Below are 55,659 nucleotides of genomic sequence, written 5' to 3'. Positions count from 1 at the left end.
ACAGAGGAACAGACCGCAAACACAACAAGGGTTGGAAGAGATAACAATGGGCAATTCCACAGACAACACTGACGTTGTCATCCTGGCCGGGGTCCGCACACCGCAGGGCCGGCTGAACGGGCAACTGGCGAGCTTCACCGCCGTCGAACTTGGAGCTCATGCGATCAACGCCGCGGTTGCAGCGAGCGGCGTCGACGCCGGCCAGGTGGACGCCGTGATCATGGGCCAGGTGCTGCAGGCCGGCGCCGGCCAGAACCCGGCCCGCCAGAGCGCCATCGCGGCCGGCATCGGCTGGAACGTTCCCACCGTCACCATCAACAAAGTGTGCCTGTCCGGGCTGACCGCCGTGATTGACGCTGCACGGCTGATCCGCAGCGGAGATGCCACCGTGGTGGTGGCCGGCGGCCAGGAATCGATGACCCGCGCTCCGCACCTGCTGCCGGGTTCGCGGCAAGGCTGGACCTACGGGGCCATCCAGGCCTTGGACGTGGCTGCCCATGACGGCCTCACCGACGCTTTCGACGGCCAGTCCATGGGCCTGTCCACCGAGACCAGGAACCTCGCACTGGGGATCGACCGCACCTCGCAGGACAACGTGGCAGCCCAGTCGCACCAGCGTGCTGCGCTGGCGGCAAAGAATGGGGTCTTCGACGACGAGATCGCACCGATCAGCGTCAAGCAACGCAAGGGCGATCCCATCATCGTCTCGGCTGACGAAGGTGTACGGCCCAACACTTCAGTCGAGTCCCTCGCCGGGCTGCGGGCAGCGTTCGTCACCGACGGAACCATCACTGCGGGCAACTCCTCTCCCCTGTCCGACGGCGCCTCCGCACTGGTGCTGGCATCGCGCCGGTTCGCGGAGGAGAACGGCCTGGAATACCTGGCAGTCCTCGGAAAGCCCGGACAGGTGGCTGGCCCGGACAATTCGCTGCATTCCCAGCCGTCAAACGCGATCCAGGACGCCCTGGCCCGGGCCGGGTGGAGCACCGCGGACCTGGACTTCATCGAGATCAACGAAGCCTTCGGGTCCGTGGCCGTGCAGTCCCTCAAGGATCTGGACTACCCGCTGGAGCAGTGCAACATCCACGGCGGCGCCATCGCACTGGGCCACCCGATCGGCGCATCGGGGGCCAGGCTGGCCCTGCACGCGGCCCACGAGCTCAAACGGCGCGGCACCGGCAAGGCCGCGGTCTCCCTCTGCGGAGGCGGCGGGCAGGGCGAAGCCCTCCTGCTGTACCGGGACTGATGGTGGGGCAGGCCGGTAACGGGAGCGCCGCCGTCGGACGTCAGCGGTTCCTTGCCGACGCCGCGGCGCGCGGTCTGGAGGTCCAGATTGTTGAGCGGCTGGCCGCCAAGAGCCTGGCGGAGGCGGCCGCAATCCTGGGCATCACGCCCGCGGAGATCGTGAAGTCCCTGGTGGTCAAGCACAAGGACGGGACTTTCCTGTTCGCCCTCATCCCGGGCGACCGGCAGATCTCGTGGCCGAAGCTCCGGAACCTCGTGGGTGTCAATAAGCTGTCCCTGCCGCCGGCGGACGTGGCGTTTGAGGCAACCGGCTACGAGCGTGGCACCATTACTCCGCTCGGCAGCACTACCCCCTGGCCGGTCTACGCGGACTCCACCATGGCCGGCCGCCGGATTTCCATGGGCGCCGGCGAGCACGGCTACAGCGCCTTTGTTCTGGCGGACGCCCTGACCTCAGCCTTAGGTGCCGTGGTCGCGGACATCAGCGACCCCGCCTAACAACGCGGTGTCCTTTAAGGTCGCGTTAAGCAGGAAAACCCCGTCCACCGAAGTGGACGGGGTTTTCCGTGGAGCGGCTTGAGTTACTTGACGGTAACGCGGGCGCCGGCAGCTTCGAGCTGATCCTTTGCCTTCTCGGCAGCTTCCTTGGTGACGCCTTCGAGGACAGCCTTCGGAGCGCTGTCAACAACGTCCTTTGCTTCCTTGAGGCCCAGGGAAGTGATGGCGCGAACTTCCTTGATCACTGCGATCTTCTTGTCGCCGGCAGCTTCGAGGATGACATCGAATTCAGTCTGCTCTTCAGCTTCTTCTGCAGCGCCGCCACCGGCGGGGCCTGCAACAGCAACCGCAGCAGCGGTAACTTCGAAGGTCTCTTCGAAGAGCTTGACGAACTCGGAGAGCTCGATGATGGTCAGTTCCTTGAAAGCTTCAATGAGCTCTTCGTTGGTGAGCTTCGCCATGGTGTGGCGTCCTTCCTGTAGTGGTGTTCAACGGCATCAGCCGCATTTTCACACCGGAGTCTGGTGGGTAAAGAGAAACTACTTCTCTTCGGCAGCGGGAGCTTCGGCGGGGGCCTCAGCTTCTGCGGCGGGAGCCTCTTCGGCCGGAGCCTCGTCGGCGGGAGCTTCTTCAGCGGCAGGAGCCTCGGCAGCTGCCGGTGCACCGTTCTCTTCTTCAAGCTTGAGTCGCAGAGCGTCAATGATGCGCACGGCCGCGGCAGCAGGAGCCTTGAGGATGCCTGCAACCTTGGCGAGCTGCAGCTCGCGGGACTCGAGTGCTGCCAGTGCAGCGACTTCGCTCGCGTTCAGTGCCTTGCCCTCGAAGTAACCGGTCTTGATAACCAGCTGCTTGTTGGCCTTGGCAAAATCCGTCAGGCTCTTGGCAGCGGCAACTGCGTCACCCTTGATGAACGCGATTGCAGTGGGGCCGGAGAGCTGGTCGTTGAATGCTTCAACGCCGGCTTCCTTGGCTGCAATGGCGGTCAGGGTGTTCTTGACGACCGAGAACTTGGTGTCCTGGCCGAGAGAAACACGCAGCTGCTTGAGCTGTGCAACGGTGAGCCCGCGGTATTCGGTCAGGACAGCGGCGTTCGATTCCTTGAAATCGTTAGTGATCTCAGCTACTGCTGAAACCTTTGTAGGCGTTGCCATAACCCTCCTTCCGGGGATAGTGCCGGTATTCGACGGTCCCCGCTCAAGTGAGCTAAAACTAAAAAACGCCCCGCGCAGATGCACGGGGCTTGGCTCAACATGGCTGATGCCGTGGAGCGTTGCTTCGTTCACCTGCGCCGGCCGCCCTATGTTCAGGGTCCTTCGTCCAGAAATACATTTGACCTCCAGCGCACAACTGCAGAGTTGAGCTGTGTACAGGAGAATGGATTTCCAACAACCGACGGTCTTTGGTAGTTCAAGCTTACGGGACGTGCTGCTCCACCACCAAATCGGCCTCAGCTCGTGCTGGTGCCCAGGTATGGAAGCTCTTTCTGCCAAATCCCCGTCACGCCGGCCGTGGTGAAGCCCAGTTGGTGGTTAACCGTCAGCAGGTACCTGTTCTCCGGGGCGTTCCAGGTGTAGATGACGCGGGCGTCGGGAAACTGCTCGGTGAGCCGCTCCATGTTTGCCAGCTTGATCAGCAGGCCCAGTTTGTTGCCGCGGTGGGCCTGCAGGACCAGGGTGTCGTCCTGGAAGACCACGTCGGGGCGGTGGGCCAGGACGCTGATGGTGGTCAGGCCCACCAGGGCACCGCCGGCGAGATGTTCAACGGCGGTGACCACCGTCCGCCGTCCCTGGGCGATGGTGACCTCTTCCGCTTCCCGGAGGATGGCGCCGTCGAACACCATGTCCTGCTCCACGGGAGTTTCAAGGGAAGGGTCGACGTCGGCGCCCGCCTGGTTTTCGAGCACGGCGACGGCCTCCAGCCACTCATCCGGGCAGCGATCGGTCCAGTGGTGGAGCCGGTAGCGCCCGTTGTTGGCTTCATCAGCCTCCGCCTGGAGATCGGCCACGAGCTTGGTGTCCAGCGGCAACGCGCAAGAGCTGAACTGTTCGATGTGCTGGAGGGTGTAGCCGGTCTTTTGGGCGAACTCGACTTCGCGGCTGTCCAGCGGCACAAAACCCTGCCCGGAGCCGGGTACCAACAGCGCTTCCTCGAACTCGTGCAGCGATGCGCCGGGATGGTTGGTATCCACCAGGATCAATGTGCGGCCTTCACCGCGGGCCAGGTGTTCGGCCTCGTGGAGCAGCTTCCGGCCCACGCCCTGCCGCTGGAACTCCGGCAGGATGTCCAGCGTGAATTCCGCAAGGTCCAGGTTCTCGGTCAGCGGCAGGGCAATGTCCACTGTGCCGACGATCTGGCCGTCCACCTTGGCCACCAGGATCACCTGGCGCTCGTACGGATCCGCCAGTTCCAGGAGCTTTTCCAGCGGTGTGTACGCGAGGTCATCGCTCCCCCACGTCTGCATCCGGACCTTGCGGCCCACCTCCACTGCGGCCAGGAAATCCGCTGCCTCGGGTGCATCCAGCGAGTCCGGGATCCAAAGCTGTTCGATCCGCACATCTTTTGCCATAAGGGGCATCATCCCAGCCGTTTCTGCCATTCGCCCTCATAACCAGCAGGTTGGAAGCCAAGCAAAGTATTGATCGCCAGCATATGCCGGTTTTCCACTGCGTTCCATGTCAGGACGGAGCGTGCCGCGGGCCAGCGCTGTTGGGCGGCCCTTAGGTTCGCGGCTTTGATGAGCAACCCCAGCCTCTTCCCACGGTGTTGGGAGGTCACCAGGCTGTCCTGCTGGGTGATGGACCGCGGGACCGCCGGCCGCCAGTTCAGCACCGTATAGGCCACGAGTTCGCCGCTGGTCCGGTGAAGTGCCGCGGCAACCTGGGTTTCCAGTCCGCTGCGGATGTTCACCTGCTCCTCGTGGCGCACCCTGGCCGCATCCCAGATCTCCGCTTCCCAGTCCAGCCCTGCGATGGGAACATCCGAGCTCATCCGGGCTTTGAGTGCCGCGTATTGATCCACGAATCGGTCAGGGCAGGTGTCACCCCAGGCCACCACGGCATAGCCGCCTGCATGCGGGGACGCCTCCGTCTCCAGCGAATCAAGCTGGTTCTGGCGCATCGGCAGGGCGAGCCTGCTTGCCCTTTCCACCTGCTCGAGCTGGTAGCCGGCACTGGCCGCGAAGGCCACCACGGCGTCATCAGCGGGTAACCCGCCGGCCCCTGACTTGGCCGGCAGCAGCCGGGCCGCCTGATCCACCGCCGCCGCCGGCAGCTCACAGTAGGCATCAAGCGACGTTCGGCCGCGGTCTATCGCCACGGCCTCGGCGTAGGCCAGAAGCCTGCGGCCCAACCCCTGGCGCCGATAAGCCGCCGTTACATCCACCGAAATGCCTGCTGTGTAGGTGTTCTCGCTGAGCGGCAACGTAACGGAGCAGGCGCCCACAGTTTCATGGCCCAGCTGTGCTATAAAAAGCTGCCGCTCCTCGTAGTCGCTTCCCTTCCAGTATTCGAAGCTCTCACTGAGGGTGGGGCAACGGTCCAGATCGCCCCACTTTTCCAGTTCGTGGGCTTCGCGGATCGCCTGGTACGCGTGGAGGCCGCTTGGGGCGCCGGGGTGGGCGGCGCCCGTGGCAGCGTCGGTGACCCGGGCACCGGGGTGCGTCCCGGCGTCGGGCGTTGAAGGAATTACGACGGCGGTGATCACCAGTTGCTGACCGGTCATTCCCCTAGCCTAGTGAGTTCGCCCGCTTAAACCGAAGGACCGCCCGGCGCGATGCCGGACGGTCCTTCGTTTTGTGCCGGACGGACCCGGCAGGGGAACTGGTGGAGGATTAGACCTCGGTCAGAACCTTGGTGACGTTGGGGTCCACGGAGATGCCGGGGCCGAACGTGGTGGCAACAGTGGCCTTCTGGATGTAGCGGCCCTTGGAAGCGGACGGCTTCAGGCGAAGGACCTCTTCCAGTGCTGCTGCGTAGTTCTCGGCCAGCTTCAGGGCATCGAAGGAAACCTTGCCGATGATGAAGTGCAGGTTCGAGTGCTTGTCGACGCGGAAGTCGATCTTGCCGCCCTTGATGTCGTTGACAGCCTTGGCGACGTCGGCGGTAACCGTGCCGGTCTTCGGGTTCGGCATCAGGTTACGCGGACCCAGGACCTTACCGAGGCGGCCAACCTTGCCCATGAGGTCAGGGGTGGCAACGGCGGCGTCGAAGTCGGTCCAGCCGGCTGCGATCTTTTCGATCAGGTCATCGGAACCAACGAAGTCGGCGCCGGCAGCGATTGCTGCCTCAGCCTTGTCGCCCGTTGCGAAGACGAGAACGCGGGAGACCTTACCGGTGCCGTGCGGCAACAGGACGGTGCCGCGGACCATCTGGTCAGCCTTACGCGGGTCAACGCCGAGGCGGAATGCGACCTCAACGGTGGCGTCGAACTTGGACGGGTTGGTGTCCTTGGCGAGGGTTACTGCCTCGAACGGCGCGTAGAACTTCTCGGCGTCGATCTTGGCGGCTGCTGCCTCATATGCTTTGCTGCGCTTTGCCATGCTGCTATTTCTCCTTGTGCAGTTGTGGTCTGCGGACCGCGCTGGGCCCTGCCACAAGTTGGCCATCCGGCTGATATATCCGGGTGCCAACATTTCAATGTTTCAGTGGTGCCGGTTTCCCGGCGGTGGAAGGCTGTTTAGCCTTCGACTGTGATACCCATGGAGCGGGCGGTACCGGCGATGATCTTCGCTGCGCCTTCGAGGCTGGTGGCGTTGAGGTCTTCCATCTTGGTGGTGGCGATCTCGTTGACCTGGGCCTGGGTCAGCTTGGCAACCTTGACGGTGTGCGGGGTGGGTGAACCCTTGGCAACGCCGGCAGCCTTCTTGATGAGCTCCGCAGCGGGCGGAGTCTTGGTGATGAACGTGAATGAACGGTCCTCGTAAACCGTGATTTCCACGGGGATGACGTTTCCGCGCTGGGCTTCAGTGGCAGCGTTGTACGCCTTGCAGAATTCCATGATGTTGACACCGTGCTGGCCAAGCGCAGGACCGATCGGCGGGGCCGGGTTAGCGGCGCCTGCCTGGATCTGCAGCTTGATGAGGCCGGTGACCTTCTTCTTGGGAGCCAATGTAAGGTCCTTCTCTCAATATCTTCCTGGGACACAGGAGCGTGCCTCAGGTTGTTGGCCGCCATGGCGAGGCGGCCGGCCGTTCCGGGGCTGCTAAGCGGGCAGTCCGGAACGAATTCTGTGCTGGTTACTAGATCTTGCTGACCTGGTTGAACGCCAGGGTAACCGGGGTTTCGCGCTCGAAGATGGAGACCAGGACCACGAGGGTCTGGGATTCCACCTTGATCTCGGAGATCGTGGCCGGGAGGGTCTCGAACGGGCCTTCCTTGACGATGACCGATTCGCCGACCTCGAAGTCGACGTCAACCGGGGCGGCGGCGTGCTTGACCGGCTTGCCCTTTTCGGCCTGCTCTTCTTCGAAGACCGGGGCCAGCATGGAGAAGACTTCGTCAAGGCGCAGCGGCACGGGGTTGTGGGCGTTGCCCACGAAGCCGGTTACGCCGGGGGTGTGGCGGACGGCGCCCCAGGAGGCATCCGTCAGGTCCATGCGGACCAGGACGTAGCCGGGGATGCGGACGCGGTTGATGACCTTGCGCTGAGCGTTCTTGATCTCAACGACCTCTTCCATGGGCACCTGGATCTCGAAGATGTAATCTTCCATGTCCAGGGTCTGGATGCGGGTCTCAAGGTTGGCCTTTACGCGGTTTTCGTAACCGGCGTAGGAGTGGATGACGTACCAGTCACCCTCCTGGCGGCGCAGCTTGGCCTTGAATTCGTCGGCGGGGTCCACCTCAGCCTTTGCGGCCGCGGCGGCCAAAGCATCAGCGTCGTCGTCGGCTTCTGCGACGTCCTCGGAGAGTTCGCCGTCAGCGGCGTCGCCCTCTGAGTCGTCGTCCTCTGAAGCGGCGTCGCCCTCTGAGTCAACGTCCTCTGAAGCGGCATCCGCCGCAGCGTCAGAGTCGTCGTCGGAATCGGCGTCGGCAGATTCGGGCGCAGCGGACTCAACCTCAGACTCTTCACTGGCTTCAGCCGTGTTGTCCGTGGACTCTAACTCAGTCTCGGTTTCCTCGAGCTCCTGCTCAGACACTTGGTCTCCTGCTTCCTCATTGCCTAACATGCCTATTTAAATGGCTCAATTCCGCACACCAAGTGGCTTCCCTTTCCGGTTACCCGGATCGGGGCCACACGGCCTGCGGACGATTCGCCCTTAGCTGTCCCCGGGAGCAATCCCGCCGAAGACCCAGCGGACAGCGGATCCAAATCCGATGTCCAGCAGGCTGACGATGACCATCATGATGGCCACGAACACCAGCACTACGAGCGTGTAGTTGATCAGTTCCTTGCGGGTTGGTGCTACAACCTTCTTCAGTTCGCCGATGACCTGGCGGATGAAGAGTGCAATGCGAGCGAAGAAGTTTGCCTTGGCGGCCTTCTTAGCTGGGCGGCCCTTGGAGCTGCTGGCAGCTGTTTCGGTCACCTGGTCCTCACTCATCTTTGCAATGTTGGATTACCCGGTCCTGATCAGAACCATGGTTGCTGCGCGTGCCCCGGCTTCACGCCGGGGCAGCTTGCGCAGGGCAGACAGGACTCGAACCTGCAACCTGCGGTTTTGGAGACCGCTGCGCTACCAATTGCGCCACTACCCTATGGATCAAAAACCGGAATCATGCGTCAACCGCCAGCTTTCACTGGGGCGCACGTCATCATCCGTGTTTTCAACACCGGAGAACCAGTCTACGCAACATCTACGTGTACGTCGAACCAGCCCCGTTCCGGGCCCTTCGTGTTGCACTTTGTGGCGTCCTGACCTGCAGTCACATCCACGCCGGCAATCCGAACGATCCGCTGAACAGCATAGAGTAGATCACGTCGAATTCCACCATTCAGCCTCCGGGCTGCAAGCGAAGAACGGACCTGCCATGTCTGCCGCCCGCGTTTCCCAGCGCATATCCGCCATTGCCGAATCCGCAACCCTGGCCGTCGATGCCAAGGCCAAGGCGCTGAAGGCAGCCGGGCGTCCGGTTATTGGATTCGGTGCCGGCGAGCCGGACTTCCCCACTCCGGAATACATCGTCAAGGCCGCCATCGAGGCCGCGGGCCAGCCCAAGTACCACCGCTACTCCCCCGCCGGTGGCCTGCCCGAGCTCAAGAAAGCCATCGCGGAGAAGACCCTGCGGGATTCCGGTTATGCCGTGGACGCATCCCAGGTCCTGGTGACCAACGGTGGCAAGCAGGCCGTCTACAACACGTTCGCCACCCTGCTGGATCCGGGCGACGAGGTCATCATGCCCACCCCGTTCTGGACCACTTACCCGGAGGCCATCCGGCTCGCCGGCGGTGTTCCCGTAGAGGTGTTCGCCGGCCCGGAGCAGGAGTACCTGGTCACGGTGGACCAGTTGGAAGCCGCTGTCACCGACCGGACGAAAGTCCTGCTGTTCGTGTCGCCGTCCAACCCCACAGGCGCTGTGTACTCGCCTGAGCAGGTTGCTGAGATCGGTAAATGGGCCGCGGCGAAGGGCCTCTGGGTGGTCACGGACGAGATCTACGAGCACCTGACCTACGATGGCGTGCCCTTCACCTCCATCGCCACCGCCGCCCCGGAACTGGGTGACAAAGTGGTCATCCTCAACGGCGTTGCCAAGACCTACGCCATGACCGGTTGGCGCGTGGGCTGGATGATCGGCCCTGCCGATGTCATCAAGGCCGCCACCAACCTGCAGTCGCACGCCACCTCGAACGTCTCCAACATCATGCAGATCGCCGCCCTCGCCGCGGTCTCCGGCCCGCTGACCGCCGTCGATGAGATGAAGGTCGCTTTCGACCGCCGCCGCAAGGCGATCGTCGCCGGACTCAACGCCATTGAAGGCGTGGAATGCCCGACGCCGAAGGGCGCCTTCTACGTCTACGCGGACGTCCGCGGGCTGCTCGGGAAGGAATTTCCGACGGCGGCAGGCACCGCCACGCCGTCGACCTCCGCTGAGCTGGCGGCCCTGATCCTCGACGAGGTGGAAGTGGCCGTTGTGCCCGGCGAGGCCTTTGGCCCCTCCGGCTACCTGCGCCTCTCCTACGCCCTGGGCGACGACGACCTCGCCACCGGCGTGGCGCGGCTCCAGGAGTTCCTCGGCAAGGCCCAGTAGGCACGCTCTCTCACTTCCTGCAGGAAAACCGGAAACGCTCTATCACTCTCTTGAAGAGAGTGATAGAGCGTTTCGGTTTAAGCGACGTTAAGTGAAAGAGCGTCGGGAAAAAGGGGGCGATAAGTGAAAGAGCGTCGGGGGGGGTGGTGGGGGGTTGGTGTGGGGGTGGTGAAGTGGTGAGCGGTGGGTTAGAGGAGGCGACGCTCCGCGGCCCACTTTGTCAGTTCGTGCCTGCTGGAGAGTTGGAGTTTGCGGAGCACGGCGGACACGTGGGTTTCCACGGTCTTGATGCTGATGAACAGTTCCTTGGCCACTTCCTTGTAGCTGTAGCCGCGGGCGATCAGGCGCATGACCTCGAGTTCGCGGGCGGAGAGTTTGTCCAGTTCGTCGGCGATATCGGCCGGGGCGGTCCCGAAGGCGTCGAGCACGAACCCTGCCAGGCGCGGCGAAAACACGGCGTCCCCGCCCGCCACCCGGAACACGGCATCGGTGATTTCAGCGCCGGAAATGGTCTTGGTGACGTACCCGCGGGCTCCGGCACGGATGACCGCCACCACATCCTCGGCGGCATCCGAAACACTCAGTGCCAGGAATTTGGTGGTGGCCAGCAGCGACGCCGAGCCCGCTATGACTTCCCGCCCGCCGCCGCCGAGGCCGCCGGGGAGGTGCACATCCAGAAGCACCACCTCCGGACGTTCCTGGGCGATCACGGCGATGGCCTGCTCCACTGTGGCCGCCTCGCCCACCACGTGGATGCTCGCATCGAGATCTGCCTTAAGTCCGGAGCGGAAAATGGCGTGGTCATCCACGATCACCACGCGTACCGACCTGGCAGGCCCGACCGGGCCGTTTCCGCTCCCCGGGTTTCCGCCCCCTTGCATTTCGCTCATGATTTCCCTTCCACGTTGTCAGTCTGTGCCCCCGGCAACCCCGCCGGCATCCTTAGCCTGACTTCGGTGCCTTCCGGTGTGCTGGTGATGGACGCGGCTCCGCCGTGCCGCCGCATCCGGCCGATGATGGACTCCCGGACGCCAAGCCTGTCTTCGGGAACGTCCTGCAAATCGAATCCGGGCCCGCGGTCCTTGATGAAAATTTCGGTGTTCTCGCCGGAGACCTCGAGGTAGACGGATACGGCCCCGCCGCCATGCCGCGATGCGTTCAGCATGGCCTCACGGCTGGCCTGGACCAGGGCTTCGTGGGCTTCGGTCATGGCGGTGTCTCCCACGCTGACCACCTCAACAGCATTGCCAAGGAAGTCTTCCACCTCTGCAGCCACCGCCTTGATGCGGTCTGAGAGTTGCCCGGCGTCCTTGCCCGGGTCCTGGAAAAGCCAACCCCGGAGTTCGCGTTCCTGTGCCCTGGCGAGGCGAACAACGTCATGCTCGTTGCCGGCCCGGCGCTGGATCAGGGCAAGGGTCTGCAGCACGGAATCGTGCAGGTGGGCCGCGATCTCGGCCCGTTCTGTTTCACGGACCCGGCCGGCCCGCTCCGCTTCCAGCTCCCGCCAGAATTTCAACGCCCACGGCAGCATCACCAGCACCACTCCGCCGAGTACCGCCACCGAGGCCAGCAGGGCCAGCCACGTCTGTTCCCATGACCCGGAGCCGGACACCATGACCAGGACGCCGGCAACCACCAGCGCCAGCCCCGCGGCCAGGCGCGCCCAGCCGCCGGCCTGATCGGCCTTGGTTTTGTCCAGCAGCCCGGCCCGGCGCGTCTCATCCAGCTGCATCCAGGCAATGGAGGCGCCGCCAAGGACGGCGGCGGCGGGAATCAGGGTCCCCAGCGGCACGTCGATGCCCAGAAGCTGGGCGATCAGGATGCCGGCAACCAGGAGCAGGCCGGCGCCCAGGAGGATCTCTTTGCCGTAACGCATCCCGCGGACCGTAAACCACGGCTGACGCGCGGCACCGGGGTATCCCGTCCCGGCCCATGGCCCGGCGGCACTGCTGGGTCCGGCAGCAGGGCTGGGACCGACGCCGCCGCCTGACGCCGCGCCGGCGGCGGATGCGGCAGTAACTCCGGCGGCAGCACCGCCGTCGGACTTTCCCCACAGCGGCGGAGCGGGCGGCACCATCCACGGGCCGTCCACGGTGGCCGGAGCCTGGCTCACGGCGGGGGCAATGACCGACGCCGGGCGGCGGGCATTGCGGCGGGCGCTTTCATCGGCGGTGGGCACCATGATCCAGAGCCAGGCGTAAAACGCCACGCCTGCGCCGCCGGCCAACGACGTCAACACCATGGCGATCCGGACAGTCCTGACCGGCCAGCCCAAATGGGCTGCCAGGCCGGCACATACGCCTGCGATGATGCGATCGCTGCTGCGCACCAGGGGCGGGCGGATGAGGACGGGGTTCATGGATCAATCCAAACACGGATCAGGGTTCCCCGGACCCGGATCGGGCCCTAACCGGGGGGATCTCAGGGGCCGTTCAGGGTGTTCCCCAGTAGAGCCGGACGTGCCCGGAGCGGAGGATCGAATTATGAACTCGCAGACCCCCACCCCCGATGACGGCCAGCCTACGGAGCCCCTCCCCAGGCCCCGGCCAACAGAACCCCTTCTCCCTCCCCCACCTGCAACGCCGCAGGACACTCCGGAAGGCAGCCGGCAGGGCGAACGGCCCAACAACCCGCCGCCCGCAGCCTCCGGCCCGTACGCCAACCAGTACGCCGGTCCCTACACCGGCCAGAACCCCGGCCCCTACCCGAACCAGTACGCAGGCGCGAAGCAACCCGGCCAGCCGACCGACTTCTTCCCCTGGATCCGCAGCCACGGAATCGTGCGCGGACGGGACCGGTGGATCGGCGGCGTGTCCAGCGGCATCGCCTACCGGATGGGCGTGGACCCGCTGATTGTCCGCGGTATCTTTATTGTCCTGACCATCTTCGCCGGAATCGGCGTGCTCCTGTACGGCCTGGCCTGGGCGTTCCTCCCGGAGCCGGACGGACGCATCCACGTCCAGGAGGCCAGCGCCGGGCGGTGGTCCAGCGGCATGACAGGCTCCCTGATAGCCACCATTCTGGGGCTCACCGGCCTCGGCGGCGGCTTCTGGGGCTGGAATGACCGCGGCTTCGGCCCCTTCCTGTGGACACTCTTCTGGGTGGGCGCCGTTGGCTTCTTCATTTACTACCTGGTCCAGCGCAACAGCGCCTCCAATGGAGCCCCCATGAACACAAACCTTCCGGAGCCGGGCAGCACAGGCAGCGGCACTGCAGGTTCCGCCGGCTTCCCGCACACGCCGTACGGCCCCTCCTACTCACTGGCTGATACGACGACGGCGGGCAACCCGGCTCACGCCCCGGCCGGCCCTTCCTCCTCCGCGCCGTACACCGGCGGACCTTCGGGGACCGCTCCGTACGGCGGCCCGCCCTACGGCGGACCCTATGGCGGCGCACCCTACGGCGGCGCACCCTACGGCGGAGGGCAGCCGCCGCGCGGCCCGGACCGCGAACCCGCAGACCGGCCCGCCGGTCCCGGCACACCGGCAGTGGCCATCAGCGCAGGCGCGGCCCTGCTGGTGGGCGGCGGCCTCAAAGCCCTCGACGCCGGGAACGTGATCGATCTGGGTGACTCCGCCAACGCGGTGGTGTGGGCCAGCGCCGCCGCCGTGCTCGGGCTGGGCATCCTCCTCTCCGGAATCCGGGGCCGCACCGCCGGCATCCTCAGCTTCTTCGCCGTCGTGGCACTGATCACCGGTGGCATCTACAACGTGGTGGGCAACGGGGACAGGGTCCGCTTCCAGCAGGTGGACTGGACACCGGTGAGCATTGAACAGGCCGCTGAAGGCCTGGACATCACTGCCGGCGATGGAACTGTTGACCTCACCAGGCTGCAGCTCGATCCCCCGCTGAGCTCCGACGTCGTGGTTCCGCTGAACATCACCGCCAGCAACGTCACGGTTCTCATTCCGGAGAACGTCCCCGTGGATGTCAGGGCGGACATGACCCTGGGCAACCTCAATGAGGGCGGCAACCGCCGCAGTGGCGGCACCACCACCCGGGAAAGCAACTACAACACCAACGAACCGGGCAGGCATCTGGTCATCGAAATCGACGGCACTGTCAGCAACGTCACTATCGAGGAAGGCAACGTCAGATGAGCAGCATGAGTCCAAATTCAGATCAGTACAGGCCCGGTTCTACACCCGCGGATTCCTACGCTGCGAAAACCCCGGCCTCCCCGACAACGCCAACCCCAACGCCAACGCCGACGCCGGACCGCAGTGACGAGCCCGGAACCCCGTCGGCCCGGGTGGGAACGGTGGTCTGGGGCCTGATCGTGGTGGCCCTCGCAGCCCTGATCGTGATCGGGCAGCTGGGAATCGTCACCCTCAACGGCACCTACGTGCTGATCGGCCTGATGATCGGTGCCGGTGCGGCGCTGGTGGTGGGCGGCCTCCTCTCGGCACGGAAACGTGACAACGGATCAACAACAGGGAAGTCTTGAACCATGGAAAAATTCTTCAGCATCGTCAGGGGCTTCGGCCTGAAACGCGGGCCCGACCGCTGGCTCGGCGGAGTCTGCGGCGGCATCGCAGCGAAGCTCAACGTGGATGTGGCGTTTGTCCGGATCGCTTTCCTGGTCTTCTGCCTTCTCCCCGGCCCGGCTGTGGTCTTCTACATCGCAGCCTGGCTCGTCCTCCCGGACCAGCAGAACAAAATCCCCCTGGAGGGTTTCCTGGACCGCCGGTCCCTGGACCGTCCCTGACCTGACCTTCAAATGCCTCCGCCCCCACCGGGCGGGGGCATTTGCGGTTGTCCACGGACCGGTCACCGGTTTGTGGTGCACCCCACACCCGCCACTACAATCTAGGTGAGCTCAGCGTGGCGCTCTGCCTGTACACCCACTGAACCAGGATTTGAGCCGAGACATGAAAATTGGAATTCTCACCAGCGGCGGCGACTGCCCCGGACTGAACGCGGTCATCCGCGGTGCCGTCCTCAAAGGCATCGCCATCCACGGCCACGAATTCGTAGGTTTCCTCGATGGCTGGCGCGGCGTTGTGGAGGGGGACATCATCGATATCCCCCGCACCATGGTCCGCGGCATCGCCAAACAGGGCGGCACCATCCTGGGCACCTCCCGCACCAACCCGTTCGAGAACGGCGGCGGCCCCGAGGTCATCAAGGCCCATATGGACCGGCTGGGCATTGACGCCATCATCGCGATCGGCGGCGAAGGGACCCTCGCCGCGGCCAAGCGGCTCACCGACGTGGGCCTCAAGATCGTGGGCGTCCCCAAGACCGTGGACAACGATCTGGATGCCACGGACTACACCTTCGGTTTCGACACCGCCGTCCAGATCGCCACCGAGGCCATCGACAGGCTCCGCACCACCGGCGAATCCCACCACCGCTGCATGATCGCCGAGGTCATGGGCCGGCACGTGGGCTGGATCGCCCTGCACGCCGGCATGGCCGCGGGCGCCCACGCCATCCTGATCCCCGAGCAGAAGGTCAGCATCGAGCAGATCACCGAGTGGGTGCAGGAAGCCCACGACCGCGGCCGCGCGCCCCTGGTGGTGGTGGCGGAGGGTTTTGTGCCCGAGCACATGGAGTCCCCCCACTCCGAGCGCGGGCTGGACACCTTCGGACGCCCCCGGCTGGGCGGCATCGCGGACCAGCTCGCCCCCGAGCTCGAGGCCCGCACCGGCATCGAAACCCGCGCCACCATCCTTGGCCACATCCAACGCGGCGGCGTTCCCTCCGCCTTCGACCGCGTCCTGGCCACCCGGCTGGGCATGGCCGCGATCGATTCCGTGGTGGAAGGCTACTGGGGCACCATGGTGGCGCTCAAGGGCACCGACATTGAACACGTGGGCTTCGAGAAGGCCCTGGGCCAGCTGAAGACCGTGCCGCAGAACCGCTACGACGAAGCGGCTGTCCTGTTCGGCTGAGCCGCCCACTCCCCCTAGGCTGGGCATATGACTCTTGACCCCGGTTCCGCCGCCATCATCCAGCTCGCCTGGGCCCGGCATTTGGGGCTCGACGACGACGCTTTCGGTGCGTCGCTGGCAACCGGTGAGCGCGTGGTCAGGGCGGACGAATCGGTCAGGACCGTTGAATTCGTCCGGCTGTTCGGCAGCTCGGCGCTGGTTGGCCCGCAGTGGGTCATTGATGCAGCCGCCGGGATTCCGGACGAGGAGATGGCGCACCACGTGACCCTCCTGACGCTGACCCGTTCCCATGGCGGCCACGGCCTTGGCGCTGCGGCGTTGTTCTTTGCCGATGACCTGCCGCTGAAGCACCCCTCGGAAGAGCTGACCGTCTCCCACGGCAACCCGGAAGCGATCGAGCTGGAGGGGCTGTGCCCGCCGGACGACGTCAACGAAGTGGGGCTCTCCGAACTCGAGAACCGGTACACGATCGTTCATGAGGTGGACGGCCGGCGGATCCCGGTGGCCTGCGGTGCCTACACCGAATGGGAGGGGCTCCTAGGCCACCTCGGAGTCCTGGTGGACCCGGAGTGGCGCCGGCGCGGGCTGGGCTCCCTGGCCGCGTCCATCGCCGCCCACGAGGCCCTGGCCGCGGGCCTCACCCTCCAGTGGCGCGCCGAAGTCAGCAACACCGGAGCCCTCGCGCTGGGGCGGAAGCTCGGCATGGCGGCGGGCGGAATCCAGACCAGCGTCCACCTGGGCCGGGGTGCCGAGGGGTAGCTAGCCGAGGCGGGTGGCGCTGCCCGCCTCAGCTGCTGCGGCAACGGAAGGTCCACTCCAGGTGTTGGCTGCCTGCGGCTTGGCGAAGAACAGGGCCACGGCCGCACCGATCAGGATCACACAGGCGGGGAGCAGGATGGACTGGCCCATCGCCGTCGAAAATCCCTCGTGGAGGGCTTCGGGCAGCCGTCCGGTCAAGGCTGTGCCGTCCGCGCCAGGCCCGGGGGCCGGCAGCTCGGCCGCGAGCCGCGCCTGGATCAGGACGGCCACCGCAGCGCTGCCCAGCACCGCGCCGATCTGACGGGTGGTGTTGTAGACCCCCGAGCCGGCGCCTGCCTGGCGCGGCGGAAGGTTGCGGGTGGCGGTGGAGCTCAGCGGCGCCCAGATGCCCGCGTTTGCAAACCCCAGGACGGCGCTCGGCAGGAGAAAGAGCAGAATGGGAGTGTCCGGACGCATCAGGGCAGAGTTCCAGAACAACGCCACGGCCATCATCACCAGCCCGCCGGCGGCGATGTACTTCGGGTTCACGCGATCGATGACCTTGCCCACCACCGGTGCCAGCCCGCCTGAAATCAGGGCCATGGGCACCATCATGAGGGCCGATTCCGTGGGCGTCATGCCACGGACCATCTGGTAGTAGAAGATGAGCGGGAGCGCGAATGCCGTGACAGTGAACCCGACGGTGGTGATTCCGATGTTCGCCAGCGAGAAGTTGCGGTCCCGGAACAGATCCAGCGGCAGCAGCGGCTCGCCCTTGTTGAACTGCTGCCAGAGGATGAACGCCGCGAGCACCACGATTCCGGCGATAATGAGGCCCCAGACGCTGATGGGTCCGGCAATGTTGCCCCAGTTGTAAGTTTCGCCCTCCTGGATTCCGAACACGAGGAGGAAGAGGCCGACGGCGCTGAGCAGGACCCCCGGGATGTCGAACTTATGCTGGTGGGTGCTGAGGGAGGGGACGAAGCGCCACGCGAGGATGAAGCCCACGATTCCCACCGGCACGTTGATGAAGAAGATCCATTCCCAGCCCAGGCTGTCCACCAGGACGCCGCCAAGGATGGGTCCCACGAGGGTGGCCAACCCTGCGGTGGCTCCCCACAGACCCATGGCTGCGCCGCGGCGGTCCGGCGGGAAGATGCGGGTGATCACTGCCATGGTCTGCGGGGTCATGATGGCCGCGCCGAAGCCTTGGAGGACCCTGGCAAGGATGAGGGTCTGGATGTCCCCGGCGAGCCCGCACCACAGTGAGGCGAGGGTGAACACCACCAGGCCCGCGAGGTACAGCTTCTTGGGTCCGAACCGGTCACCAAGGCGTCCGGTGATCAGGAGCGGCACGGCATAGGCCAACAGGTAGGCGCTGGTCACCCAGATCACCGCGTTGATGTCCGTGCCCAGGCCTTCCATGATGCTGGGGTTTGCCACCGAGACGATGGTGGTATCGATCAGGATCATAAAGAAGCCGATCACCAGGGACCAGAGGGCAGGCCACGGCCTTGCTACGTTTTCCAAGGATTTCCTTAGCGGGTTGTGGACTGCCGGGCTGTCCCGGTCAAAGTGTCCGACGCCGTTGAACCCGGCCGGGCGCCTCCGGGCTTAGCCGAGGTTCGGCTGTCCGAGGAGGGGCAGCTAGCCGAGGAGCTCGAGGATCTCGGTGCGGGCAAACATCTGGGCCGCGGCACGGGCCGAGGGTGCGCCGGCGTCCGGGTCTGCCCCGGCGTCCAGCAGCACGCGGGCCACATCGGCGTAGCCCTTGAAGGCGGCACCGGCCAGCGGGGTCTGCCCGCGGTCGTTGGCGGTGTTGGCTTCGCCTCCGTGCTGGATGAGCAGCTGCACCGTCTCCGCGTGGCCGTGGTAGGCGGCCAGCATCAGCAGGGAATCGCCGGCAGCGTTGGTCATGGTGGCAGGCGCGCCGGCCTCAAGGTAGCTCCGCAGGAGGCCGGTCTCGCCGTCGCGGGCGGCCTGGAAGAGCCGATGGGCCAGGGCCACGGCCTCGTCGTCGGGAGCGCCGGGGGCACCGGGAGAGTCGGGGACGCCGGGTGCGTCCGGGCCTGGCGCGGCGTTTTCTGTCATTAGTGTGTCCCCCTGAGGAATCCGGTTTGGCGTCCCACCACCTGGCCGGCGTCGGGCGCAACGATCACTTCCTGGACGGCGGTATACGGTTCCTCGCCGTCCATGACTGTCAGTATTTCATCGGGCGCGACGGACCGTTTGATGACTGCCAGCGCCACCGGGCCCATCTCGTAGTGCTGGGCAACGGAAGTGACCGCACCCACCTTGCGCTCGCCCAGCATCACCGGGTTGCCCGGCATGGGCATGGTGTGCTGGGAGCCGTCCAGCTGGAGGAACACCAGGCGCCGCGGCGGGTGCCCGAGGTTGTGGACCCGGGCAATGGTTTCCTGGCCCTTGTAGCAGCCCTTGGTCAGGTGCACGGCGGTCCGCAGCAGGTCCAGTTCGTGCGGGATGGTTTTATCGTCCGTTTCGGCGCCGAGCCGGGGCCGCCAGGCCGCGACGCGCAGCGCTTCCGCAGCCAGTGTCCCGGCCAGCGGACGGTCACCAACGGTCTGCTCAAGCTGGGCTGTTGGGACAAGGTACTCAAACCACGGGCGCTCCAGCCCGGGGTGCCTGTCCTCCGGAACCACGGAGTAGGAGTAGCCGCCGGCTCCGACGTGCGGCCACGGGTCCTGCCACACGGGCAATGCGGACCACTCGGGCACAGCCTTGGTGGAGCCGAGGACGGCCCAGTCCGCGGAGACGTCTGCAATCTCGACGCGGAGCATGAACTTCATTTTGTTGAGCCACTCAGCCAGCGGCGCAGCTTCGGCGGCCTCGACAATCAGCCAGGTGGTCCCGCCGTCGTCAATCACCCGCGCGTCAAACTCGATCCGCCCCTGGACGCTCAGGAGCAGCAACTCGCTGGATTCGCCGGGCTGCAGTCCCGTGACCTGCTGCGAGGACAGGGTGTTCAGCCAGGTCAGCCGGTCCGGGCCCGTTACGGTCACCACGCCGCGGTGGGAAAGGTCGACGACGGCGGTACCGGCTGCCAGGGCGCGCTGCTCCCGCAGCGGCTCACCGTAGTGGGAGGCGACGCCGGCGTCCGCGCCGGCTCCTTCAACGGCGCCAGGGCGCGACAGCAGAGGGCTCAGAGTAGTCATACTGTGGGCAACGTCCTTTAGTCAGTGGGTATTCCGGTCCCGGCAGAACCCGGAGTCCTTGGTGGGGTTAGCGGTACTCCGGGTTTTCGAAATCAAAGCGCGTGCCCGCTTCCCATTCCTCGGGCAGATTGCCGTAAGCCGGGATGCCGCCCGCATCTTTGAGGATGCGGGCCAGATGGAGCAGGTTCCAGGTCATGAACGTGGTGTTCCGGTTGGTGAAGTCGGATTCGGGGCCGCCGGAGCCTTCGTCGAGGTAGCTTGGGCCCGGCCCCACTGCCCCGATCCACCCGGCATCAGCCTGGGGCGGGATGGTAAATCCGATGTGCTGGAGGCTGTACAGGACGTTGCTGGCGCAATGCTTGATGCCGTCCTCATTGCCCGTGATCAGGCAGCCGCCCACCTTTGGGTAGAACGCCCATTGCCCTTTGCTGTTCAGCTGACCCGAGTGGGCGTAGAGCCGCTCGATGAGTTTTTTGGTCTGCGAGGAATTGTCACCGAGCCAGATGGGCCCGGCCACCACCACGATGTCAGCTTCCTGGACCGCCGGGTAGAGATCCGGCCACGCATCGGTGGTCCAGCCGTATTCGGTCATGTCCGGGTACACGCCGCTGGCGATCTCGTGATCAACGGTGCGGATCACTCTGGTGCTGACGCCCTGCTTTTCCATCAGGAGCCTGCTGATATTGATCAGGCCGTCCGTGTTGGACGTCTGTGGGGATCTCTTCAGCGTCCCATTGAAGAACAGCGCCTTGAGGTCGCTGTAATCCGGTGCGTTCGAAGTTCCATCCACAGCAGTGCTCCTTTGGTCAGGAAACCTTTTTCAGGACGGCTGATGCGTGGGCCTCCAGGCCCTTGCCCGGCTGAGCACCCGAGGCCACGTCCCAGCGCCACAGCAGGTTGCCGTCCACCAGGCCGAAGATCCGGGTGGCGGCGCTGTAGTCCTTGGAGTGGCTGCCGCGCATCACCATGTCAGTGGTGAGCTGGATCTGTGGGCCTTTGATCTGGCCGTAGTACAGTTCCGAGATGCCGCCGGGGTGGGCGATGGACACGGAGATGTCGAATCCGCCGTCCTGGTTGCGGAGTTCCTCCACTTCGTCGGCGCTCTTCAGAACCGGGACGATGTCACCGGGAACAAGGCCCGGGCCGCCGTCGCCTTCCAGCTGCTTGCGCTCCAGTGCCCAGAAGCCGGTCTCGACCGTGAGCGGCCGGAGCCGCATGCCGTCGTCGTCCGTCAACCAGCTTTCGGCGCGGTACTGCAGGTACGGCAAACCGTTGTGCGTAAAGGACACGTGCTGCATGAAGTGCTCGGAGTCCTCGTCGCCGCTGCCAAGCCGGCCGCGGCCTTCCCACTCACCAATGAGCCAGGAAAGCGGAACGAGTTCGGGGGTCAGGTCTGTTGGTATTTCAATCGGCACAGCAACTACCTCTGGAAACAGCTAGTTCCGGAAAGAATTTACTTCTGGCCTTTGAACAGGCGGTACACCACAAAGCCGGCGAACCAGGCCATGGCCAGGCTGGCGACGCCGAGCAGGACAAGGAAGAAGATTTCAAATGCAAGTACGGACATGATGCCATCCTAACGCTTAGTAAATGAGTAGTTTGTCTATGAAGTAAGCCAGCGAACCCACCGCCGAGACGGGCGCAAGGCCCATACTAAGCGCCGCCAGAAGATTCAGCGGACCGCCCCGGAGTGTGACGAGCCGGCGGAAACTGACCAGCACGGCCCCCACCACCACGCCGAAGATCGCTGCCGGCAGGACCTCGATGTCCGAAAAAACCAGCCCGGCGAGCGGACCCGCGAGCCCCGCGAGGACGATGCCCAGGGGCGCGATGATGCTGTCCGGCCACCGGATGAGACCGGCGAGGAGCGCCACTGCAGCGCTGATGGCTGCCACCAGCAGCATTTCCCTCACCCCGGTGAACCTGGCGCCGGCGATCCAGCCCGCACCGAGGCAGGAGAGGAGGACGCCGGCGCAGCAGCCCAGCGTGGATTCCAGCCGCTGGGCCTGGCCGGTGCCGCGGATGAGCTGCACCAAGAACACGGCCATCATGCCCAGGGCAATGAAGCCGGGAGTCCAGTCAAGGAAGCCGGGCGCCGGAACGAAACTGGCTGCCACTGCAGAACCTGCGCCCGGCAGGCCGATGACAGCAGCGAGGGTTTTTTTGGCCGGTATCCGCAGGAAGTGCGGCCAACCGATCCCCACGGCCAAGGCAATGACGACGGCGACGGCGGTCAGCGCCTCGCGGGAGAGGTACACGCCGGCGATGATCGCCACCAGGCCCGCGATGCCGATTACGCCGATGACCCACGATCCCAGCCGGGCCGGGGCCTGCACCTGGGCGGTCATAGGGATTCCCTCCGGCTAAGGGGCTTGGACCCTGCACTCACTGTGTTGCCTTCCCCTGCATGCGGTGGACCGGGCGGCTCCGCCTTGTGTGGCGGGGACTGGTGCCCCACGGCTCAATCCTGCCTTATATGACCCTCATATGTCGCAAAACGAATGTTTTTCAGGGCCGGATCCATGGCTGCGGGAGGGCCCTTGGGTATACTCAGAGTTCAGCTACGCTTCCTGCTACGGTTGCCGGCCGGCAGATTCTTATCCGGCCCAGACAGCAGCAGTGAGACAGTACCGGCCGGTGAAAACCCGGTTCAGTCGCCCAAAGATGCGCGGACGCCCCATGGAGGAACAATGTCGCACATCCTGCTCTTGACGAACAGCACCGGCTCATCGGTTGACATTCTGCCTGCCCTTGAATTGCTGAACCACCGCGTGCACATCCTCGCCGCTGAGCCCACCGCGCTGCTCGAAACAGACCCTTGCGATATTGTCCTGCTGGACGCCCGCAAAGACCTGGTGGGGGCACGCTCCCTGACGCAACTCCTCAAAGCCACCGGCCTCAGTGCTCCCCTGGTCCTGATCCTGACCGAGGGCGGCATGGCCGCTGTTTCCTCGGCCTGGGCAGTGGACGACATCGTGCTCGATTCAGCCGGCCCTGCCGAGGTGGAAGCCCGGATCAGGCTTTCGGTGGCGCGTGCCGTTCCGGACAAGGACGACACCCCCAGCGAAATCCGCGCGGCCGGAGTCGTCATTGATGAAGCGAGCTACACCGCCCGCGTCAACGGTGCCCCCCTGAACCTGACGTTTAAGGAATTCGAACTCCTCAAGTACCTGGCGCAGCACCCCGGCCGCGTTTTCACCCGCCAGCAGCTGCTGACCGAAGTGTGGGGCTACGACTACTACGGCGGCACACGCACCGTTGACGTCCACGTCCGGCGGCTGCGCGCCAAGCTCGGCGCCGATCACGAAAACCTGATCAGCACCGTCCGCAATGTGGGCTACCGCCTGACCCTGGTCCGGCAGCAGGAAGACGAGCTGACCGAGGCCTGAAGCCACCCGTCATTGCAGAAAGCAACAGCCCCGGACCATTGGTCCGGGGCTGTTGCTTTGGCGTTTGCCTTTTTGGTGGAGGACATACGGGTCGAACGTATCGAGGCCACCCCACTGGTGGATCCCCCTCGTTTCCGGCCGGTGCTGCCGGGTGAGATAACGACTATACGGGCGGATCCCGCCGGCGGCAAAATCGGCTGCCTCCGGGCCGGGGCGTATAGCCTAGCCTCATGAGTCCTGCGCATACGGAGAAATGGCCCGTCCTCGTTGTCCACGGCGGCGTGGACGAGCAACTGCTGAAGGACTGCCTGGCGCTCCTCGCTGCCGCCGAGGAATCCGACGGCAACCCTTCGCTGTCCGAGCAAACGGTGATCATGCTCCGCGCCGGTGACACGGCGGGACACCCCCTCCTGACTCTTGCCCTTTACGCCCCGGACGAAGATTCTGACCCATCCTCCGGCCAGGACCTGGCAGGGTTCGCTGTTGTGGTTGGGGAACCGGACCGCAGCGGCGTGCTGGAGATCGCCGTCCATCCCAGCTACCGGAACCAGGGCGTAGCGGACCGTCTGGTGGGCGCGCTGAAATCCGAGCGGGGCCTGGCCGGGCTGAAGGCGTGGTCCCACGGCAACCATGAGGCAGCGGCGGACCTCGCCGCCCGCTATGGCTTCGGTCCCGTGCGCGAACTGTGGAAGATGCGGCTGACCACCGCCACAGCAGAACTTCCCGACGCCGGCCTTCCGGACGGCGTGACGCTGCGTGCGTTCGTTCCCGGCCAGGACGAGGACAGCTGGCTTGCAGCCAACCGTGCCGCGTTTGCCCACCACCCGGAGCAGGGCTCCATGACCCGCGGGGACCTGGAAGCCCGGATGGCTGAGGACTGGTTCGATCCGGCCGGCTTCCTTCTGGCCGTGGACGCCGGCGGCAAACTGCTGGGATTCCACTGGACCAAGGTGCACCCCCGCCATGGCGAGCACCCGGCAATCGGCGAGGTCTATGCGGTGGGCGTGACGCCGGCGGCCCAGGGCATGGGCCTGGGTAAAGCCCTCACGGTGGCCGGAATCAGGCACCTGCAGAAGCTCGGCCTGCACGCGGTCATGCTGTACACGGACGCCGACAATGCAGCCGCCGTCTCGCTGTACCGCGGGCTGGGCTTTACCCGCTGGGACATGGACGTGATGTATGGGCCGCTGGCCGACGTTGAGCACCAGCTCAAGGCGGCACCGTGAGTTAGCCCACTCGCCGGACGAACGGGTTCGCCGGGGCGGTATTCAAGGCTTCACACCGGCGAATGATTGTAAGGTTGGTAGAGAACCGCGCAGGCATCAGGCCAGCATCACGCGCCCAGGAATCAAGCGCCAGCCGACAAGGAGAGACCATGAACCCGGAACCCGCCGGAACAGTCACGTCCGAGGGCGCTTCAGTGCCAGTGCGGGCCCGCTTCGGTTCGTCCGAAGTCCCGGCGTCGCGCGCAACGCAGGACCGGATCGACATCCCCGAGTTCGCGCCGAACCTTGTGCCCGAAGGTGACATCCGCCCTGACCGGTTCCTGGACCGGGAGCTGAGCTGGCTCGCCTTCAATTCCCGCGTGCTGGAGCTCGCTGAGGATCCGACGCTCCACCTCCTGGAGCGCGTTGCGTTCCTCTCCATCTTTGCGTCAAACCTTGACGAGTTCTTTATGGTCCGGGTGGCCGGCCTGAAGCGTCGCATCGCCACCGGGCTGGCTGTGCCATCCCCCGCGGGCCTGAGCCCCGTGGAAGTACTCGAAGAGATCGGCGACGAAGCCCACCGGCTCCAGCAGCGCCATGCCCAGGTCTACGCGGAGCAGATCCGCCCGGCCCTGGCCTACGAGCACATCCACCTGATGCACTGGGACGAACTGGACGACGCCGCCAAGCAGCAGCTCAGTGCCATGTTTGCCGAGAAAGTGTTCCCGATCCTGACGCCTCTGGCTGTGGACCCGGCACACCCCTTCCCTTACATCTCTGGTCTCTCACTGAACCTTGCCGTGGTGGTCCGCAACCCGGTGAGCGATAAGGAACTCTTCGCCCGCGTCAAGGTTCCGGACCAGCTGCCCCGCCTGATCTCCATCGACGGCCCGCGTGCCGGTGCCGTGGCGGGCCGTGTGGCGCGGTTCATCGCCCTCGAGGAAGTCATTGCCGTCCACCTGGACAAGCTCTTCGCCGGGATGGAAGTCCTGGAGCACCACATCTTCCGCGTCACCCGCAATGAGGATCTGGAAGTGGAGGAGGACGACGCCGAGAACCTCCTCCAGGCCCTGGAGAAGGAACTGCTGCGCCGCCGGTTCGGGCCTCCTGTCCGCCTTGAAGTAACGAATGACATCAACCCCAACATCCGGGCCCTGCTGATCCGTGAGCTTGGGGTGGAAGAGTCCGAGGTGTACTCGCTCCCGGCTCCGCTGGACCTCCGGGGGCTGTCAGTCATCGCAGGCATTGACCGGGCGGATCTTCACTACCCCAAGCACATGCCGCACACGTCCCGGTACCTCAACGAGTCCGAGACCTCCAAGGCTGCCAACGTCTTCTCGGCCATGCGCCGCCGCGACATCCTGCTGCACCACCCCTACGATTCGTTCTCCACCTCGGTGCAGGCGTTCCTGGAACAGGCCGCCGCGGACCCCAAGGTCCAGGCCATCAAGCAGACCCTGTACCGGACCTCGGGTGACTCCCCCATTGTTGACGCCCTGATCGACGCCGCCGAGGCCGGCAAGCAGGTGCTGGCCCTCGTGGAGATCAAAGCCAGGTTCGATGAGCAGGCCAACATCTCCTGGGCCCGCAAGCTCGAGCAGGCCGGCGTCCACGTGGTGTACGGGATCGTGGGCCTGAAAACGCACTGTAAGCTTTCGCTCGTGGTCCGCCAGGAAGTGGACGGCCTGCGCCGCTACTGCCACATCGGTACCGGCAACTACCACCCCCGCACGGCCCGCTACTACGAGGACCTTGGCCTGCTGACCGCCAACGAGCAGGTGGGCGAGGACCTGTCCAAGCTCTTCAACCAGCTCTCCGGCTACGCCCCCAAGTCCACGTTCAAGCGCCTGCTGGTTGCTCCGCGTTCCGTCCGCTCGGGGCTGATTGACCGGATCGAGACTGAGATCCGCAACGCCCGCGCAGGATTGGCCGCGAGGGTCCAGATCAAGGTCAACTCCATGGTGGATGAGGCAATCATCGATTCCCTCTACCGCGCGTCCCAGGCCGGGGTGAAGGTGGACATCATTGTGCGTGGCATCTGCTCCTTGCGTCCCGGCGTTCCGGGCCTCAGCGAGAACATCACCGTACGCTCGGTGCTGGGCCGTTTCCTGGAACACTCCCGGGTGTTCGCTTTCGCCAACGGCGCGGACCCCGTGGTCTACATCGGCTCGGCCGACATGATGCACCGGAACCTGGACCGCCGGGTTGAAGCCCTGGTCCAGCTGTCCAACACGGACGACATCAACTACGTCCTGGACCTCCTGCGGCGGTACATGGATCCGGAGACCGCCAGCTGGCACCTGGACAACCAGGGCCTCTGGGCCCGCCACCACGTTGCGGATGATGGCACGCCGCTGGATGACATCCAGTCCTGGCTGCTGGCATCGCGCCCCCGCCAGCGCAGCCTGAGCCGGCGGTAGGGCTGCGGCGTTGGCAAGCGACACCCTGGTAGCAGACCAGACAGACCATCCCGGGGAGGCTGTTGCGGTTGTCGCCGCGGGAGCGGTGCCTTGGCGTGTCACCTCGAACGGTCTTGAGGTCCTGCTGATCCACCGCCCGCGGTACGACGACTGGTCCTGGCCCAAAGGCAAAATCGACGACGGCGAGACGCTCCCGGAGTGCGCGGCGCGCGAGGTGATGGAAGAGATCGGCCTTTCCGCGTCCCTCGGCATCCCCCTGCCCCCCATCCATTACCATGTAGCGTCCGGGCTGAAGGTGGTCCACTACTGGGCCGTCCATGCCAACGGCGCCAGGCTCCTTCCCGATGGCAAGGAGGTGGACAGCATCATGTGGTGCTCCCCCGAAAAGGCGGCGGGGCTGCTGTCCAACCGTTCCGACGTCGTCCCGTTGGAGTTTCTGCAGGCCGCACACCAAAAAGGTGAACTCGATACCTGGCCGTTTATTGTGTTGCGCCATGCGAAGGCCAAGCCCCGCTCGTCCTGGTCCAAGGCCGAGGGTGAACGGCCGCTGGCGGTTACCGGGGTCAGGCAGGCCCAGGCGGTGGGCAGGCTGCTTCAGGCATGGTGGCCACCGCGAGTAGTCACCAGCCCTTGGCGGCGATGTGTGTCCACGGTGGCTCCCTATGCGCGGGCGGCCGGAGCGAAGGTCAAGCTGGTGGATGCGCTGACCGAACACCGCCATGCCAGGACGCCCAAGAAAACAGCAGCGGTGATCGCCTCCCTGCTGGAAAAGCAGCAGGCTGTGGCCGTCTGCACGCACCGGCCTGCCCTGCCCACTGTCCTCAACCAGTTAGGCAAGCACATGCCGCCACGGCTGCGGGCCCTCCTGCCTACTTCGGACCCGTACCTGAGTCCCGGCGAGATGCTGGTGTGCCACGTGGCGGCGGGCCGGAAGAACCGGATCGTGGCGGTGGAGCAGTTCAAGCCGTTTGATGACTAGGTGCTTCCAAGCGTTCCGGGCCGCCCCCGGTAGACTTGAGGCGTGAGCATACCGACGCCTTATGAAGACCTCCTCCGCGACGTACTGGCCCATGGCACGCACAAATCAGACCGCACCGGAACCGGCACCACCAGCGTTTTCGGCCGCCAGATCCGGTTCGACCTCGCCAAGAGCTTCCCGCTGATCACCACCAAACGCGTACATTTCAAGTCCGTGGCAGTGGAGCTGCTCTGGTTCCTGCGCGGCGAGTCCAACGTGCAGTGGATGCAGGACCAGGGCGTCACCATCTGGAACGAATGGGCTGACGTGGACGGCGATCTCGGGCCCGTTTATGGCGTCCAATGGCGCAACTGGCCCACGCCTGACGGCGGCCATATCGACCAGATCGCGGAACTGGTGGAGAACCTCAAGGCCAACCCGGATTCGCGCCGGCACATTGTGTCCGCCTGGAACGTCTCTGAGCTGCAGGACATGGCCCTGCCGCCCTGCCATGCGTTCTTCCAGTTCTACGTGGCGGACGGCAAACTCTCCTGCCAGCTGTACCAGCGTTCAGCGGACATGTTCCTCGGCGTGCCGTTCAACATCGCGTCCTATGCGCTGCTCACCTGCATGCTCGCCCAGCAGGCCGGCCTGGAACCGGGCGAGTTCATCTGGACTGGCGGTGACGTCCACATCTACGAGAACCACATGGACCAGGTCCTCAAACAGCTGGACCGTGAACCGTATGACTACCCGCAGCTGAGGATCACCCGTAAGCCGGAATCGATCTTCGACTACACCCTCGAAGATTTCCAAGTGCTGAACTACCGTCACCACCCCACGATTAAGGCTCCGATCGCCGTATGAGCACCGAGAACACCGCAGACCCCCAGGCCTTCACGGCGGAGATCGCCACCACGGTCACCGGCGTGGGCCTCGTGTGGGCCCAGACTTCCGGCGGCGTGATCGGCAAGGACGGCGCCATGCCGTGGAACCTGCCCGAGGACCTGGCACACTTCAGCCGGCTCACCAAGGGCCACCCGGTGATCATGGGCCGGAAGACCTGGCTGTCCTTCCCCGCCAAGTACCGTCCGCTCCCCGACCGGACCAACATCGTCATCACCCGGCAGAAAAACTGGGGCGGCACGCCCGAAGCGGAGGGCGCCGTCGTGGTCCCCTCCCTTGATGATGCACTCCTTGAGTCACAGTTTGTGGACGGCGGCGAAACCGTGTGGATCCTCGGCGGCGGCGAAGTTTTCCGGCAGTCCACCGATCTCGCCAATGTTGCTGTGGTCACCACCATTGATGTGGAGGCCGACGGCGACACGTACGCTCCGGAGCTCGATGAGACGTGGGAGGCGGCCTCCTCGGTCCCGCCGGACGGCTGGCTGACGGCAGCCAACGGAACACGCTACAGGTTTACCAAATGGGTCAGGACACAGGGCTGAGATGCTGAAAAAACCGGAAACACTGTTCGTGCTGGGCTACATGCTGCTGCCCCTGCTTGCACTCCTGTCCGCGATCGTGGGACTGACCATGATCCTTGGCGGCAACAAGATCGCCGGCGCCATCGTGCTGGTGGTGGTGACCCAGGTCTTCGCCTTCGGCGCGTTCTTCGCGTTGCGGGCGCGCAAAGCTGCCGTGTTGGAGGAGTCCGGCCCCCGCTGACCTTCTTGGCGGCACATGGGGAGCACAGCCCATCGCGGGCCCGCTGCTCCGCCACTAGAGTTATGCAGGCAGCCTGAAGAAAAAACAATTGCTGCACAGACATTTGGGGGATGATGCCTTGTGGCAGGAAACATATGGGGCGCCGACGTCGCCGAGCTCCGGACGCTCGCGCAGCAGTTCGGCAAGGCGTCGGACACCCTGCTGCAGCAGTCAACCCTGCTGGGCAACCAGATCAACAACAACCCTTCATGGAAGGGCCAGGATGCTGCCATGTTCCGTTCCGACTGGAACGGCAGCCACCGGGCATTGATCCAGCAGGCGGCCGCTGCGCTCAAACAGCAGTCCAAGAAGCTGCTGGAGGACGCCAACGAGCAGGATAAGGCGAGCAACACCGGTGGTGCAGGCGGCTCCGGTACAGGCGGACGGGGCGCGGGGGTGCCGGGCGCGCTCGAGCCAATCCCGGGGCAGGGAAGCAACAACCCCTGGGGCCCGGACTGGCTGACCGACCCGGATTCCCCGTTCCGCGATGGCTGGGATATTTATGCCCTCACCAAAGCGTTCCCGAATCTCCGGGCCGGTCTCTTCGATCTCACAGCCTTCATCAATAAGGCAGACAACTTCGCCGAGTTCTTCTCCAAGGACTTCCGCGACGTGGCAAAGGCATTTCAAGACTCCAACATGCTGAGCCAGTATTTCAACACGTCCTCTGAACTGTTCGACGGCAGGTGGGATACAGCCCTGAATCTCGCCGATGGCGGGCGGGCAGCAACATTCTTTGAGTTCGGCGGGAAAGCCCTCGGCGTTCTAGGCGTTGGCCTTGACCTGATGGACACCGCCAACAACATCAAGGAAGGTGACGGAGGCGCCGCCCTTTACTCCGGCATCAAGGCAGGCCTGGGCGTGGCAAGCTTCGCCCCGCCACCCATTGGAACGGCGGCCATGGTGGCCTCGGGTGCCCTGGCTATTTACGACAATGTTCCGATAGTCAAAGAGACAGTCAATGCCATCGGCGTATCCATCGCCGACGGCGCCCAGGCGGCTTGGGAAGGTGCCGGGGACGCGGCCGAAAATGTCGGCGACTTCTTCGGATTCTGAGCACACAAAGAAAGATACTGACGATGACTGAAACAACAGCTACAGAAGCCACACCCGACGCCATCGGTTATGGATTTGCCGAGATGACCACCCTGGCGAGCCTGCGGGGCGGTGACGCAGGAGTACTCAGCGCCCAGGCCTTGCGGGTAGACGAGTACCTCAGCGATACAAACATGGTGAGCGCAGGCGCATCCTCCCTCGTTGCCCGCGGCCTGGCAACGGCCGAAAGCGACGGGCTTCTCGCGGTGGCAGGACCCACTGCCGCAGTTGCCACGGTCCTCTCTTCCGCCACCCGCCGCATGGAGATCTCGCTGCTCACCGCGGAAGGAGGCGACAGCGTGATCGCCATGGAAACTGAGGACATCCACCTGCTGTTCCAGCCGCGTGCCTACTTCACCTGGTGGGCCATGGCGCAGAGACCTGATGTCACCGCTGCCGAGGCTAATTTCATGATCGTCAGGCAGCACCTGCACACTAACCCACAGGGCGGGGCTACCATCCGCCGCCGCGAGGAGCCCACAGGGCAGACCCTCTACGTGAAAAACGGCGGTGACGGAACATGGACCATTGGCACCGCCAACGCGCAGAAGAAGGACATTGTTGAAACCACGGGCCTCGACGACGCTGCCCTGCTTGACCAGATCCGCACCATCCGTCAGGACTGACCATGACCTTTGACCGCGACCGTGAACGCCGCAACGACGAAGTATATGCCGACCACAAGGCGGCGCTCGCCCGGGGAGAGAAGCGCGTCCTTCGGCGAACCAACACCGGCGAACTGCACAGCTACCCCGGCGATGAGATCGGATTTTCTCCCGGGCGCGGACAAGTGCAGGTCAGATCATGGTGGGGCATGGGAATCCTCACCGCGGTGATGGGGCTTCTGGTCATCCTTTCCCTGGTCATCCTTATGTTGCCCCTGGGCAACGGCGAGCCGCCCCTGTGGGGCGCCTTGTTCCTCACCGCACTCGGCGGCTTTGGCGCCTGGTACACCTTCGGCATGGCACGGGACGAGTACCGGGCCAAGAAGCTGAGGAAAGAACGGAATGCGCCTGACCCGGGAGCAGGGCATGTCTCCCAGTGACCGGCCGGCGTGACGTAACCGGGCGTGACGTAACCGACTGCGCCCTGCCGGTTCCGAAGTCTAAACTGTACGAATGACTACAGCAGCTACCCCCTCCGTCGGCCTGGTCGGATGGCGCGGCATGGTCGGCTCCGTCCTGATGCAGCGCATGCAGGACGAGGGCGACTTCGCCAACATCAACCCGGTGTTCTTCTCCACTTCCAACGCGGGAGGTGCCGCGCCGACACTTGCTGGAACAGCAGAAGGCAGCGCCGGCACGCTCGAGGACGCGTTCGACGTCGACACCCTGGCGAAGCTGCCCATTATTGTCACCGCCCAGGGCGGGGACTACACCAAACGGGTGCACACTGAGCTGCGCGGCCGCGGCTGGGACGGCCTCTGGATTGACGCCGCCTCCACACTGCGCATGAACGACGATTCGATCATCGTGCTCGACCCGATCAACCGCGATGTCATCGACAAGGGCCTGGTCAACGGCACCAAGGACTTCATCGGCGGCAACTGCACCGTGTCCTGCATGCTGATGGGCCTGGGCGGACTGTTCAAGAACGGCCTGGTCGAGTGGGGCACCTCCATGACCTACCAGGCGGCCTCCGGCGGCGGCGCCCGGCACATGCGCGAACTGCTCAGCCAGTTCGGCACGCTCAACGCCGAGGTCAGCTCCGAACTGGACGATCCGGCGTCGGCCATCCTCGAAATCGACCGCAAGGTCCTGGCCCACCAGCGCACCAGCATCGATGCCACCCAGTTCGGCGTGCCGCTGGCCGGCTCCCTGATCCCCTGGATCGATGCGGACCTGGGCAACGGACAGTCCAAGGAAGAGTGGAAGGCCGGGGTTGAGACCAACAAGATCCTGGGCACCTCGGCCGAGAACCACGTGATCATGGACGGGCTCTGCATCCGGATCGGCGCCATGCGCTCCCACTCACAGGCGTTGACGTTGAAGCTCCGCGAGGACCTCTCGGTGGCCGAGATCGAAAAGCTGCTCGCCGATGACAACGAGTGGGCCAAAGTCATCCCCAACACCAAGGAAGCCTCCATGGCCGGGCTGACCCCCGTGGCCGCCTCCGGCACCCTGGACATCCCCGTAGGCCGCATCCGCAAGATGGAGATGGGCCCGCAGTACATCAGCGCCTTCACCGTGGGTGACCAGCTCCTCTGGGGTGCTGCTGAGCCGCTGCGCCGCATGCTCAACATCGCCACCGGGAACCTCTGACCCCTCCGGCAGCACCACGCAGTGGGGGTCAGGTGGTAAGGAACGCGAGGTAGCGGCCGGCGGCTCTGCTGAAGGCAGCCTGCCCGGCCGGGCCGAGCGGCCTGGTGCCGTCAAAGAGTTCAGGCACGACGCCGGCGCTCCGGCTGGTGCCTGCGCGGCCCCACGTGCCGATCACCTCTCCCCCGGCCACCACTGTCTTCTTGAACACGCCGTTGCCGCCGGGCACGATCCTGCTGCCATGCTCCGGCGCCAGGACAAGGCTCCGGTCCTGGTAGCCGAGCAGGAACTCGTCGAAGCCCGGGAGCAGGTGGACCGAGCGCTGGCCCGGCACGCCGTCGTCGAGCAGAGCTGCAGTCTCCGGTGACAGCCAATAGCTGGAATCGCCGGACTCCAGCTCCACCAGCTGGCCCCTGATCTGTTCAAAGGCGGCCCGTACCTCGGTCAGCGGAAGCTGGGTCCACCAGGCGAAGTCGCGGAGGGTGGCCGGGCCATGGCTCCGCAAATAGCGCAGCATGAACTCGGCGATCGCCTCCTGCCGCTCAAGTGCACGCGATTCCGGGATCCAGTCATCGAAGGCCACGATCAGCTGCTGGTTTCCGGATAGGGGTCCCTGGACCAGCCAGGCGTGCCGGCACAGCGTTCCCAAAATATGGATCCCGCGTTGGCCGGTGGTGGGCTGCCCTGCCGCCTCAAAGACGGCGAAGAGCTCTGTCCTGCTCAAAGCACCGCCACCGGCCAACTGCGCCAGGGCGGCGTCGCGGCACTTTTCGATGTCCGTCCACGCGATGTCCAGCTCCCGGTGCCTGCCGGCGATGCTGCGGGTAAGGCGTTCGGCGGTGAGGTCCAGCATCCACCGCAGATCCTCAGGTGCCACCAGGTGCAGCGTTCCGCGCATCGGCCAGGAGCGGACCACGCTGCCGTTGTCCAGCGCGGCCCTGACCTCGCTCAGGCCAGACCCCGGAACCCGCAGACCCACCGCCCACAGCGCCGCCTGCAGGTCCTGCGCCTGCGAGGCCGTCATCCAGCGGACCGCCTCCGGGACGGAGCCCAGGCCAGGGCCGAGAAGCCCCTGGGAGGCGAGACGGAGCCGGCCCATGAGCCTCGGGGTGATGAGCTTCGGGTTGATGCGCTCCGCCGCCATGCCGCCCACTCCTTCCTCCGCCACTCCCCGCCAGAAACCTGCCGTACGCCTGCCGTGGTCCGCCGATGGCCGCCGCCTGCCGTGGTCCGACGTGGTCCGCCGCCGCGCCGCCGTCGTCGTCGTCGTCGTCGTCGTTAGAGCGTCAGCCCGATCAGCAGTGGTTCCGGGTGCAGCTCAATGCCAAACCGTTCGACGACGCCGGCCCGCACCTCGCGTGCGATCGCAAGGATGTCCTTGGCGCTGGCTGAGCCTCGGTTGGTGATGGCCAGGGAGTGTTTGGTGGAGAGCGAAGCCCGCCCGCCGGACGCGCTGGCATCCTCCAGCCCGTAGCCTTTGCCGAATCCGGCCTGATCGATGAGCCAGGCTGCGGACAGCTTCATCAGCCCGTCTTCACCGGCTGGGTACTTGGGGGCTGCGTCCGGCAGTCCTGCCGCCACGTCCGCGGAAACAATGGGGTTCGTGAAGAACGAGCCGGTGGAATAGGTGTCCCGGTCCGCTGCGTCCCACACCATCCCTTTGGATTTGCGCAGCCGGAGCACTTCGCGGCGGACATCGTTGGCGTAGGCGCGCTGGCCCTGTTCCACGCCCAGCGAGCGGGCCAGTTCGGCGTAGCGGAGGGGAGCGCTCATCCGGCCCAGCGGCAGCTGGAACTCCACGGTGAGCACCACGTAGCGGGGCGAGCCGTTGACGGTGGTCTGCTTGAGGATGGAATCCCGGTACCCGAACTTCAGCTCGGAGTTGGTAAAGGTCTGTACGGCGTTCCGGGTCCGGTCCCAGGTGCGCACGGCCGCGATGGTCTGGGAGACTTCGGAGCCGTAGGCCCCGACGTTCTGGACGGGCGTGGCTCCGGTCAGGCCCGGAATTCCGGCCAGCGCCTCGATGCCGGACCAGGCATGCAGGACCGCGTGTTCCACCAAAGCGTCCCAGTTGTGGCCGGCCTGCACCACCACGGCAACCCCGCCGCAGGAGTCTTCGGCGTCGACGGTGAACCCCTCCGAGGCGATTTTGACCACGGTTCCGGGGAACCCGTCGTCGGAAATCAACAGGTTGGACCCGCCGCCGATGATCAGCACCGGCTCGCCCGCTGCATCGGCGGAGCGGACGGCGTCGATGATCTCAGCCTCGGTGCGGGCCTCGATGAACGTCCCGGCAGGGCCTCCGACGGCGGACGTGGTCAGGTGGGAGAGCAGTGTTTGGGTCACCGTCCCAGCTTAACGCAGTGGCGCCTGCGCTACTTTGCGGGCCACCGGCGAGAGGAGGAAACTGACCACCAGCATCACCATCACGGACAGCAGCGAGTGCAGGATGCCCACGTGTTCAGCCAGCAGACCCAGCAGCGGCGGACCGCACAGGAACGCCCCGTATCCGATGGTTGAGACCACGGAGACGCGGGCCGCTGCTTTGGCGGGCTCATCCGCCGCGGCGGACATCCCCACCGGGAATCCCAGCGACGCACCCAGCCCCCAAATTGCCAGGGCAACGTACGCGAGCCAGGGCACCGGGGCAAACACAAACAGGCCAAGCCCGAACACGGCCAGCGCCGCGCACCAGCGCATCACCGGGACCCGGCCGAACCGGTCCAGCACCAGCGTCCCGGCGAACCGGCCGATGGTCATAAAGGTGACGAACAACCCATAACCGGCGGCTCCGGCGGCGTCCGACTGGCCATGCCCGTCCGCAAGGGCCAGAGCTACCCAGTCGCCGGCAGCACCTTCTGCGAGGGCAAGTCCGAGCACCATCACGCCGAGCAGGAGCGTGCGCCGGTCCCGCCACGCTTCGGCGATCTTGCGTTTGTTGTCCAGCGGGACGGGCGGAACATCCGGGCCTTCCAGGGGCCGGGCGCCCGGGGTGATGATGGCGATGGGGCCCGTGGAGGGGTCCTCGAAGTTGTCCGGAACGTAAGTGCGTTCGCCGGCCACCGGGGTGACATCGGCGCGGAACCATGCTGCCGCCGTCGTGACCGAAACCGCCACCACGGCGCCCGCCGCCGCGAGGTGCCAGAACACCGGAAGCGATGCTGCCGCCGCCCACGCGCCCAGCCCGGCGCCTGCCACGGTGCCCAGGCTGAAGGCCCCGTGGAGACGCGGCATGATGTGCCGGCCCACGGCCCGTTCGACGGCCGCGCCCTCCACGTTGGACGCCGTGTTCCAGCTGGCCGTGCCGAGGCCGATGACTGCCAGGCCCGCGGCTACTGCCAAGGGATTGGCCAGCACGGACGTACCGAAGCCGGTGATGACCAGCCCGGCGCCCACCATGAGGCTGCCGGTCCGGATGGTCAGCTTGGAGCCCAGCCGCAGCACAATCAGCCCGGAGGCGGATACGGACAGGAATGAGCCCAGCGTCATGCAGAGCAGGAGCAGCCCCACGTTGCCGGGGGTCAGGTCCAGGCCGTCGCGGATGGCCGGGAGCCGTGACACCCAGGAGGCGAAGGCCAGTCCGCTGGCGCCGTAGGCCACGACCACGGCGTTGCGCCAGCGGGTGACCTCGGCAGCGGTGGCCGCCGGGGTGGTCAGGGACCCGCCGCGGCTCAGGACACCCTGACGACGGCCTGGGCCTTCATCAGCACTTTCTGGCCCGCCGAGGTAACGGTGAGGTCGATGCGTGCGGTGCCGGCATCGGCGTCGAGCTTTCCAATGGCGCCGCTGACCTCGATGGTGGCCCCGGGCTCCGGGGTGCCCGTGGTGTCCGTGACCGGAACGGGCTTGGTGAAGCGCGTCTGGAAATCGACGACGGCGGCGGGGTCGCCTGCCCAGTCGCTCACCAGCTGCACCGCGGCACCCATGGTGAACATGCCATGGGCGATGACACCCGGCAGCCCCACTCCGGTGGCGAAGGCTTCGTTCCAGTGGATGGGGTTGAAGTCCCCGGAGGCACCGGCGTACTTGACCAGGTCGGTGCGGGTGACCTCGACGGTGCGGCTGCCGATGTCCTGGCCGGCCGTGAGTTCGTTGAAAGTGTGACTCATGGTTACTGTCCCTCTCCGCGGACCAGGATGGATGAGGTGGTGGTGGTGACCGGCTCGCGGCCTTCGGCGCCGCCGCCGTCGGATACGGCGAAGATTTCGGCGCGGGTGGTGATCATGGCCCCGCCGCCCATGGCGCGGACGCCGTCAACGTGGAGTTCGGCGACGAGCCGATCGCCGGCGATGATGGGGCGGTGGTGGATGAAGCGCTGGTCGGCGTGGACAACACGGGAGAAGTCGATGCCGGCTTCCGGATCCTCGATCAGCTGGGCGTCTGCGCGCTGGGCAATGATGATGGCGAAGGTGGGCGGCGCAACCAGGTCCCGGTGGCCCAGGGCCTTGGCGGCTTCGACGTCGAAGTGGGCGGGGTGGGTGGCCTTGACCGCGCGGGCGAACTCGCGGATTTTCTCGCGGCCGACGTCGTACACCTCTGCGGCAGGGTAGCTGCGGCCCTGCAGGTCCGGATTGATAGTCATGGCTCCAAGCCTATCCTTAGGGCTGCCGCCGAGGGGCCTTGTGTCGTCCTGATATGATGGATTCATCATTCCATCAAGTGACCGTTCATGACGCCCAGTCGTGAGATGCCGCAAAGGAGCGCACGCCATGTTGTCCCCCGCCCAGGCTCCGCTGTACGAGATCAAAGCCAACCTCTTCAAGGCGCTGGCGCACCCTGCGCGGATCAGGATCCTGGAACTGCTGGCTGCGGCTCCGGAGAACACCGCCCCGGTCAGCTACCTGCTCGCCGAAACCGGACTGGAGGCCTCCCACCTTTCCCAGCACCTCGCTACCCTGCGCAAGCACAAAGTAGTGACATCGGTCCGGACGGCCAACGCCGTGACCTACCGGCTGGCGCACCCGGGCATTTCGGAGCTCCTTTCCATCGCCCGCACCTTCCTGCTGGACAGCCTTGCTGACTCCAACGAACAATTCAGGCTCGCGCGGGAACTGCCTGCCGGGCACCTTCCGGCGGAGTCAGCCCCGTGAGCACGGCCCTGCGGTCCGGTTCCACGGCACTGACCCGGTTCCTGCCCTCCCGGGCGGACTACGCCGGGCTCCGGCAGTCCTGGCGGTCAGACCTGCTGGCCGGGATCACAGTGGGCATCGTGGCGCTGCCGCTGGCCCTCGCCTTCGGGGTGAGCTCGGGGGTGGGCGCCGAGGCCGGCCTCATCACCGCGATCGTGGCCGGGCTGGTGGCTGCGGTGATGGGCGGCTCCCATGTCCAGGTTTCGGGACCCACGGGGGCCATGGTGGTGGTGCTGGCTCCCGTGGTGGCGGTGCACGGGACCGCGAGTGTGGCCTTGGTGTCACTGATGGCCGGGATGATGGTCTGCATCCTGGGCCTCAGCGGGCTGGGCAAGGCGGTGGCCTTCATCCCGTGGCCCGTGGTGGAAGGCTTCACGCTGGGCATTGCCGCCATCATTTTCCTCCAGCAGGTTCCACTGGCCACCGGCACGGCCGGGACGCCGGGCCACAACACCCTGCTGGCAGCCATCGAAGCAGCCTCCCGGGCGGAGTCCCCCACCGTCCTGCTGACGCTGGCACTCGTGGCGGGCGTCGCCGTCGTGATGGTCATCATCCAGCGGTTTGTCCGTGCACTGCCGGCCAGCCTGCTGGCGGTGATCCTGGCTGCTGTGGCTGCCGAACTGCTGGGGCTGGACGTTCCCCGGATCGGCGCGCTGCCGCACTCCCTGCCCTCCCCCGCCCTGCCGGCCATGGACGTCGCTTCCCTGGGCGCTTTGGCGATGCCCGCCGTCGCGATTGCAGCCCTCGCGGCCATCGAATCGCTGCTGTCCGCCCGTGTGGCTGGCGGCATGGCGGGACCGGACGGAACTCCCACTGGCGCCTACAGCCCTGACCGCGAACTCACCGGGCAGGGACTGGCCTCGATCGCCGCAGGATTATTTGGCGGGATGCCTGCCACCGGCGCCATCGCCCGGACCGCCGTGAACGTGCGCTCAGGCGCCAGGACGCGTCTGTCCGCGGTGGTGCATGCGGTAGTGCTCCTGGCAATCGTCTACCTGGCCGCCGGGCTGGTAAGTCAGATTCCGCTGGCCGCCCTGGGAGGTGTGCTGATGGTGACCGCGACGCGGATGGTTTCGCGGCGGACGGTCACGGCGATTCTGCGGTCAACACGTCCGGATGCGGTGGTCTTCATCCTCACGGCACTCATCACGGTGGCATTCGATCTGATTGTTGCGATCCAGATCGGGCTCGCCGCGGCCGCGCTCTTTACGCTGCGCAAGTTTGCCTCGCTCAGCAGTGTGCAGCGCGAGGACATTTCCGGGCCACGGGCCGACGGTGACGAGCATATTGCCGTGTTCCGGCTGGACGGTGCAATGTTCTTCGGCGCGGCGGAACGCATCCTCCAGGAGATCAGCCAGGTGCGGGATGTCCAGGTGGCCATCATCAGGCTCTCCCAGCTCCGGATGCTGGACGCCACCGGCGCCCATGCCCTCGTGGAGGTCATCTCCGCCCTGGAGCTGCGCGGCATCACGGTCCTCCTGAAGGGAGTCCGGCCGGATCACCTGCAGTTGGTGACGAACGTTGGGGTGATCCGCTCGCTCCGCCACCACAAGCACCTGTTCGAGGACCTGCCGGCGGCCGTGGAGCATGCCCGCAGCCATGTGGGCAGGAACGCAGCCGCCGCGGCTGCTAGCGCCTGAGGTTCTTCCGGATCGCCTGGCCGCGGACCACAATGCCCACGATGTGCAGGACCAGGCCCAACCCGATGACTGCCAGGGATGCCACGGCCAGGTCCCGGTTGTTGCTGGTGTTGCCCACAATGTTCAGGGTCAGGCCGACGCCGATGAGGGCCATGGCGCTGAAAACCAGGACTTTGTATGAGGTGGGCGCAGACTCCCAGAATTCTTTGAGCACCGTGACAGTCTACCGAGCGAGGCCGCCACAAATACTGCGGGGCCCGCCCCGCATGCTCCGCAGGCGCGGAGGAACATGGAGCGGGCCCCGCAACATTGGTTGCTACGCCGGCTGGACTCCGAAGGCCACGGCGAGCTTCATGATCTTCTCGGCACGGCCCAGGCGCGGGAGGTCGGAGCCGTCGCGGATGACACGGCCGTTGGCCTCGAAGTCGGCCATGAAATCGGTAGCCCAGGCGACGTCGGACGGCGTGGGGCTGATGACCTCGTTGATCACCGGGGTCTGGTCGATCGCCAGGCAAAGCTTTCCGGTCATGCCCATCATGACGGTAATGCCGGTCTGCTCGCGCAGGATGGGGTGGTTGGTGCCCACGGTGGGCCCGTCGATGGGGCCCGGCAGGTTACCGACGCGGCTGGCGACCACCAGCTTGGCGCGCGGGTAGGCCATGGCTTCGGCGGTGGCGGCCATGCCGGTGTCGCGGCGGAAGTCACCGGAACCGAAAGCCAGGCGGAACGCGCCCTGCGCCTTGGCGATGTTGTTGGCTTCCTCGATGCCGACGGCGGATTCCACCAGCGGGATCACCGGGGTTTTGCCGTCCATCCGGTGGAAGCTTTCGGTCACCTGGTCAGCGGACTCGGTCTTGGCGAGCATGACGCCGAGCAGGCCGGGGGTTCCGCGCAGTCCGGCGAGATCGTCGGCCCAGAACGGGCTGGTGGCGTCGTTGATGCGGACCCATGCCTTGCCGCCGCCGCTGAGCCAGTCGATGACGTGTCCGCGGGCCTGGTCCTTCTGTGACGGGTCCACGGCGTCTTCGATATCAAGGATGATCGAATCAGCGCGGGAGGCGGCGGACTGGTCGAACAGTTCGGTTTTCATTGCGTTCACCAGGAGCCATGAACGGGCGATTTCTGCTGGGATACTGCGTTCCGGCCGTACGGTCTCGGTGGCGATGGTTGACGTCATGTATCTACCGTATCCGGCAGGGCGCCACCAGCGCTAAGCGGCGGCACCAACGCGTGACCAATACGAACAATACGGGCGCGGGCACCACCGCTCAGGGGATGCTGCTCCCCCGGGCGGCGACCCACAGCCCGTACCACTCGTTCCGGGTCAGCGCCGCGGCCACCCGGCCGGCATCCGCGCAGGCCTTGATCCGCGCCGGATTGATCGTCCCGATCACCGGCGCAATCTTCGCAGGGTGCTTCATCAGCCAGCCCAGCAGCACCGCTTCGCCGGACGTTCCGTACTTGCCGGCCAGCTCCGCCACCAGCGTTGCCGCGGCGGTCTCCGCCGACGTCGGGTCTTCCGGCGCCGCACCGGTGTACAGTCCCCGGGCCAGCGCACCATACGCCTGCAGCGTCACGCCGTTGCGGGCGCAGTACTCGAGCGTTCCGTGCGGGAAGCTGTAGTCCAGCGACTCGGCGTGGTTCACCAGGACCTGGCTTTCCAGCCAGGCGCGCTTGAGCAGGCTCATCTCCAGCTGGTTGGCCACGACGGGTACCTCCAGCCGGTCCTGCAGCGCCTCGATCTGCGCGCCGGACATGTTGGACACGCCCAGGGCGCGGACCTTGCCTTCGGCCATGAGCTGCCCGACGGCGTCCGCCACCTCTGCGAGGTCAGTCAGCGGATCGGGGCGGTGCAGCAGGAGCACGTCCACGAAGTCCGTCTGCAGCCTCGCCAGGCTGCCACCGACGCGCTCCAGGATGGCGTCCCGGCTCAGGTCGTAGTGCCCCGGGATCCCCTTTTCGCCCAGCCGGATCCCGCACTTCGTCTGCAGCCGGATGCGGTCGCGGAGGCCCGGCGTGGCCGCGAGGACCTCCCCGAACACCGCCTCGGACTTGCCTTTGCGGTAGATGTCGGCGTGGTCAAAGAGGGTGATGCCCGCGTCCAGCGCGGCCTCGATGGCGGCAGCGGCCTCGTCCACATGGTCAGTGCCGTGCGGTTCGTCGGACCAGCTGCCGCCCAGGCCCATGCAGCCGTAGATGAGCTCCTGCATAAGGTCAGCGCAGCCAGGCCGTGCTGTTGGCGGCGAGCTTGCCGTCTTCCAGCGGCGCGCTGCTGACCAGGACGGTGCCGGCGGGAAGTTCGACGGCGAGGTCCCCGAAGTTGGTCACTGACTGCCAGCCACCGGGACGGCTGAAATGCAGGACCTTGGAGTTGGCCGTGGGGATCCAGGTCAGTTCCTCGCCGGCCTGGAGTTCCCGGCGCAGCTTCAGGGCCTTCCGGTACAGCTCCAGGGTGGATCCTTCCGTGCCGTCCTCGGCCTCGACGGCGTACTTGGCAAACCAGTCCGGCTGCGGCAGGTGCGCGCCGCCGTCGCCGAAGCCGAAGGACGTGCCTTCGACATTCCAGGGCAGCGGGACGCGGCAGCCGTCCCGGCCCACCTCAACACCCTTGTTCCGGAAGTAGGTGGGGTCCTGGCGCTCGGCGTCGGGAATGTCCGCCACCTCCTGCAGGCCCAGTTCCTCGCCCTGGTAAAGGTAAGCCGAACCCGGGAGGGCGAGCATCAGCAGGCTGGCTGCGCGGGCGCGGCGCTCACCGAGCTCCACATCCAGCTCCTCCTGCGGGCCGCCGGCCAGCAGCCAGTCCTTGCCGTCCTGGCCTTTGGCGTGGGCCCTGGTCTTGTCCTTGGAAAACTGCGGCAGGCCGTACCGGGTGGCGTGCCGGACGACGTCGTGGTTGGAGAAGACCCAGGTGGAGGAGGCGCCGGTGGCTGCCGCTTCGGCGAGGTTGCGGGTGATGATCTCGTGGAATTCCTCGGCGTCGAAATCAGCCTGGAGGAGATCGAAGTTGAACGCCTGCCCCAGCCCTTCCGGGCTGGCGTAGCGGGCGCGCCGGGTGGCGTGGACCCAGGCCTCGGCCACGGCGGTGCGCGGCGGGTTGTATTCGTTGAAGACCTCGCGCCATTCGGTGTAGATCTCGTGCACTTCGTCGCGGTCCCAGAAGGGGTGCGTGCCGTCGTCGAAACCGTCCACACCGGTGTTGGCGGCGCTCAGTTCCAGCTTGGACAGCAGCGGCTCGGTGAGGTCCTTGGTGAGGGCATGGGCCACGTCCACGCGGAAGCCGTCCACGCCGCGGTCGGACCAGAAGCGCAGGGTCCGCAGGAAGTCGTCGCGGACTTCCCGGTTGGACCAGTTCAGGTCCGGCTGTTCCTTGGCGAAGATGTGCATGTACCACTGGCCCGGGGTGCCGTCCGGCTCCGTGATGCGCTCCCAGGCCGGGCCGCCGAAGACTGAGTCCCAGTCCGACGGCGGGAACTCGCCGTTGGGGCCCTTGCCGTCGCGGAAGATGTAGCGGTCGCGGGCAGCGGAGCCCTTCGGCGAAGCGAGGGCCTCCGTGAACCATTCGTGCCGGTTCGAGGAGTGGTTGGGCACAATGTCGGCGATGAGCTTGATCCCGGCCTGGTGAAGGGCGCCGGCCATTTCGTCGAAGTCCGCCAGCGTGCCGAGTTTGGGGTCCACATCGCGGTAGTCGTCCACGTCGTAGCCGCCGTCAGCGAGGGCCGAGGGGTAGAACGGGCTCAGCCAGACGGCGTCGATCCCCAGTTCCTTCAGGTACGGGACCCTGGCCGTGATGCCCTTGATGTCACCGATGCCGTCACCGTTCGAGTCGGAGAAGCTGCGCGGATAGATCTGGTACACGGCGGCCTGGCGCCACCAGTTGGGATCGCTCATGCGGTCTGAATCGGACAGGGTTGCCAGCGTGGCGGTGTTGGGCAAGGGAATCCTTCGGAGGTCTCGGCCGTGGTCATGTGATGGTGGTTACGCTCAGGGCAAGCAATTTAGATAGAATCTAAATATACTCGTCTTCAATTATCGGTCCCGTGCATCGGAAGGTCAAGATCACATGAATGCAGGCGGTGCGGCCACGCCCCAGATGATGCGCCGGGTCAATGCCCACGCCGCCCTGGCCTTCCTGCGGAGCACGGAGGTAGCCACGGGCACCGACCTGATGGCTGCCACGGGCCTGACCAGGGCCTCCGTGATTGCCGTGTGCGAAGACCTGCTCCGCCGCGGGTGGATCAGCGAACTGGACTCCGGCCGCGAACCCGGGTCACTGAAGGCCGGGTCACTGAAAGCCGGGTCACTGAAGCCCGGGTCACTGAAGGGCCGGCCGGCCCGGCGCTTCGAGCTGAACCCCCGGGCAGGCTTTGTGGTGGGGATCGACATCGGCGCCGCCACCACCACTGCGGTGGTGGCAGACCTGCGCGGAACCATTGTGGGCAAGGCAAGCCGCTCCTTCCGCAGCGCTGAGATTCCGGCCCGCGAGCGGATCGATGTGGTGAACCAGGCGTGCGGCGAGGCATTGGCTGAGGCAGGAACCAGCCCCGCCGCTGTTCTGGCGGTGACTGCCGGCCTGGCAGCTCCCGTGGACCGGGACGGCAACGTCCTGCTGACAAAGCAGTTCTGGCGGAAGTTCGACGTCGGACTCCGCACCGCCCTTGCCGAGCGGCACGGCTGGACTGTGCTGCTGGAAAACGACGCCAACCTGGCCGCTTTGGGTGAACGCTGGCGGGGATCCGGCGTAGGCGTCAATGACCTGGTGGTCATCCTGGCCAGCGAGCGGATGGGCGCCGGCATCATCGAATCGGGCCGGCTGCTGCACGGGCACAGCGGGGCCGCGGGCGAGATGGGCTACCTGGACATGATCGAGGGCGTGGGCAGCGCCGATGGCATCGCCTACCTCGCCCGCGAGTGGTTTGCCCGGCCCGGGGAACCGCCAACGGTCGAAGCCCGTGAGGTGTTCGCGGCCGCGGCAGCCGGTGACCCCGCCGCCGCCGCGGTGATGGACAGGCTGGCGGAGCGCGTGGCGCGGGTGATCGCCTCGGTGGCCATCATGGCCAACCCCGAGCAGGTGGTGCTTGGCGGCGCCGTGGCCGATTCGGTGGGGGTGCTGCTGCCGGGCATCGTGGAGCGGCTGCCCCGCTTCACGGCCACGGTCCCCCGGGTCACGGCGTCGCCGCTTGGCGATTCGATCGTGACGGTAGGGGCGGTCAGGCATGCGCTGGACTACGTGGAGGCACATGCCCTCGACCTGGAACTCCCGGCGCGAGCGTAGGGGCCGCCGCTTAGGCCCGGGCTGCGCTCAGGCCCGGGGCTGGAGCGCCGCGGCGATGGGCAGGGTGCCGTCGCGGAATTCGATGGTCCGCCCGGCGGTTTCGGGCAGGTCAAGCACCGCGGCAGCAACGCTGGCCGTGTTGCTGCGTGACGTTTCCTGGCCGCCCTCCGGCAGCGGATCCACCTCGATGAGTCCGGTCCCGGGCTTGTCCGTCAGTGCGCCCGGCCCCAGGATGGTCCACGCCAGCTCCGTGCCGCGCAGGTACTCGTCCGCCGCCGCTTTGGCCTCCGCATAGGCGAAGAAGCTGTGGTCCTCCGGCACTCCGTGCTCCCGCCGTGCACCGAGGTAGGAGACCATGACATAACGCCCGACGCCGGCCTCCGCCGCCGCGTCCATCGACCGGATCGCGGCGTCGCGGTCCACCGCGTACGTCCTCTCCGGGCTGCCGCCGCCGGCGCCGGCGGACCAGACCACCGCGTCATGTCCCCTGAGCGCCCCGGCGATTTCCGCCGTCGTCGAGTTTTCAATATCCAGGACCGACGGCGTGGCGCCGGTTGCCGCGACATCGGCGGCATGGTCCGGGTTGCGGATGATCGAGGTGACGCTGTGGCCTTCGCCGGTGAGCAGGGTGGACAGGTGGAGGGCCACTTTGCCGTGGCCGCCGATGATTGCGATGCGGGTCATGTCCCCCATTCTGCACCTACCGGCCCGGAAGACCGGACCGAGGCGGCGTGTGGTCCGCGGGCGCGTCCCGTACTGGTCAGGGCAGCACGCGGTAGCGGAGGTACACCGTGCCGCTGCCGAACGCGTGTTCCTCAAGGAGTTCAAGGCGCAGGTTCAGGCCATCGGGAAGGTACTTCCTGCCGCCGCCCACCACGAACGGGCAGACGAAGAGGCTGCATTCGTCCACCAGCCCGGCCTGCAGGGCCGCCGAGGCCAGGATGGGGCCGCCGATACCGATACCGCCCTCGGTTCCTGCTTTTAGTTCGCGGACCGCCGCCGGATCAAATGTCCGCTCGATCCTGGTGCGGGCGGTGGAGGCGGCTGCGAGGGTGCTTGAGTAAACCACCTTGTCAGCTCCGTGCCAGATCCGCGCAAAATCCTGCACCACAGCAGGCTCCGCCGCGGTGTCCCAGGTTTCCCAGACCTTCATGACCTCGTACATGTTGCGGCCAAAAAGATAGGTGCCTACATCGCGTTGGAGGTCGTTCACGAAGGCATGGACTTCCTCATCCGGCTGGCTGAAGTCGAAATTGCCGTCCCGGTCCGCGATGTAGCCGTCCAGCGAGGCAGAGAGGTGGTATGTGAGCTTGCCCATCCGCATATTCTGCCCCGGGGCGGTCCGGTTGGGTAGGCGTTGCGTCAGGAGTGGATGGGCGTCGGCGTTGGATCTGCCCGCGGACGCCCATCGAGTGGCGACATCTCGGCGCTAAGGCCCGGCCTGAGCGCCGAGAGCTGACCACTCGATGCCGGCCCGATGCCCGGGGTGGTCGAAAAAGGGCCGGATGTGCCGCGGGCAAAGGTCCGGACATGCAAAAGGACCCCGGAGGCGCTGGCCTTCGGGGTCCTGCTCTGTAGCGGTGGGGAGGCTCGATCTCCCGACCTCACGATTATGAGTCGTGCGCTCTAACCAACTGAGCTACACCGCCACGAATGAGAAAAACCTGCGCAAGCCGGTCAAAACCGCCTTGACACAGGCCCTCATCCAGAGCCCCCCACCGGAATCGATCCGGTGACCTCGTTCTTACCAAGAACGCGCTCTACCACTGAGCTAGGGGGGCAACGAGTAAATACTCTACCGGAAGATTTGGCCACCAACAAATCGGCATCAGGGCCGGTCAGAGGGCGCCGAAACAGTTGCATCGGCGCCCTTTTTATGGCGTCAATCCGGCATTGAAAACTACGGCAGGCGCAGCACCTGTCCGGGGTAAATCAGGTCCGGATTCGGGACGGTATCCGCGTTGGCTGCGATCAGGGCGTCCAGGTCCACGCCGAACTGCACGGCGATCCCGCCCAGGGTATCCCCTGCCTCAACCACCACTTCCGAAACGGCTGCGGGGGCGGGAGCTGGCGGTACCGGAGCGGCTGCTGCAGCCTGGTTGGCTGCCGCCTGGTCTGCAGCAGCCCGGTCAGCCGCAGCCTGATCCGCAGCGGCCCGATCAGCCGCAGCCTGGTCGGCCGCAGCCTGATCCGCAGCAGCCTGATCTGCAGCAGCCTGGTCAGCGCCTGCCTGGGCTGCCGCCTGGTCCTGGCTCACCCCGGGGGTGGCTGACTCGGCAGGAGTGCTCGGGGTGGTGCCGGATTCCACACCGGCGCCGGCCTGCGGTGCGTCCTTCGCCTCGTTCTTGTCCCCAAGCCCGAGGTTCTTCTTCAGATCGTCCAGGAATCCCACAGTGTTGCCTTTCGTGAGGCTTTGCGGCCGACAGGAGCCGGGCCTGAACCAGGCCGTGCCGATCCGCAGCTACGCCGTCGGTAGCCCCTCGATCGTATGGGTGCAAGCACCTGCTGCCAAGGACCTGACAGGCGCGGCAGCACGGCGGCGGGAATTAGCGGCAGCACGCCGTCGGGCGTTAAACGCCTGTGGGCCGGCTCGAAAGCCGGCCCACAGTGGGAAATTTGTCAGGCTAGCTGACGGTTACCACTTGCCCTTGCGGTTGAAGCCGCCCTGGCCGCCCTCGGTGCGCGGCTTGCGTGAGCCGTCGCCGTGGCCGCCGAAGCGGGAATCGCTGGCCTGGCCGCGGTTTGCGCCGCTGTCGGTGCCAACGGAGCGCTCTGAACGGTCGCTGTACGAGCGGCCACCGCGGTCAGCTGAGCTGCGCTCGCCGTCGGACTTGCGGAATTCCTTCTTGAACCCGCCGTTGCCCTTGAAGTTGCCGCCACGGTCTCCACCGGAGTAACCGCCGCGGTCGCCGCCACGGTTGCCCTGGTAGCCGCCACGCTCGCCGCCGCCGGAGGGCTTGCGGCCGTTGTCCAGCTCAAGGTGGATCAGCTCGCCGCCGATCCGGGTGCGGGACAGGGCCTTCAGCTGATCGGCACTCAGATCCGCCGGGAGCTCCACGAGGGAGTGGTCCGAGCGGATGTCAATGCCGCCGATCTGGGCCGAGGAGATGCCGCCTTCGTTGGCAATGGCGCCAACGATGGAACCCGGCATAACGCGCTGACGGCGTCCGACCGCGATCCGGTAGGTGGCGTTGCCCTCGGTGAGCGTGCGGGTGGGGCCACGTGAGCCGAAGCCGTCCTTGGCGCGTTCGCGCTTCTGGAACTCAGGAGCTGCAGGCAGTTCCTTGACCAGCAGCGGCTGTCCGCCCTGTGCCATCACGGCCAGTGCGGCAGCGATCTCCGAGGCCGGCACGTTGTGCTCCTGCTCGTAGGAGGCAATGAGGTCGCGGAAGGCCGAAACGTCCTCGGACTCCAGGGTCTCGGTGATTTTCTCGGCGAACTTGCCCAGGCGCAGCGTGTTGACCGTCTCGGCGGTGGGCAGGTGCATCTGCTCCACCGGCTGGCGGGTGGCCTTTTCGATGGAACGCAGCAGGTATTTCTCCCGCGGGGTCATGAACAGCACGGCGTCGCCGCTGCGGCCTGCACGGCCGGTGCGGCCGATGCGGTGCACGTAGGACTCGGTGTCGTGCGGGATGTCGTAGTTGATCACGTGGCTGATGCGCTCAACGTCAAGGCCGCGGGCGGCGACGTCGGTGGCCACGAGGATGTCGATGCGGCCTTCCTTCAGCGCCTCAACGGTCCGCTCGCGCTGCTGCTGCGGGATGTCGCCGTTGATGGCGGCAGCCTGGAAGCCCCGCGCCTTCAGCTTGTCAGCCAGGTCCTCGGTAGCCATTTTGGTGCGCACGAAGGCGATGACGCCGTCGAACTCTTCAACCTCGAGGATGCGGGTCAGCGCGTCCAGCTTGTGCGGGCCCATGACCTGCAGGTACCGCTGGCGGGTGTTGGCGCCGGTGGTGGTCTTGGACTTGACCGAGATCTCGGCCGGGTTGTTCAGGTACTGCTTGGACATGCGGCGGATCTGGCTCGGCATGGTGGCGGAGAACAGGGCAACCTGGCGGTCCGACGGCGTCTGCTGGAAGATCTGCTCCACGTCTTCGGCGAAGCCCATGCGCAGCATTTCGTCGGCCTCGTCCAGCACCAGGTACTGGAGTTCGGACAGGTCCAGGGAACCCTTGGAGATGTGGTCGATCACACGGCCGGGGGTACCCACAACAACCTGGGCACCGCGGCGCAGGCCGGCGAGCTGGGGGCCGTAAGCGGAGCCGCCGTAGACGGGGAGGACCGTGAAGTCATCGATGTGCTTGGCGTAGGAGGTGAAAGCCTCGGCAACCTGGAGCGCGAGTTCGCGGGTAGGTGCCAGGACCAGGGCCTGCGTCTTGCGGGACGGGCCGTTGAGGTCGTGGAGCTCGGCCAGGCGGGACAGCGCCGGTACTGCGAATGCTGCAGTCTTACCGGTGCCCGTCTGGGCGAGGCCCACGACGTCGCGGCCTTCAAGCAGCAACGGGATGGTTGCGGCCTGGATGGGGGAAGGCTTTTCGTAGCCGACGTCCTGCAGTGCTGCCAGGACACGGCCGTCGATGCCGAGATCGGCGAAGCGGATGCCGTCAGCTTCGGTGCCGGCCTCGCCGCTGGTGGGGTCAGCCTGGGGGGCTTCTTCGCGCGCTTCTTCGGCCTTTACGGCGTCAGTCTGCGGAGCTTCTTCGGCCTTCGGGGCTTCGTCCTGCTGGACATCAGCCTTCGGTGCGTCAGCCTGGGGAGCTTCGTCCTGCGGGGCGTCTGCCTGCGGTGCTTCGATGAAGACTGCGGCGGGGGCGGTCTCGACGTCGGTCACGGTGTTTTCGGTTTCGACGGAGTCATTGTGATTTTCGGGCATAGGGAAATTTCCTCATCCATAGGGGGCCAGGCGGCACTACCCGAGGTGAGCGGAGCCGCAGTACTGTGCCGTGGGTGCCGGGCAAACATTGACCGGCCGGTCATGTAGAAGTCCGGCGCTTTCGCAATCCCGTGGCAGGACTTCCCGCTGCATCTCTTGGCTGCTATCCCAGCAGTCTGTACAGCGTTTTCTTTAGCCGGCTCTCCCTATGAAAATGCCCGCGTCGCAATAGCGGGCCCCAACACTTGCCAGTCCTGCCTCAAGAATTGGGCAGGAATAAGGGATTTCCGGAGTGGGGGATGTTTCAAGTGTAAGGTATGGAGCCGGGTTCCACGTAATTGAAAGCACGACGGCGGCGGTGGGCTTGCTCACACCGCTCCCCTCGGCGGTAATCGGTGCTTGTTCGGCCCGTTCCGGCAGTTGCTAGCGGGCCAGCTGCCGCAGCAGCGACTCGAACTTCTGGTTGAATTCCGGCTGCTGGAGGCGGATCTCGCCATCGGCGTCGGCATCCCGAAGCGCTTCGATCGACTGAGGGTCCGGATCGCTGAACCACTTGCCGATCGTGATGCCGTGCTTGGGCACGTACAGCCGGTGGATATGGTCGCCCGCCTGGATGGTGCCGGTCCGGGTCACCCGGAGATAGGCTCCCACGCGTCCGGCTTCGGTAAAGCGTTTGACGAACCGGGGCTCCTTGAACCGCCGCTGGAAGGTGGCGCAGGGCGTCCGCGGGGAGGTGACTTCCACTTCCACGTCCAGCCCGATCTTCCAGCGTTCCCCGATCACTGCCCCGGTGGTTTCGAGGCCGGCAACCCTGAGGTTTTCGCCGAAAACCCCCGGTGGGAGGTCCCGCTGAAGCTCCTCCGCCCAATAATCGGCGTCGTCCTGCGAGTAGGCGTAGAGTGCCTGGTCCAGCCCGCCGTGATGGACCCTGTTCGCCTGGATATCGCCGCGGAGGCCCAGTTTATGGACTTTGACGGGACCTTCCACCGGCCGCTTGTCGATTGCGGTGACGCCCACGCTGCTTTCGTCGGGGAGAAGCTGGTGGACGCGGCATACGGCGAGTACAGATGCGGTTTCCATGGCTCCAGTGTAGGTTCCGCAAGGGACGTTCAGCCCGTGATGCCAGGTGGGGACTTCTCCCCCGTTTTGCGCTCGCAGCGGGCCGGGGCACCGGCTAGGCTGATTTCAGGATTGAGCTTGCCTCGCGCAGGGTTGCGCCCACATTTGAGCATGGACTACCGAGGGGGAAGTCATGGACCCGGACAAGGACCAGGGCAACGGTCCGAACAAGGACCAAGCCGGCGGCGCTGACGCGGACCGCGCCAAAGGCATGCCGAAACCGCCGCCGTGGCAGGTGCCAAAGCCGGAGCTGCGCCCTGAACTCCTGAACGAGCCAACGCCTACGGTGGACCCCTTTGCGAAGGACCGCGAGCGCGAGGTCCACGATGCCAAGGCGCGGAAGAAGCGCTCCCAGCGGCGGACTGTGGTGGTGGGCCTGGGCGTGACGGCTCTCCTGGCCGGCACCATCACGGCAATCGTGGCAAGCAATGAGGACGAACCCGAGTATGCGCAGGTTTGTTTCAACGAGGAGACCGGCGAGCGCGTCGAGGACACCCAGTGCAACAGCTCGGCCGGCCGGAGCGGCGCCCTCTACGCCTGGTACTTCTACTCGCGCGGCGCCAGCGTGCCGGGGGTTGGCCAGAACCGGTCTTCATACCCGAGCTACACCAACAACATTCCCACCGGAGCCAAAGCGTCCACGGGGTACAGCACCAAGGGCGGAACGGTCAGCCGGGGCGGCTTCGGCAGCAGCTCCAAGGGCGGAAGCACGGGGGGCTAGGCGTGAAGCGTTTGATATCGGAGCCCAGGCCTGACTGGAAGCAGAAGATCGAAGAGCAGGGCCTGGTCTTCTCCACCACCACCATGCCCGACGGCCGGAAGATCGAGTACTGGAACGAGGCCGCGTACTACGAGTTCACCGGGGACGAGGTGGAAACGCTCGAGATCACGGCCGAGGACATGCACAAAATGTGCCTGGAAGCTGCCAAATTCCTGGCTACCGGCGCCATGGGCAACATCGGCATCGGCCCGCAGGCCCTGGAACTGGCGGCAGAGTCGCTGCAGGCCGGCGATATGGACGTGTACGGCCGGTTCGACTTCATCTATGACGGGCAGGGCGGCCCGGCCAAGCTGCTGGAGTACAACGCCGACACCCCCACCGGCCTGATCGAAGCCGCCGTGGCCCAGTGGTTCTGGCTCCAGGACGTCTTCCCGGAGAAAGACCAGTGGAACGGCATCCACGAGGCCCTGATCCGGCAGTGGAAGAAGATGCAGTACCGGACCGGCATGAGCACGCTCCACATCGCCCATTCCGAGGCCGAGGAGTCCGGCGAGGACTGGATGACCGCGGCCTACATGCGCGATGTCGCCAGCCAGGCGGGCTGGACCACCATCGGGATCAACATGTCCGATATTGGCTGGGACCCCAACCTTAACCGGTTCGTGGACCTGGACAACTTCATGATCAGCACCATGTTCAAGCTCTACCCGTGGGAGCTGATGATGAAGGAGCCGTTCGGGCACCGGCTGCTGCAGCGTGCCCACAATCCGCGCTGGGTGGAACCGGCCTGGAAGATGCTGCTCTCCAACAAGGCCCTGCTCGCTGCGCTGTGGCACCTGTACCCGGACCACCCCAACCTGCTGCCCGCCTACCTCAACGAGCCCGGGTCCCTGAAGGAGTGGGTGGCCAAGCCGCTGCACGGGCGCGAGGGCGACAACATCAAGATCCACGCCCCCGGCATCAGCCTTGAACAGCCGGGCGGGTACGGACGCGAAGGCTGGTGCTACCAGCAGTACCAGCCGCTGCCCGATTTCGACGGCAACCATCCGGTCCTGGGCCTGTGGGTGGTGGACGGTGAGTCCGTGGGCTGCGGGATCAGGGAATCCGATGGCCCCATCACCGATTACTTCTGCCGTTTTGTGCCCAACACCATTGACGCCCCCGCTCCGCTTTCGGTGCAGGCCCACTCCAGCAAAGCAGGTATTGCACTATGAGCACAGAGACCACGACGGCGGCCGGCGGCCCCGGGGGTCCCTCCGGCGGTGCCGTTCCCGCCAAGGGCCTCCACGCAGGAATCCTCGACCTCGGCGATTCGGTCATGCTGGGGCTTGCCTCCACGGCCCCCGTGTACTCCCTCGCCGCCACCCTTGGGCTGATTGTTGCCGTCAACGGCAACTACACCCCCCTGATCCTGATCCTGGGCTTCATCCCGGTCCTGTTCATCGCCTACGCCTTCCGTGAACTGAACAGCGCCATGCCGGACTGCGGAACCACGTTTACCTGGTCGCGCCGCGCGTTCGGTCCGTGGGCCGGGTGGCTGGGCGGCTGGGGCGTTGCGCTGGCGGGAATCGTGGTCCTGGCAAACCTGGCGCAGGTGGCCGGGCAGTACCTGTGGCTCCTGATCGGCGACGGTTCACTGGCCGGCAACAAAGTGGTGGTCACAGCCACCGGGGTGCTGTTCATCGTCTTCATGACTTTGGTGAACTACCGCGGCATCCGGCTCGGCGAGCATGTCCAGCGGGTCCTGACGTATGTACAGTACGTTTCGCTGGGCATCTTCGCCATTGCGCTGATTTCCAGAATCGCGGGCGGCGCCCCTGAGGGCCAGGCCTTCGACTTCGAGTGGTTCAACCCGGCCGGCGCGTTTGCCGATCCCAGCGCGGTGGTGCACGGGGTCCTGCTCGCCCTGTTCATCTACTGGGGCTGGGACACCTGCCTGGCGGTGAACGAGGAAACCGAGAATCCGGCCAAAACGCCCGGCCGCGGTGCCGTCATTTCGGCTTTTGTCCTGGTGGCCATCTACGTCTCGGTGGCCCTGCTGGTCATGATGTACGCCACCGTGGGCACGGAGGGAATCGGCCTGGGCAACGAAGCCAACCAGAATGATGTCTTCCTGGCCATGAAGGACGTGGTCCTGGGTCCGTGGGGCTGGCTGATCATCGTCGCCGTGCTCGCCTCCGTCCTGTCCTCCACGCAGACCACCATCCTTCCGACAGCCCGCGGCACCCTGTCCATGGGGGTGCACGGCGCACTGCCGCCGAAGTTCGGCGAAGTCCACCCGCGCAACCAGACGCCCGGATTCTCCACCCAGGTAATGGGCGCCGCCGCCGTGGCGTACTACGTGGCCATGAGCGTCCTCAGCGAGAACCTGCTCTCCGATTCCATCAGCGCCATCAGCCTGTTCATCGCCTTCTACTACGCCCTCACCGGGTTCTCCTGCGTCTGGTATTTCCGCGGCACCCTCCGGAACTCGGCCCGCAACCTCTGGTTCCGTGGCATCCTGCCGCTGGTGGGCGCGCTGGTCCTGACGGCTGCCTTCTTCATCTCCGCCGTCCAGATGTGGGACCCGGCGTACGGCGATACCCAGATCTTCGGCATAGGCGGCGCATTCGTCAGCGGCGTGGCGCTGCTGGCCCTTGGCGTGGTGCTGGCGGTCGTCTGCCGGTTCCTTCCCTCAACACGGGAGTACTTCACCGGAAAGGCCAGGGTCACGGCCGGACCGTAGGATGCTCCCATGAGCAACGACGCCGGCACGCCCCCGGGATCGGATCCGTCCGACATCCTCGCCCTCGACTCCCTGCTGAGCCCGGACGAGCTTGACGTCCGTCAGAAGATCCGCGACTTCACCGACCAGCGCATCAAACCGGACATTGCGCGCTGGTATGACGACGCCGTCTTTCCCCTGGAGCTCGCCCCCGAACTGGGCGAACTCGGCGTCCTGGGCATGCACCTTGAGGGATCCGGCTGCCCCGGCCGCACCGCCGTCGAATACGGTCTTGCCGCGATGGAACTTGAGGCGGGCGACTCCGGGATCCGCACCTTCGTCTCGGTGCAGGGTTCGCTGGCCATGACCGCCATCCACAAGTGGGGTTCGGAGGACCAGAAGCAGGAGTGGCTCCCCCGGATGGCTGCCGGCGAGGTGATCGGCTGCTTCGCCCTGACCGAACCCACGGCCGGCTCTGATCCGTCCGCCATGACCACGGTTGCCCGCCGGGACGGTAACGGGGACGGCGCCGGCTGGGTGCTGGACGGTGCCAAGCGCTGGATCGGGCTGGCATCGGTGGCCGGGGTGATGGTGGTCTGGGCCAGGACCGACGACGGCGTCCGCGGCTTCCTGGTGCCGGCCGGAACGCGCGGGGTCACGGCCACGCCCATCCCGCAGAAGCTCTCGATGCGCGCCTCCATCCAATGCGACGTGAGGTTCGACGGCGTCCGGCTGGGACCGGAGGCCATGCTGCCGGCGGCCCTTGGTTTACGCGGCCCCTTCACCTGCCTGAACGAGGCCCGCTACGGGATCGCGTGGGGTGCCATGGGCGCGGCGCGCGATTCCTACGAGGCCGCCCTGAAGTACTCCCAGGACCGGCTGCAGTTCGGGAAACCGCTGGCCGGGTACCAGCTGACCCAGGAGAAGTTGGTCAACATGCTCGTGGAGATCCAGAAGGGGACCATGCTGGCGATCCACCTGGGGCGGCTCAAGGACGCTGGCAGGCTCAAGCCGGAGCAGATCTCGCTGGCGAAGCTGAACAACGTGCGCGAGGCCATTGCCATCGCCCGGGAAGCCCGTTCCATCCTGGGCGGCAACGGGATCACCCTGGACTACTCGCCGCTGCGTCACGCCGCCAACCTGGAATCGGTCCGCACCTACGAAGGTACCGACGAAGTCCATACCCTGATCCTCGGGCAGCACATCACCGGCCTGAACGCGTTCCGGTAGCGCGGGCTCCGAGGTTAAGGCCCTCAGGCCGAGAAACCGCCGTCGGCCTTGATCAGCTGGCCGGACACCCAGCGGCCTGCCGGTGAGAGCAGGAACGCCACCGTGGCGCCGATGTCCGCCGGAGTTCCCAGCCGGCCGCCCGGCTGCCTGGCGGTCAGCTCTTCCCGGATCTCACGGCTCATCCAGCCGGTGTCGATGGGCCCCG

Annotated in this window: 57 protein-coding genes and 3 tRNA genes (1 of these 60 only partly in view); 26 read left to right on the top strand and 34 right to left on the bottom strand. The window is 66.0% G+C overall.

Features of this window, described 5'->3' with window-relative positions; all coding sequences use genetic code 11:
- Positions 1-46: 46 nt before the first annotated feature.
- Both ACP7AX_RS10045 and ACP7AX_RS10040 read left to right on the top strand, forming a co-directional pair.
- On the top strand, positions 47-1,246 hold the full coding sequence (locus ACP7AX_RS10045) for an acetyl-CoA C-acetyltransferase (protein WP_426226329.1): 1,200 nt from the start codon (positions 47-49) through the stop codon (positions 1,244-1,246).
- Complete coding sequence (locus tag ACP7AX_RS10040; RefSeq protein WP_426226328.1) at positions 1,246-1,743, top strand: aminoacyl-tRNA deacylase; 498 nt, start codon at positions 1,246-1,248, stop codon at positions 1,741-1,743. The genes ACP7AX_RS10045 and ACP7AX_RS10040 overlap by 1 nt, the downstream gene beginning before the upstream one ends.
- An 83-nt stretch (positions 1,744-1,826) precedes the next feature.
- On the opposite strand, the gene rplL is transcribed toward ACP7AX_RS10040, so the two are convergent.
- The 9 genes from rplL to ACP7AX_RS09995 form a co-directional block, all read right to left on the bottom strand.
- Positions 1,827-2,204 (bottom strand): 50S ribosomal protein L7/L12, encoded by a 378-nt coding sequence (gene rplL, locus ACP7AX_RS10035; protein ID WP_131682896.1) that lies wholly within the window; start codon positions 2,202-2,204, stop codon positions 1,827-1,829.
- Positions 2,205-2,282: 78 nt separating this feature from the next.
- Positions 2,283-2,894: a 50S ribosomal protein L10 gene (gene rplJ, locus ACP7AX_RS10030; RefSeq protein WP_426226327.1), complete on the bottom strand. Its 612-nt coding sequence runs from the start codon at positions 2,892-2,894 to the stop codon at positions 2,283-2,285.
- Between the two features lie 296 nt (positions 2,895-3,190).
- The gene (locus ACP7AX_RS10025; RefSeq protein ID WP_426226326.1) at positions 3,191-4,309 is read right to left on the bottom strand and encodes a GNAT family N-acetyltransferase; all 1,119 of its coding nucleotides are present in this window, start codon (positions 4,307-4,309) and stop codon (positions 3,191-3,193) included.
- Between the two features lie 8 nt (positions 4,310-4,317).
- Positions 4,318-5,463: a GNAT family N-acetyltransferase gene (locus ACP7AX_RS10020; protein WP_426226325.1), complete on the bottom strand. Its 1,146-nt coding sequence runs from the start codon at positions 5,461-5,463 to the stop codon at positions 4,318-4,320.
- A gap of 109 nt (positions 5,464-5,572) precedes the next feature.
- A complete protein-coding gene (gene rplA / locus ACP7AX_RS10015; RefSeq protein ID WP_131682900.1) occupies positions 5,573-6,280 on the bottom strand; it encodes a 50S ribosomal protein L1 in 708 nt (235 codons plus the stop codon).
- A 137-nt stretch (positions 6,281-6,417) separates the two neighbouring features.
- Positions 6,418-6,849 carry a 50S ribosomal protein L11 gene (gene rplK, locus ACP7AX_RS10010; RefSeq protein ID WP_024365990.1) on the bottom strand — a complete coding sequence of 144 codons (432 nt, stop codon included), beginning with the start codon at positions 6,847-6,849 and terminating at the stop codon, positions 6,418-6,420.
- 130 nt (positions 6,850-6,979) lie between these two features.
- The gene (nusG, locus tag ACP7AX_RS10005) at positions 6,980-7,876 is read right to left on the bottom strand and encodes a transcription termination/antitermination protein NusG (RefSeq protein WP_426226324.1); all 897 of its coding nucleotides are present in this window, start codon (positions 7,874-7,876) and stop codon (positions 6,980-6,982) included.
- Positions 7,877-7,996: 120 nt separating this feature from the next.
- Entirely contained in the window at positions 7,997-8,281 is a 285-nt protein-coding gene (gene secE, locus ACP7AX_RS10000; protein ID WP_131682902.1) for a preprotein translocase subunit SecE, read from the bottom strand.
- 81 nt (positions 8,282-8,362) lie between these two features.
- Positions 8,363-8,435, bottom strand: a tRNA-Trp gene (locus tag ACP7AX_RS09995).
- A 273-nt stretch (positions 8,436-8,708) separates the two neighbouring features.
- Between ACP7AX_RS09995 and ACP7AX_RS09990 the strand changes: the two genes are divergently transcribed.
- Complete coding sequence (locus ACP7AX_RS09990) at positions 8,709-9,926, top strand: pyridoxal phosphate-dependent aminotransferase (protein ID WP_426226323.1); 1,218 nt, start codon at positions 8,709-8,711, stop codon at positions 9,924-9,926.
- Positions 9,927-10,114: 188 nt separating this feature from the next.
- Here the strand turns inward: ACP7AX_RS09990 and ACP7AX_RS09985 are convergent, their stop codons facing one another.
- Both ACP7AX_RS09985 and ACP7AX_RS09980 read right to left on the bottom strand, forming a co-directional pair.
- Positions 10,115-10,807, bottom strand: a complete 693-nt coding sequence (locus tag ACP7AX_RS09985) for a LuxR C-terminal-related transcriptional regulator (RefSeq protein ID WP_426226340.1) — start codon at positions 10,805-10,807, stop codon at positions 10,115-10,117.
- 5 nt (positions 10,808-10,812) lie between these two features.
- Positions 10,813-12,285 carry a PspC domain-containing protein gene (locus ACP7AX_RS09980; RefSeq protein ID WP_426226322.1) on the bottom strand — a complete coding sequence of 491 codons (1,473 nt, stop codon included), beginning with the start codon at positions 12,283-12,285 and terminating at the stop codon, positions 10,813-10,815.
- 124 nt (positions 12,286-12,409) lie between these two features.
- Here ACP7AX_RS09980 and ACP7AX_RS09975 point away from each other — a divergent pair, with 124 nt between their 5' ends.
- From ACP7AX_RS09975 to ACP7AX_RS09955, 5 genes are all read left to right on the top strand, one after another.
- Positions 12,410-14,026 (top strand): PspC domain-containing protein, encoded by a 1,617-nt coding sequence (locus ACP7AX_RS09975; RefSeq protein ID WP_426226321.1) that lies wholly within the window; start codon positions 12,410-12,412, stop codon positions 14,024-14,026.
- Positions 14,027-14,178: 152 nt separating this feature from the next.
- Complete coding sequence (locus tag ACP7AX_RS09970; protein WP_131683015.1) at positions 14,179-14,373, top strand: hypothetical protein; 195 nt, start codon at positions 14,179-14,181, stop codon at positions 14,371-14,373.
- Positions 14,374-14,376: 3 nt separating this feature from the next.
- Complete coding sequence (locus ACP7AX_RS09965; RefSeq protein WP_131682906.1) at positions 14,377-14,634, top strand: PspC domain-containing protein; 258 nt, start codon at positions 14,377-14,379, stop codon at positions 14,632-14,634.
- A 163-nt stretch (positions 14,635-14,797) separates the two neighbouring features.
- Positions 14,798-15,823, top strand: a complete 1,026-nt coding sequence (locus tag ACP7AX_RS09960; RefSeq protein WP_108599746.1) for an ATP-dependent 6-phosphofructokinase — start codon at positions 14,798-14,800, stop codon at positions 15,821-15,823.
- Positions 15,824-15,850: 27 nt separating this feature from the next.
- On the top strand, positions 15,851-16,582 hold the full coding sequence (locus tag ACP7AX_RS09955) for a GNAT family N-acetyltransferase (RefSeq protein ID WP_426226320.1): 732 nt from the start codon (positions 15,851-15,853) through the stop codon (positions 16,580-16,582).
- Here ACP7AX_RS09955 and ACP7AX_RS09950 read toward each other — a convergent pair whose 3' ends face one another.
- The 6 genes from ACP7AX_RS09950 to ACP7AX_RS09925 all read right to left on the bottom strand — a co-directional run bounded on the left by ACP7AX_RS09950 (position 16,583) and on the right by ACP7AX_RS09925 (position 22,082).
- Positions 16,583-18,091: a DHA2 family efflux MFS transporter permease subunit gene (locus ACP7AX_RS09950; protein WP_426226319.1), complete on the bottom strand. Its 1,509-nt coding sequence runs from the start codon at positions 18,089-18,091 to the stop codon at positions 16,583-16,585.
- Between the two features lie 117 nt (positions 18,092-18,208).
- Complete coding sequence (locus ACP7AX_RS09945; RefSeq protein ID WP_131682909.1) at positions 18,209-18,652, bottom strand: ankyrin repeat domain-containing protein; 444 nt, start codon at positions 18,650-18,652, stop codon at positions 18,209-18,211.
- Positions 18,652-19,734, bottom strand: a complete 1,083-nt coding sequence (locus ACP7AX_RS09940; RefSeq protein WP_426226318.1) for a YgfZ/GcvT domain-containing protein — start codon at positions 19,732-19,734, stop codon at positions 18,652-18,654. Before ACP7AX_RS09940 ends, ACP7AX_RS09945 begins: the two co-directional genes overlap by 1 nt.
- A 67-nt stretch (positions 19,735-19,801) precedes the next feature.
- Positions 19,802-20,524, bottom strand: a complete 723-nt coding sequence (locus ACP7AX_RS09935; protein ID WP_426226317.1) for a flavodoxin family protein — start codon at positions 20,522-20,524, stop codon at positions 19,802-19,804.
- 16 nt (positions 20,525-20,540) lie between these two features.
- Positions 20,541-21,149, bottom strand: coding sequence for a heme-binding beta-barrel domain-containing protein (locus tag ACP7AX_RS09930; RefSeq protein ID WP_131682912.1), 609 nt, complete (start codon positions 21,147-21,149; stop codon positions 20,541-20,543).
- Between the two features lie 168 nt (positions 21,150-21,317).
- Entirely contained in the window at positions 21,318-22,082 is a 765-nt protein-coding gene (locus ACP7AX_RS09925) for a permease (RefSeq protein WP_426226316.1), read from the bottom strand.
- A gap of 342 nt (positions 22,083-22,424) precedes the next feature.
- Between ACP7AX_RS09925 and ACP7AX_RS09920 the strand changes: the two genes are divergently transcribed.
- From ACP7AX_RS09920 to asd, 11 genes are all read left to right on the top strand, one after another.
- Positions 22,425-23,123: a winged helix-turn-helix domain-containing protein gene (locus ACP7AX_RS09920; RefSeq protein ID WP_131682914.1), complete on the top strand. Its 699-nt coding sequence runs from the start codon at positions 22,425-22,427 to the stop codon at positions 23,121-23,123.
- A 230-nt stretch (positions 23,124-23,353) separates the two neighbouring features.
- On the top strand, positions 23,354-24,349 hold the full coding sequence (gene mshD / locus ACP7AX_RS09915; RefSeq protein WP_426226315.1) for a mycothiol synthase: 996 nt from the start codon (positions 23,354-23,356) through the stop codon (positions 24,347-24,349).
- A gap of 149 nt (positions 24,350-24,498) precedes the next feature.
- Positions 24,499-26,748 carry an RNA degradosome polyphosphate kinase gene (locus ACP7AX_RS09910; protein WP_131682916.1) on the top strand — a complete coding sequence of 750 codons (2,250 nt, stop codon included), beginning with the start codon at positions 24,499-24,501 and terminating at the stop codon, positions 26,746-26,748.
- A gap of 10 nt (positions 26,749-26,758) precedes the next feature.
- On the top strand, positions 26,759-27,727 hold the full coding sequence (locus ACP7AX_RS09905) for an NUDIX hydrolase (protein WP_426226314.1): 969 nt from the start codon (positions 26,759-26,761) through the stop codon (positions 27,725-27,727).
- A gap of 42 nt (positions 27,728-27,769) precedes the next feature.
- The gene (locus ACP7AX_RS09900; protein WP_426226313.1) at positions 27,770-28,573 is read left to right on the top strand and encodes a thymidylate synthase; all 804 of its coding nucleotides are present in this window, start codon (positions 27,770-27,772) and stop codon (positions 28,571-28,573) included.
- On the top strand, positions 28,570-29,154 hold the full coding sequence (locus ACP7AX_RS09895) for a dihydrofolate reductase (protein ID WP_426226312.1): 585 nt from the start codon (positions 28,570-28,572) through the stop codon (positions 29,152-29,154). The genes ACP7AX_RS09900 and ACP7AX_RS09895 overlap by 4 nt, the downstream gene beginning before the upstream one ends.
- 1 nt (position 29,155) lies before the next feature.
- The gene (locus ACP7AX_RS09890; protein WP_426226311.1) at positions 29,156-29,374 is read left to right on the top strand and encodes an NF038396 family protein; all 219 of its coding nucleotides are present in this window, start codon (positions 29,156-29,158) and stop codon (positions 29,372-29,374) included.
- Between the two features lie 120 nt (positions 29,375-29,494).
- Positions 29,495-30,469, top strand: coding sequence for a hypothetical protein (locus ACP7AX_RS09885; protein WP_426226310.1), 975 nt, complete (start codon positions 29,495-29,497; stop codon positions 30,467-30,469).
- Positions 30,470-30,492: 23 nt separating this feature from the next.
- The gene (locus ACP7AX_RS09880) at positions 30,493-31,134 is read left to right on the top strand and encodes a hypothetical protein (RefSeq protein WP_426226309.1); all 642 of its coding nucleotides are present in this window, start codon (positions 30,493-30,495) and stop codon (positions 31,132-31,134) included.
- Between the two features lie 2 nt (positions 31,135-31,136).
- Positions 31,137-31,553 carry a hypothetical protein gene (locus ACP7AX_RS09875; RefSeq protein WP_426226308.1) on the top strand — a complete coding sequence of 139 codons (417 nt, stop codon included), beginning with the start codon at positions 31,137-31,139 and terminating at the stop codon, positions 31,551-31,553.
- Between the two features lie 73 nt (positions 31,554-31,626).
- Positions 31,627-32,769 (top strand): aspartate-semialdehyde dehydrogenase, encoded by a 1,143-nt coding sequence (gene asd, locus ACP7AX_RS09870; RefSeq protein WP_426226307.1) that lies wholly within the window; start codon positions 31,627-31,629, stop codon positions 32,767-32,769.
- Positions 32,770-32,797: 28 nt separating this feature from the next.
- Here asd and ACP7AX_RS09865 read toward each other — a convergent pair whose 3' ends face one another.
- The 5 genes from ACP7AX_RS09865 to ACP7AX_RS09845 form a co-directional block, all read right to left on the bottom strand.
- Positions 32,798-33,910: a winged helix DNA-binding domain-containing protein gene (locus ACP7AX_RS09865; RefSeq protein WP_426226306.1), complete on the bottom strand. Its 1,113-nt coding sequence runs from the start codon at positions 33,908-33,910 to the stop codon at positions 32,798-32,800.
- Positions 33,911-34,044: 134 nt separating this feature from the next.
- Positions 34,045-35,112, bottom strand: a complete 1,068-nt coding sequence (locus ACP7AX_RS09860; RefSeq protein WP_426226305.1) for a UDP-N-acetylmuramate dehydrogenase — start codon at positions 35,110-35,112, stop codon at positions 34,045-34,047.
- Between the two features lie 9 nt (positions 35,113-35,121).
- Positions 35,122-36,372, bottom strand: a complete 1,251-nt coding sequence (locus ACP7AX_RS09855) for an MFS transporter (RefSeq protein WP_426226304.1) — start codon at positions 36,370-36,372, stop codon at positions 35,122-35,124.
- Between the two features lie 65 nt (positions 36,373-36,437).
- Positions 36,438-36,875: a MaoC family dehydratase gene (locus ACP7AX_RS09850; RefSeq protein WP_426226303.1), complete on the bottom strand. Its 438-nt coding sequence runs from the start codon at positions 36,873-36,875 to the stop codon at positions 36,438-36,440.
- Between the two features lie 2 nt (positions 36,876-36,877).
- Complete coding sequence (locus tag ACP7AX_RS09845) at positions 36,878-37,348, bottom strand: FAS1-like dehydratase domain-containing protein (RefSeq protein WP_426226302.1); 471 nt, start codon at positions 37,346-37,348, stop codon at positions 36,878-36,880.
- A 127-nt stretch (positions 37,349-37,475) separates the two neighbouring features.
- Here ACP7AX_RS09845 and ACP7AX_RS09840 point away from each other — a divergent pair, with 127 nt between their 5' ends.
- Both ACP7AX_RS09840 and ACP7AX_RS09835 read left to right on the top strand, forming a co-directional pair.
- A complete protein-coding gene (locus tag ACP7AX_RS09840) occupies positions 37,476-37,856 on the top strand; it encodes an ArsR/SmtB family transcription factor (RefSeq protein WP_426226301.1) in 381 nt (126 codons plus the stop codon).
- A complete protein-coding gene (locus ACP7AX_RS09835; protein ID WP_426226300.1) occupies positions 37,853-39,535 on the top strand; it encodes a SulP family inorganic anion transporter in 1,683 nt (560 codons plus the stop codon). Before ACP7AX_RS09840 ends, ACP7AX_RS09835 begins: the two co-directional genes overlap by 4 nt.
- On the opposite strand, the gene ACP7AX_RS09830 is transcribed toward ACP7AX_RS09835, so the two are convergent.
- The 4 genes from ACP7AX_RS09830 to ACP7AX_RS09815 all read right to left on the bottom strand — a co-directional run bounded on the left by ACP7AX_RS09830 (position 39,525) and on the right by ACP7AX_RS09815 (position 43,468).
- Positions 39,525-39,749: a DUF3188 domain-containing protein gene (locus ACP7AX_RS09830; RefSeq protein WP_426226299.1), complete on the bottom strand. Its 225-nt coding sequence runs from the start codon at positions 39,747-39,749 to the stop codon at positions 39,525-39,527. The genes ACP7AX_RS09835 and ACP7AX_RS09830 overlap by 11 nt on opposite strands.
- A 102-nt stretch (positions 39,750-39,851) precedes the next feature.
- On the bottom strand, positions 39,852-40,712 hold the full coding sequence (locus tag ACP7AX_RS09825; RefSeq protein WP_426226298.1) for an HpcH/HpaI aldolase/citrate lyase family protein: 861 nt from the start codon (positions 40,710-40,712) through the stop codon (positions 39,852-39,854).
- A 91-nt stretch (positions 40,713-40,803) separates the two neighbouring features.
- On the bottom strand, positions 40,804-41,745 hold the full coding sequence (locus tag ACP7AX_RS09820; RefSeq protein ID WP_426226297.1) for an aldo/keto reductase: 942 nt from the start codon (positions 41,743-41,745) through the stop codon (positions 40,804-40,806).
- A 4-nt stretch (positions 41,746-41,749) separates the two neighbouring features.
- A complete protein-coding gene (locus ACP7AX_RS09815; protein WP_426226296.1) occupies positions 41,750-43,468 on the bottom strand; it encodes a glycoside hydrolase family 13 protein in 1,719 nt (572 codons plus the stop codon).
- 127 nt (positions 43,469-43,595) lie between these two features.
- Here ACP7AX_RS09815 and ACP7AX_RS09810 point away from each other — a divergent pair, with 127 nt between their 5' ends.
- Complete coding sequence (locus ACP7AX_RS09810) at positions 43,596-44,807, top strand: ROK family protein (RefSeq protein ID WP_426226295.1); 1,212 nt, start codon at positions 43,596-43,598, stop codon at positions 44,805-44,807.
- A gap of 27 nt (positions 44,808-44,834) precedes the next feature.
- On the opposite strand, the gene ACP7AX_RS09805 is transcribed toward ACP7AX_RS09810, so the two are convergent.
- From ACP7AX_RS09805 to ACP7AX_RS09775, 7 genes are all read right to left on the bottom strand, one after another.
- Positions 44,835-45,491, bottom strand: coding sequence for an SDR family oxidoreductase (locus tag ACP7AX_RS09805; protein WP_426226294.1), 657 nt, complete (start codon positions 45,489-45,491; stop codon positions 44,835-44,837).
- 76 nt (positions 45,492-45,567) lie between these two features.
- Positions 45,568-46,125 carry a dihydrofolate reductase family protein gene (locus tag ACP7AX_RS09800; protein ID WP_426226293.1) on the bottom strand — a complete coding sequence of 186 codons (558 nt, stop codon included), beginning with the start codon at positions 46,123-46,125 and terminating at the stop codon, positions 45,568-45,570.
- Positions 46,126-46,382: 257 nt separating this feature from the next.
- Positions 46,383-46,456 (bottom strand) — tRNA-Met (locus tag ACP7AX_RS09795).
- A gap of 60 nt (positions 46,457-46,516) precedes the next feature.
- Positions 46,517-46,588 (bottom strand) — tRNA-Thr (locus tag ACP7AX_RS09790).
- 119 nt (positions 46,589-46,707) lie between these two features.
- Complete coding sequence (locus tag ACP7AX_RS09785; protein WP_426226292.1) at positions 46,708-47,199, bottom strand: LysM peptidoglycan-binding domain-containing protein; 492 nt, start codon at positions 47,197-47,199, stop codon at positions 46,708-46,710.
- 243 nt (positions 47,200-47,442) lie between these two features.
- Positions 47,443-49,680 (bottom strand): DEAD/DEAH box helicase, encoded by a 2,238-nt coding sequence (locus ACP7AX_RS09780; RefSeq protein ID WP_426226291.1) that lies wholly within the window; start codon positions 49,678-49,680, stop codon positions 47,443-47,445.
- Positions 49,681-50,103: 423 nt separating this feature from the next.
- The gene (locus ACP7AX_RS09775) at positions 50,104-50,760 is read right to left on the bottom strand and encodes an MOSC domain-containing protein (protein WP_426226290.1); all 657 of its coding nucleotides are present in this window, start codon (positions 50,758-50,760) and stop codon (positions 50,104-50,106) included.
- 172 nt (positions 50,761-50,932) lie between these two features.
- On the opposite strand from ACP7AX_RS09775, the gene ACP7AX_RS09770 reads away from it, so the two are divergent.
- From ACP7AX_RS09770 to ACP7AX_RS09755, 4 genes are read left to right on the top strand one after another with little or no spacing between them, the layout of a single operon-like run.
- Positions 50,933-51,520: a Tat pathway signal protein gene (locus ACP7AX_RS09770; RefSeq protein ID WP_426226289.1), complete on the top strand. Its 588-nt coding sequence runs from the start codon at positions 50,933-50,935 to the stop codon at positions 51,518-51,520.
- 2 nt (positions 51,521-51,522) lie between these two features.
- Positions 51,523-52,734, top strand: a complete 1,212-nt coding sequence (locus ACP7AX_RS09765) for a glutathionylspermidine synthase family protein (protein WP_426226288.1) — start codon at positions 51,523-51,525, stop codon at positions 52,732-52,734.
- Positions 52,731-54,245, top strand: coding sequence for an APC family permease (locus ACP7AX_RS09760; RefSeq protein WP_426226287.1), 1,515 nt, complete (start codon positions 52,731-52,733; stop codon positions 54,243-54,245). Before ACP7AX_RS09765 ends, ACP7AX_RS09760 begins: the two co-directional genes overlap by 4 nt.
- Positions 54,246-54,254: 9 nt before the next feature.
- Complete coding sequence (locus ACP7AX_RS09755; RefSeq protein ID WP_426226286.1) at positions 54,255-55,454, top strand: acyl-CoA dehydrogenase family protein; 1,200 nt, start codon at positions 54,255-54,257, stop codon at positions 55,452-55,454.
- A 23-nt stretch (positions 55,455-55,477) separates the two neighbouring features.
- On the opposite strand, the gene ACP7AX_RS09750 is transcribed toward ACP7AX_RS09755, so the two are convergent.
- Positions 55,478-55,659: the 3' portion of an SDR family oxidoreductase gene (locus ACP7AX_RS09750; protein ID WP_426226285.1), read on the bottom strand. The gene runs 592 nt beyond the window's last position; the window shows 182 of its 774 coding nt (coding positions 593-774); its start codon lies off the right edge, out of view — the gene reads right to left on this strand; it ends in the stop codon at positions 55,478-55,480.

This window comes from Pseudarthrobacter sp. DSP2-3-2b1, assembly GCF_049895945.1.
In the GTDB taxonomy this organism is placed as follows: Bacteria; Actinomycetota; Actinomycetes; order Actinomycetales; family Micrococcaceae; genus Arthrobacter.
The sequence above is the reverse complement of the archived record's forward strand: the minus strand, read 5'-3'. Positions and strand labels throughout refer to the sequence as shown.

Coding starts and splice junctions, on each gene's coding strand:
- ACP7AX_RS09875 (WP_426226308.1), top strand. CDS start 31,137: ATGACCTTTGACCGCGACCGTGAACGCCGCAACGACGAAGTATATGCC.
- ACP7AX_RS09805 (WP_426226294.1), bottom strand. CDS start 45,491: ATGACCCGCATCGCAATCATCGGCGGCCACGGCAAAGTGGCCCTCCAC.
- ACP7AX_RS09980 (WP_426226322.1), bottom strand. CDS start 12,285: ATGAACCCCGTCCTCATCCGCCCGCCCCTGGTGCGCAGCAGCGATCGC.
- ACP7AX_RS10025 (WP_426226326.1), bottom strand. CDS start 4,309: ATGGCAAAAGATGTGCGGATCGAACAGCTTTGGATCCCGGACTCGCTG.
- ACP7AX_RS09800 (WP_426226293.1), bottom strand. CDS start 46,125: ATGGGCAAGCTCACATACCACCTCTCTGCCTCGCTGGACGGCTACATC.
- ACP7AX_RS09840 (WP_426226301.1), top strand. CDS start 37,476: ATGTTGTCCCCCGCCCAGGCTCCGCTGTACGAGATCAAAGCCAACCTC.
- ACP7AX_RS09880 (WP_426226309.1), top strand. CDS start 30,493: ATGACTGAAACAACAGCTACAGAAGCCACACCCGACGCCATCGGTTAT.
- ACP7AX_RS09895 (WP_426226312.1), top strand. CDS start 28,570: ATGAGCACCGAGAACACCGCAGACCCCCAGGCCTTCACGGCGGAGATC.
- ACP7AX_RS09985 (WP_426226340.1), bottom strand. CDS start 10,807: ATGCAAGGGGGCGGAAACCCGGGGAGCGGAAACGGCCCGGTCGGGCCT.
- ACP7AX_RS10045 (WP_426226329.1), top strand. CDS start 47: ATGGGCAATTCCACAGACAACACTGACGTTGTCATCCTGGCCGGGGTC.
- ACP7AX_RS09850 (WP_426226303.1), bottom strand. CDS start 36,875: ATGAGTCACACTTTCAACGAACTCACGGCCGGCCAGGACATCGGCAGC.
- ACP7AX_RS09955 (WP_426226320.1), top strand. CDS start 15,851: ATGACTCTTGACCCCGGTTCCGCCGCCATCATCCAGCTCGCCTGGGCC.
- secE (WP_131682902.1), bottom strand. CDS start 8,281: ATGAGTGAGGACCAGGTGACCGAAACAGCTGCCAGCAGCTCCAAGGGC.
- ACP7AX_RS09910 (WP_131682916.1), top strand. CDS start 24,499: ATGAACCCGGAACCCGCCGGAACAGTCACGTCCGAGGGCGCTTCAGTG.
- ACP7AX_RS09825 (WP_426226298.1), bottom strand. CDS start 40,712: ATGACGTCAACCATCGCCACCGAGACCGTACGGCCGGAACGCAGTATC.
- ACP7AX_RS09760 (WP_426226287.1), top strand. CDS start 52,731: ATGAGCACAGAGACCACGACGGCGGCCGGCGGCCCCGGGGGTCCCTCC.
- rplA (WP_131682900.1), bottom strand. CDS start 6,280: ATGGCAAAGCGCAGCAAAGCATATGAGGCAGCAGCCGCCAAGATCGAC.
- rplJ (WP_426226327.1), bottom strand. CDS start 2,894: ATGGCAACGCCTACAAAGGTTTCAGCAGTAGCTGAGATCACTAACGAT.
- ACP7AX_RS09960 (WP_108599746.1), top strand. CDS start 14,798: ATGAAAATTGGAATTCTCACCAGCGGCGGCGACTGCCCCGGACTGAAC.
- ACP7AX_RS09975 (WP_426226321.1), top strand. CDS start 12,410: ATGAACTCGCAGACCCCCACCCCCGATGACGGCCAGCCTACGGAGCCC.
- ACP7AX_RS09890 (WP_426226311.1), top strand. CDS start 29,156: ATGCTGAAAAAACCGGAAACACTGTTCGTGCTGGGCTACATGCTGCTG.
- ACP7AX_RS09865 (WP_426226306.1), bottom strand. CDS start 33,910: ATGGCGGCGGAGCGCATCAACCCGAAGCTCATCACCCCGAGGCTCATG.
- ACP7AX_RS09775 (WP_426226290.1), bottom strand. CDS start 50,760: ATGGAAACCGCATCTGTACTCGCCGTATGCCGCGTCCACCAGCTTCTC.
- rplL (WP_131682896.1), bottom strand. CDS start 2,204: ATGGCGAAGCTCACCAACGAAGAGCTCATTGAAGCTTTCAAGGAACTG.
- ACP7AX_RS09925 (WP_426226316.1), bottom strand. CDS start 22,082: ATGACCGCCCAGGTGCAGGCCCCGGCCCGGCTGGGATCGTGGGTCATC.
- ACP7AX_RS10020 (WP_426226325.1), bottom strand. CDS start 5,463: ATGACCGGTCAGCAACTGGTGATCACCGCCGTCGTAATTCCTTCAACG.
- ACP7AX_RS09945 (WP_131682909.1), bottom strand. CDS start 18,652: ATGACAGAAAACGCCGCGCCAGGCCCGGACGCACCCGGCGTCCCCGAC.
- ACP7AX_RS10040 (WP_426226328.1), top strand. CDS start 1,246: ATGGTGGGGCAGGCCGGTAACGGGAGCGCCGCCGTCGGACGTCAGCGG.
- ACP7AX_RS09940 (WP_426226318.1), bottom strand. CDS start 19,734: ATGACTACTCTGAGCCCTCTGCTGTCGCGCCCTGGCGCCGTTGAAGGA.
- ACP7AX_RS09920 (WP_131682914.1), top strand. CDS start 22,425: ATGTCGCACATCCTGCTCTTGACGAACAGCACCGGCTCATCGGTTGAC.
- ACP7AX_RS09810 (WP_426226295.1), top strand. CDS start 43,596: ATGAATGCAGGCGGTGCGGCCACGCCCCAGATGATGCGCCGGGTCAAT.
- ACP7AX_RS09770 (WP_426226289.1), top strand. CDS start 50,933: ATGGACCCGGACAAGGACCAGGGCAACGGTCCGAACAAGGACCAAGCC.
- ACP7AX_RS09965 (WP_131682906.1), top strand. CDS start 14,377: ATGGAAAAATTCTTCAGCATCGTCAGGGGCTTCGGCCTGAAACGCGGG.
- ACP7AX_RS09780 (WP_426226291.1), bottom strand. CDS start 49,680: ATGCCCGAAAATCACAATGACTCCGTCGAAACCGAAAACACCGTGACC.
- asd (WP_426226307.1), top strand. CDS start 31,627: ATGACTACAGCAGCTACCCCCTCCGTCGGCCTGGTCGGATGGCGCGGC.
- ACP7AX_RS09755 (WP_426226286.1), top strand. CDS start 54,255: ATGAGCAACGACGCCGGCACGCCCCCGGGATCGGATCCGTCCGACATC.
- ACP7AX_RS09820 (WP_426226297.1), bottom strand. CDS start 41,745: ATGCAGGAGCTCATCTACGGCTGCATGGGCCTGGGCGGCAGCTGGTCC.
- mshD (WP_426226315.1), top strand. CDS start 23,354: ATGAGTCCTGCGCATACGGAGAAATGGCCCGTCCTCGTTGTCCACGGC.
- ACP7AX_RS09990 (WP_426226323.1), top strand. CDS start 8,709: ATGTCTGCCGCCCGCGTTTCCCAGCGCATATCCGCCATTGCCGAATCC.
- ACP7AX_RS09845 (WP_426226302.1), bottom strand. CDS start 37,348: ATGACTATCAATCCGGACCTGCAGGGCCGCAGCTACCCTGCCGCAGAG.